Below are 55,661 nucleotides of genomic sequence, written 5' to 3'. Positions count from 1 at the left end.
CTCTACTACGCCGTCAAGCCCGCGGCCGTTGCCTGCCTGACCTGCCCGCGGACCTCCGACGAGGAACGGCGGCGGCGGCTCTGACCCGCGCGTCCGAACGGCATCGCGGGGCGGAGCGGCCCGCCGGCGGCAGGGTCCGCGTCCGATCTGTTGTTCTCCGGTTCATCGTCCGGACGACAGGAATTCGGACGCAGGAGTGGCGGGGCGGACAACGTCGGTAGCCTGAAGGGGAGTCGGGCCGCGTCGCGAGGGGCATCGGGGGAACGGGGCCGAGCGGATCCAGGGGGCTGTACGTGCACACCATGCAAGGCAAGCGGGGGAAGCAGACCGAGCCGGGACTGCGGAGTGTCCAGGAAGCCATCGCCCGGGCATTCGCCGAGTGCACGCCCGGCGGAGTGCGCGCGGGCGAACTCGACCGCGACGGACGGGCGTTGCGCTGGGTGGAAGCGGGGGAGGGCGGCGCCGCGCCGGTGGTCCTGATCGCGGGCTGCGGCACCTCGTCGCTCAGCTGGACCCCCGTACTGCCCGAACTCGCCCGGCACGGACGGGTGGTGGCGTACGACCGGGCCGGACTCGGCGCCAGCGATCCCGACGGCGACACCGGCCGGGCCGCCGGGCCGACGTTGGACGGCCAAGTCGAGGACCTCGCCGCCCTGGTGAGCCGTCTGGAAGCCGGACCGGTCGTCCTGGTCGGCCACAGCTGGGGCGGGCAGCTGGCCCAACTCCTCGCCTGGCAGCGGCCGGACTTGGTGACAGGACTCGTCCTGGTGGACCCGGCGCACGAGGAGTTCCAGCCGGCCGCCGTCCGCGCCGCCGAAGCCATGCTGAACCGGCTGTGGCTGCTCCGTACGGCGCTGATCGCGTCGGCGTCGGGGGCCGCGGCGCACGCCAGTTCGTCACCCGGAGCGGCGGATCCGCTCGCCCGGGGCGAGGCGGCCGTGGTCGCGCACCACCACCAGCGGTGGACCGTCCTGGCCGAGAACCGGCTGACGACCGTCGTCGCCCCCGAGATCCGGCGGCGCCGCTCCGCCGCGCGGCTGCCCGAGGTGCCGGTCGCCGTCCTGAGCGCGACCGAGGGGCTGCCCCGGGCGATGCGCTCCCGCTGGACGGCCCTGCAGTCGCAGATCGCCTCCCGTGCGACCAGGGGAACGCACGTCGTGGTGTGCGGCGCAGGGCACGCCATCCATACCGACCGGCCGAGGGCCGTCATCGCGGCCGCCCTGGAGGTGTCCGACCACGCCCGATACCTCCGGGAAACCTGACAGTTGTGCTCAATTCCTTTGCGCGTCCGGGCGGCTGAGGTTGTGACACGCTCTGGCACACTGTGTGCCGACGACCCGTCGGGGAGGGTCACGACACACCGGGGGGACCGGGGTATGAGCGGGGCGGGCACCGTGCTCGGCGGACGGTACAGGCTGGTCGAGCGGATCGGCGGCGGGGCGATGGGCTCGGTCTGGCGGGCTGAGGACACCGTGCTGGCGCGGCAGGTGGCGGTCAAGATCCTGCGCTCGGAGCTGTTCGAGGACGACACCGCCACCCAGCGGTTCCGCCGGGAGGCCCAGCTGGTCGCCGCGGTCGACCACCCCGGCGTGGTGGACGTCCACGACTACGGCGAAAGCGGCGGCGCGGACGGCGAGAGCGGCGGCGCGGACGGCGGTGAGCGCTGCGCCTACATCGTCATGGAGCTGATCGACGGCCGCCCGCTGGACCGGGTGCTCGAAGAGACCGGCCCGATGACCGCCGAGCGCGCCCTCGCCCTGGTGGCCGGCGCCCTGGACGCGCTGCACGCCGCGCACCGGCGGGACATCGTGCACCGGGACATCAAGCCCTCCAACCTGATGGTGCGCACCGACGGCCGGGTGGCCATCACCGACTTCGGCATCGCCCGGGCGATCGCCAGCACCAAGCTCACCGCCCCGTTCGCGATCATCGGCACCGCGCTCTACATGTCCCCGGAGCAGGCCGAGGGTTCGACCCTCGGACCGGCCACCGACCTCTACTCGATCGGCGTGGTCTGCTACGAACTGCTGGTCGGCCAACCGCCGTACTCCGGCGACGGACCGCTGCAGATCGCGCTCAAGCACGTCAACCAGCCGGTGCCGGAGCTGCCGGAGACCTTCCCGGCGGCCGTCCGGGCGCTGGTCGCCAGGGCGCTGGCCAAGCCCGAGGACCGGTTCGCGGACGCCGCCGAGATGGCGGCCGCCGCCCGCGCGGCGCTCGAGGGCGCCGAGGCGGGCGCAGGTTCCGAGGCGGGCGCGGGTTCCGAGGCGGGCACGGGTCCCGAGGGCGCGGGTTCCGAGGGCGCGGGCGGGGGGAAGTCCGGGGCGGCCGACAGCCGGACGATCGCCCTCCGGCCCGGCACGGACTCAGCGGCCGAGGAGGCGGAAGCCGAAGGGGCGAAAGCCAAGGGGCAGGAAGCCAAGGGCGGTGCGGCCAAGGCCGCCGCCGTGGTCGTTCCCGCCGTGGTCGACACCCCCTCGCCCGACGACGAGGTCGCGAAGGTGCGACCGCAGGCGCAGACCGAGCCCGGCCGGCGCCGGTCGCGGCGCGGCCTGCTGGTGCCCGTGATCATCCCCGTCGTCATCTCGGCGGGCACCGCGACCGCCCTGCTGATCGACCGCAGCCCCGGCGGCTCCGACGCGGTCGTGCCGCCCGCCGCCCGGCCGACCGTGGTGGTCACCGTCCCCGCGAGCCCGGCCGGAGGCACCCCGGTGGCCGCGACCACCACCGCGCCCGTCACCCCGCCGCCGACCGACACCCCGGCGGCCACCCCGAACCCCGAGCAGCCGGCCCCGGGCGGTACCGGTGGCGGTGCGGGCGGGGGCACTGCGGGCGGCGCCCGAACCGGCGGTGCGGGTACGACCTCCGGCGGCGGCACGTCCACCGGCGGGTCCACGGGCGGCCAGGCGAACCAGCCCGGAGGCGCCGCCGGCGGCAACCCGCCGGCCCCACCCGCCAATCAGAACCCGCAGCCGCCGGCCCAGACCCCGGCCGGGGGGTCCACCCCGGCGCCGCAGAGCCCCAGCCGTCCCGCCTCCTGCGGTGGCAGCAGCTGGACCACCATCGTCAACGTGAGGGACAACCGCCCGATCGGGCTGCGCAATGACAGCCTGAACGGCGACAACCCGATCGTGCTCGGCGGCGCCTCGCAGTACGGCTGGGTGCGTTCCACCGACCCCGGTTCGTGGATCCATTTCAACGCCTGCAACAACGGCGGACCGGCACTCGTCCAGACCTCGGACGGGAAGGTCGTGGCCACCACCGGGTTCAGCTACCTCACCAGTTGGACCGTCCGCAACGGCTCCACCGCGGGTTCGTACACGCTGGCCGACTACATGAACTCGATCTGCATGACCAGCAACGGCCCGGGCAACGCGGTCACCATGGTCGCCTGCACCCAGGGCAACACGAGCCAGGAGTGGCGGTTCCAGTAGCGGTGGCGCGTGCCTGTCCGGCGGACCTTGTCGGCGGATCTTGTCGGCGGACCTTGCCGCCCCGCCGAGATCCGTCGGCCGGGCTTTAGCAGGCGCCCGGGCGGCGGACAAGGGTTCCGGGTGGCGGAACCCCGCCACCGGGTCGTCAAGGAACCGTATGGAGACTTCTACACAGATGTAAAAGTCGCTCCCCGGTCGATCGAGCCCGCCCGCCGGACCGGCGTTCGGCGGGCGGACGGCTGTCGGTGCAGGTCGTCGAAGTCGGACCGAGTGGCGACGGCTTGCGGGATGCGGTGAATTGCCCCGATTCCCCAGCCGCTTGAAGGTTCTTCACCTGATGGCGGGACCTGGCCAACTCCTGAAGCGGACCTGTCATTTCTCCTGTCGCATTGTCATGATTCTGGTCATCCCCCAGCGGTAGCCCCCACCCCCACCCCTTGGTGGCGAGCCGCTCGACTGCACGGGATTTCAGCACGTCAGCGCCCGTTCCGCCCCACAGGTGCCGACCCGGCCCCCGGGACGCGGCGCGACCGCGCCCACACGCGGTTTCCCGGAAGGACTCGTACGTGAAGCGAAAGCTCGCGGCTGTCGCCGTACTCTCGGCCACGGCCCTGCTGACCGGTGTGATCCAGGTGAGCACCGCCGCCCAGGCCGCCCCCACCCCCTCGCTGCAGGCGCAGGCCGCCCAGCAGCACGCGACCGCGCTCGCGGTGGCGAGCGGCCAGGCCGGCCCGCTCGCCAAGGCGCTCGGTCTCGGCGACAAGGAGCAACTGGTCGCCAAGGACGCCGTGGTGGACCGTGACGGCACCCGCCACCTGCGCTTCGAGCGCACCTACGCCGGCCTGCCGGTGATCGGCGGCGACCTGGTCGTCCACCAGAAGGCTGACGGTGCCGTGAAGTCGGTCTCCAAGGCGGTCTCCGCGCGGATCGCCCTGCCGAGCACGACCCCGAAGGTCCCGGCCGACCAGGCCGCCGCGCAGGCCACGGGCGCCGTCAAGGCCAACGTCGGGGTGACCCTCGACGCCGACCAGTCCCCGCTGGCCGACGTCCACCAGACCGGCTCGGCCCAGCTGGTGGTCTGGGCCACCGACGGCAGCCCCCGTCTCGCCTACCGCACCACCGTCGAGGGCGTGCGCGCCGACGGCACCCCGAGCAGCCAGGTCCTGGTCACCGACGCCGCGACCGGCGCGGTGCTCTCCACCCACGAGAAGGTGCAGACCGCCTCCGGCACCGGCAACGGCGTCTTCGTCGGCCAGGTCCCGCTGACCACCGCGCAGAGCGGCGGGAAGTACCAGCTCAAGGACGACACCCGCGGCGGGCAGTCCACCACCGACATGAAGAACGGAACCTCGGGCAGCGGCTCGCTGTTCGCCAACACCAGCAACCGGTTCGGCGACGGCACCGCCGCCAACCGTGAATCCGCCGCCGTGGACGCCCAGTTCGGCGCCGCCACCACCTGGGACTTCTACAAGAGCACCTTCAACCGCAGCGGCATCCGCAACGACGGCGTCGGCGCCCTCAGCCGGGTGCACTACGGCTCCAACTACGTCAACGCGTTCTGGAGCGACGACTGCTTCTGCATGTCGTACGGCGACGGCAGCGGCAACGCCGCCCCGCTCACCGAGATCGACGTGGCCGGCCACGAGATGACCCACGGCGTCACCGCCGCGACCGCCAACCTGAACTACTCGGGTGAGTCCGGCGGCCTCAACGAGGCCACCTCGGACATCATGGGCACGATGGTCGAGTGGCACGCCAACCTGCCCTCCAACCCGCCGAACTACTGGATCGGCGAACTGATCAACCTGAACGGCAACGGCACCCCGCTGCGCTACATGGACCAGCCGAGCAAGGACGGCCAGTCCGCCGACTACTGGGATGCCAACGTCGGCAACCTGGACGTCCACTTCTCGTCCGGCGTGGCGAACCACTTCTTCTACCTGCTGGCCGAGGGTAGCGGCGCGAAGAGCATCAACGGGTTCGACTACAACAGCCCGACCTACGACAACTCCACGCTCGCCGGCATCGGCCGGGACAAGGCCGCGCAGATCTGGTACAAGGCGCTGACCACGTACTTCACCTCCACCACCGACTACGCGGGCGCCCGTGCGGGCACCCTCAGCGCGGCGGCGGACCTGTACGGCGCGGACAGCGCGGAGTACAACGCGGTCGCCGCCACCTGGACGGCGGTCAACGTCAACTGAGCCAGCGGGCACGCCGAACGAGGCCCCGCCGGGTCGTGGGTGCCGGCCGGTAGGGCCTCGTGAGCGGCGGGGGAGACGGTGCGCGGACCGCCGTCACCCCCGCCGCTCATCGACATCCGGCGGAATCCGGGCGGTATTTGACTTTGCGTCAGACCGATCGGCGGTTCGCCTCGTACCGGTCCTGGGCGGCGAGGACGGTGTCGCCGTGGACGGCGGCCCAGGCGCCGAGCGCGCGGATCGGGCCGAGCACGGCTGTGCCCGCCTCGGTGAGGGTGTAGTCGACCCGGGGCGGCGCCTCCAGCTGACAGCCGACGGGTGACAGCGAACGGATGACAGTTTTCAACATCTGTTCGCTGTCATCTGTCACCTGTCACCTGTCGTCGGTCAGCTGTCATCCGTCTTCTGCCATCCCTCGTCCGTCACCCCGGCACCAGGTCCCTGCGGATCTCGTCCAGGACCAGGCCGGCCCCGGTGTACCCGATGCCGAGCATCCACAGGTTGTCGTCCACCCGGAACACCCGCCCGTTGCGGACGGCGTCCAGGTTCTTCCACAGCGCGCCCTCGGTGATCCTCCCCTGGTCGGACTTGGCGGCGTCCCCGTACAGCGAGTAGAAGATGACGTCGGCTGCCGCCTGGTCCACCTGCTCCGGGCTGATCTCCATCGAGAAGCCGGGCTTGTCCTGGTTGGCGGGCCGGCCGAGCCCGAGGTCCTTGAAGAGCGAGCCGACGAAGGTGTCGTTGAGGTACAGCCTGGTCGGCGCGCCCGCCAGGAAGCGGGCCATCTCGACCCGGGTGGCAGCGGCCTTGGCGGGGCCGCCGAGCGCGGTGACCAGCTCCCGCAGCCTGGTCCGGTACGCGGCGTCCGCCGCCTCGGCCTCGGCCTGGCGGCCCAACGCCTCGGCGTGCAGCCGGACGTTCTCCTTCCAGGTCGGCCCGGTGGTCTTGGAGAGCACGGTCGGCGCGATCTTGGACAGCTCGTCGTACCGCTTGTCGTCGCGGACCTGGTTGCTGAGGATGAGGTCCGGCCGCAGCGCCGCGATCGTCTCCAGGCTGGGCTGGCCGATCGTCCCGACCGCCTTGGTCCCGGCCAGCCGCTCGGCGGGGAGGTAGCTCGGGAAGGGCGCGCCCGCGCTGACGGTGGTGGCGCCGACCGGGGCGAGGCCGAGGGTGACCACCGAGTCCAGCGCGTCCGTGTCCAGCACCACCACCCGACCCGCCCGCGCCGGTACGGTGCTCTCGCCGCGCGCGTGCCGGACGGTGCGGATGGAGCCGCTGCCGGACGAACCGGCCGTCGGAGCGGGGGAGCCGGATCCGCAGGCGGCGAGCGCCAGGCCCGGGGCGAGGCCGGCGGCGAGGGCGAGCGCGGAGCGGCGGCTGAGGGGTCTGGGCATCGACGGAACCTCCGACGTACGGGCGGGGCGCGGGAATCCCTGCCCGCACGGCCACCCGGTTACGCCTCGTACCGCAGGGTGCGTTACGGCCCCGAACCGCAGCGGGCCCGCTACGCCTCGGAGCCGTTCTCCCGTCGCTGGCGCAGGAGTTGGTCGTACTCGGCGTGCACCCGGCGGTCCATCGCGAGGGTGAACTGGGCGTCGGCGACGGTCCGCGCCAGCGGCCGCACCCGCAGGATGCGCTCGGTGAGCCGGGCCGCCTCGCCGGGCGGCAGCGGGGTGTCGGCGGCCAGTGCGCTGAGCACGTGCTCGGTGACCACCTCGATGAAGATCTCGGCGATGGCGTCCACGTGCTCCCGGGTGCGCCGGCTGGCGTCGAGGACCGCCGAGAGCGGCACGCCCTCCGCCACCAGCTCGGTGGTGGCGTCCATCAGGCGGCGGCTGACGTGGGTGATCCCGTCGTCCTCGACGGTGATGTAGCCCTGCTCGATCGACTCGGCGGTGTTCTCCTCGGTGAGCTGGTCCCCGAAGGCGGCCTTCAGCTCCTCCCAGTCCAGGCGCACCGGCGTCTCGTCCGACCAGGGGGCGACGATCGCGGCCTCCAGCCCGATCAGGTCCGCGACGTCCCGTCCGCTCTCGCCGGCGCCGATCAGCTCGGCGATGCCGCCCAGGGTGTGGCCGCGTTCCAGCAGCTCGCCGATCATCCGCAGCCGGGCCAGGTGCTCCTCGCCGTACCAGGCGATCCGACCCTCCTTGCGGGGCGGCTGGAGCAGTTTGCGCTCGCGGTAGAAGCGCAGGGTGCGGGTGGTGATACCGGCGGCTTCGGCCAGTTCCTCCACCCGGTACTCGCGTTTTCTGTCGCCCGCAGCAGCTCTGACCTTGTCCACGGCGATCAGCATAGGTCCGGTGGCTCGGATGGCTCCCGGAATCGGGGCTGTCGCGCTTCTTCCATCCGGTGTCAGCAAGGGCTACCCTGCCAACCATGCCAGTGATTACTGGCGCGATTGGCAGGGTTCCGGGCAGGTCCCGGAGAGCGCGATGATCACCGCCCCACCCTCAGGAGGAGGCCGCATGGCATCCAGCAGCAAGCGCCCCCGCCCCGGCGCGACCGCGACGTCCGGCACGACCGAGGCCCGCACGGCGGACGCCCGCCCGGCGGACGAGGCCGCCCCGCACGTCCGGGTGGCGGTGATCGGCTCCGGCTTCGGCGGCCTCGGCGCCGCGGTCCGGCTGCGCCGCGCCGGGATCACCGACTTCGTGGTCCTCGAGCGCGCGGACTCCGTCGGCGGCACCTGGCGCGACAACGGCTACCCCGGCTGCGCCTGCGACGTGCCCTCGCACCTCTACTCCTTCTCCTTCGCGCCCAACCCCGACTGGCCGCGCAGCTTCTCCGGCCAGCCGGACATCCGCGCCTACCTGGAGAAGGTCGCCACCGTCTTCGGACTCCGCCCCCACCTGCGCTTCAACACCGAGGTGCTGGAAGCGCGTTGGGAGAGCGACGCGACCCGCTGGCGGATCACCACCTCGGCCGGGCAGTGGACCGCCGACGCCGTCGTCTCCGCGGCGGGCCCGCTCGCCGACCCGCAGATCCCCAACCTGCCCGGACTGAGCGGCTTCTCCGGCAAGGTGTTCCACTCCTCCCGCTGGGACCACGACTTCGACCTCACCGGCAAGCGCGTCGCCGTGGTCGGCACCGGCGCCTCCGCCGCCCAGATCATCCCGTCGATCCAGCCCGGGGTCGGCAAGCTGACCGTCTTCCAGCGCACCCCGGCCTGGGTCCTGCCGCGCCGCGACCGCGAGATCACCCAGCTGGAGAAGTGGCTGCACGGCCGCCTGCCGGTCACCGCGAAGATCCGCCGCGGCACCCTCTTCGCTCTGCGCGAGCTCCAGGTGGACGCCTTCGTCCGCCGTCCCGGACTGCTGCGCCTCGTCCAGCAGCTCGCCGAACGCCACATCGCGCAGGGCGTCCCCGACCCTGCGCTGCGCGCCAAGCTCACCCCGGACTACCGGATCGGCTGCAAGCGCATCCTGCTGAGCAACACCTACTACCCGGCGCTCGCCGCGGCCAACACCGAGGTCGTCGCCTCCGGCCTGCGCGAAGTGCGCGGCTCCACGCTGGTCGCGGCCGACGGCAGCGAGCACGAGGTGGACGCCATCGTCTTCGGCACCGGGTTCCACGTCACCGACATGCCCATCGGTGCCCGGGTGTTCGGCGTCGACGGCACCAGCCTGGCCGAGGAGTGGAAGGGCGGCATGGAGGCGCTGCGCGGTTCGACCGTGCGCGGCTTCCCGAACCTCTTCTTCGTCATCGGCCCCAACACCGGTCTCGGCAACAGCTCGATGATCCTCATGATCGAGTCCCAACTGAACTACATGATCGACGCGTTGACCACGCTCGGCTCGATCGGTGCCGCCGCGATGCAGCCGACCGCACGCGCCCAGCGGCAGTGGAACCTCGAACTGCAGCACCGGATGGACCGCACCGTCTGGACCACCGGCGGCTGCCTCAGCTGGTACCTCGACCCGAGCGGCAAGAACACCGTGCTCTGGCCCGGCTCCACCACCTCGTTCCGCCGCGCCACCCGGAAGGTGGACCTCGGCGAGTACGAGCTGATCATGCGCGCCGCACCGGCCGCCGTCCGTACCGTCCAGGAGGTTTCCGCGTGACCGGCGTCCACCTGCCCGCTGAGTACGAACCGCCGATGCCGGTGGAGGAGTTGAGCGTACGCTCGGCGGACGGCATCCGGTTGCACGTCGAGGTGCACGGCCAACCCGGGGCCCCCACCGTGGTGCTGTCGCACGGCTGGACCTGCTCGACCGCCTTCTGGGCCCCGGTGATCCGCGAACTCTCCGACCGCTACCGGGTGGTGGCCTACGACCAGCGCGGTCACGGGCACAGCGAGGTACCGCCGAGTCGGGCCCGCTACTCGACCCGGGCGCTCGCCGACGACCTGTCCGCCGTGCTCGCCCGGACCGTCCCGGCGGGGGAGCGGGCCGTACTGGCCGGGCACAGCATGGGCGGGATGACCATCATGGCCGCGGGTGGCCGCCCCGACGTGGCCGAGCGCACCGCCGCCGCCGTCCTGATCTCCACCGGGCCGAGCGAGTTGGTGGCCGAGCTCACCGTCCTGCCCCCGGGTGTACGCTCCCCGGGCCTGCGCCGGTTCCTGCACCGGCAGCTGCTGCGCTCCCGGATGCCGCTCGGACCGGTCTCGCCGGTCAGTCGGGTGGCGCTCAAGTACGCGACCATGGGCCCGGGTTCGCCTGCCGGGCAGGTCGAGGCGACGGCCCGGATCGTGCACGCCTGCCCGACCGCCGTCCGCGCCAACTGGGCCGCGGTGCTCGACCGGCTGGACGTCCGCGCCGGGCTCGCCCGGCTCGCCGCGCCCACGGCGGTCGTGGTCGGCACCGAGGACCGGCTGACCCCGCCCGTGCACGCGCACCGGATGGTCGCCGAACTCAAGGACCCGCAGGGTCTGTTGCTGCTGCCCGGGGTCGGGCACATGTCGCCGCTGGAGCGCCCGGAGGAGGTCGCCGCGGAGATCCACCGGATGGCCGCCGAGCACCTGGTCGGCACGCCGGTCGCCGCCGTTCCCGCTCCGGCCGCAGCGGCCGGCTCCACCGCCGGCTCCACGGCCGGCCCCACCGCCGGCTCCACCGTTGACGGCACGGCTGACAGTGCCGTCGATTCCACCGACGAGAGGACCGCCGTCGCATGAACGCCATCCCGCCGTTGTCCGCGCAGGTCGTCGTCGTCACCGGGGCCGCCCGCGGGGTCGGCGCCTCGCTGGCCCGCAAGCTCGCCCGGCGCGGGGCCAAGGTCGCCCTGCTGGGGCTGGAGCCGGAGGAGTTGAAGGCCGTCGCCGCCCAGTGCAGTCCGAACGCGACCAGCTGGGAGGTGGACGTCACCGACCTCGACGCGCTCGACGACACCGCCCGCCGGATCAAGGAGCACTACGGGCGGATCGACACCGTCGTCGCCAACGCCGGGATCGCCATCGGCGGACCGCTGGCGGACAGCGACCACCGGGCGTTCAGCCGGGTCATCGAGGTCAACCTCCTCGGCAGCGTCGCCACCGCCCGGGCCTTCCTGCCCGCGCTCGCCGAGAGCCGCGGCTACCTGCTGCAGATCGCCTCGCTGGCCGCGCTCACGCCCGCACCGCTGATGAGCGCGTACTGCGCCAGCAAGGCCGGGGTGGAGGCCTTCGCCCACTCGATCCGCGCAGAGGTCGCCTACCAGGGGGTGAAGGTCGGTGTCGGCTACCTGAGTTGGACCGACACCGACATGGTGCGCGGTGCCGACGAGGACACCGTGCTGAAGCAGATGCGGTCCCGGCTGCCGTGGCCGGCGAACAAGACGTACCCGCTGGAGCCCGCGGTCGAGCGGATCGTCGCCGGGATCGCCCGCCGGTCCGCCCACGTGTACGCCCAGGCCTGGCTGCGCGGCATGCAGCCGGTCCGCTGGGTGCTGCCGAGCCTGATCGCGGTGGTCGGCTCCCGGGACGTCGCCCGCCTCGCCCCCCAGCTCGCCGCTACTGCCGCGAGCCGTCTGCGCGCCGTCGGCGCCGGAGGCGCGGCGGACACGGCGGCCCGGGGGAGCCACAGCGGCTCGGGCGGCTGACAGGCGACAGCTGACCGCCTGGCGTCTGACGTCTGACGTCTGACGTCTGACAGGCGACAGATAACAGCTGACAGATGACAGATTTCGAAATCTGTCATCTGTCAGCTGTGCGCCGCCCCCCGCCCGCCACCGTCCACGATCCGAGCCAGCGTCTCCAGAGCCCGCGCCAGCACCGGCAGCGGTGGCGATGCCAGCCCGACGCGGACGGCGGACGGCGAGCGCCGCGGGTCCACGGCGAACGCCGTCGCGGGTGTGAGCGAGATCCCGGCGCTCGCAGCCGCCGCGACGAAGGCCTCCGCCCGCCAGGCCCCCGGCAGCTCCCACCACAGGTAGTACGAGCGCGGGTCGGACCGCAGCCGCTGCCCCGCCAGCACCTCGCGCGCCAGCAGCTGCCGGGCCGCCGCGTCGGCCCGCTTCGCCGCCTCGACCGCCGCCAGCCCGCCGTCCCCGATCCAGCGCACCGCGGCCTCCAGTGCGAAGCCGCTCGGCGTCCACCCGCCCGAGCGCAGCGCGCCCGCCACCCGCTCGCGCAGCCCGCCCGGCACGACCGCGAACCCGGTGGTCAGCCCGGGGGCCAGCCGCTTGGACAGGCTGTCCACCAGGACGGTGCGCTCCGGCGCGAGCGCGGCCAGCGGCGGCAGCTCCGGCCGGAGGAAGGACCAGATGGCGTCCTCGACCACCGGCAGGTCGAGCCGCCGCAGCTCCTTCGCGAGCGCCGCCGCCCGCTCGGGCGGCAGGCTCACCCCGAGCGGGTTCTGCAGCCGAGGCTGCAGGTACACGGCACGCAGCGGAGCCGTCCGGTGGGCGGTCGCGACGGCGTCCGGAAGCAGCCCGTCCTCGTCCACCGGCAGGGGCACCAGCCGGATGCCCAGTCGCTCGGCCGCCGCCTTGACCACCGGATAGGTCAGCTCCTCCACCCCCAGCCGCTGCCCGGGCGGAACCAGCGCGGAGAGCGCCCCCGCGATGGCCTGCCGCCCGTTGCCCGCGAACAGCAGGTCCGCGGCACCGACCTCCCAGGAGTCGTTCGAGAGCAGCCCGGCGAAGGCCCGCCGCGCCGCACCCGTCCCGGCCGCGCCGATCGGCCGTAGCGCGTCCCCGAGCGCGTCCGGGCGCAGCAGCGGCGCGAGTCCGCCCGCCAGCAGCTCGGCCTGCCCGGGGACCACGGGGTAGTTGAGCTCCAGGTCGACGGGCGCGGCGGCCGGCTCGGAGAGCGCGACCGGTCCGCCGTCCGCCCCGCGTCCGGCCCGTACGAAGGTCCCGCGCCCGACCTCCCCGACGGTCAGCCCGCGGCGGGCCAGTTCCCGGTAGACGCGCCCCGCCGTCGAGTCGGCGATGCCCCGGCTGCGGGCGAAGGCGCGCTGAGTGGGCAGCTGCTGGCCGGGTCGCAGCCGTCCGTCCGTGATGTCGGCGGCGACCTGGTCGGCGATCAGGCGGTAGTCGTCCATCGGCATCGATCCCCTCACGCGAAGCGGTGTCGCACCCACCTGGCGCCGTACCCGGTGGGCGCCGCACCGGGTAGCTGCCGCGCCCGGTCGGTGCCGCACCCTGAAGCACATTGCACCGAGTGCAAAGTCATCATTGCATCGAGGTAGCCGCCCGTCCTAGCCTCCCACCATGGACACGCTGACATCCGCCGTGGACGGCCACGCCCTGCTCGGGATCGCCGCCGTGGCACTGGGCATGGTGCTGTCGCCGGGGCCCAACATGATCTACCTGGTCTCCCGCTCGATAGCGCAGGGCCGCCGCGCCGGGCTGGTCTCGCTGCTCGGGGTCGCGACCGGCTTCCTGGTCTACCTCGTGGCCGTGACGGCCGGGGTGGCCGCGGTGTTCTCGGTGGTGCCCGCCCTCTACACCGCGATCAAGCTGGCCGGCGCCGGCTACCTGCTCTGGCTGGCCTGGAAGGCGGTCAAGCCCGGCGGCACGGCGGTCTTCGCCCCGCAGCAGCTGCCGCCGGACCCGCCGCGCCGCCTGTTCACGATGGGCTTCCTGACCTGCCTGCTCAACCCCAAGATCGCCATCATGTACATCTCGCTGCTGCCGCAGTTCGTGGCACCGGAGCGCGGCCACGTGGCCCTGCAGAGCCTGGTGCTTGGCCTGACCCAGATCACGATCGCGATCACCGTCAACGGCCTGATCGCGATGAGCGCGGGCAGCATCGCCGCCTTCCTCAACCGCCGCCCGGCCTGGCTGCGCATCCAGCGCTACGTGATGGGCACCGTCCTCGCCGGCCTGGCGGTGCACATCGCCGCCGACCGCGCCAAGGCGGTGGCCGTCTGACGCGCACTGCCCGGGGCCTGCCCGGCGGCTCCTGCCGGGCCCGGCACTGAGTAAGCATCAGATGCGCCTCCTCGTCTGGATTTCACCGTCCGGTCGGGCGGCGCCCCTCTCCGACACTGCGGGTGCGATCTAACCCCTGCATCCGCAACCCCCTGAGCCGGGACGTTGCACTCGGTGTGGGCTCGACTCCACCGAGTCGGTACGGTCGGGGGTATGACCACAGCCTTGATCACCGGCGCGACCGCCGGCATCGGAGCCGCATTCGCCCGCCGGCTCGCCCGTAGCGGTTACCAGCTCGTCCTGGTGGCGCGGGACACCGCGCGACTCGAGCGCGCCGCCGCCGACCTGCACGGAAAGTACGGCGTCGAGACGGAGGTGCTGACCGCCGACCTCGCGACCGACGAGGGCATCGGCGCCGTCGAGGCCCGGCTCGCCGATTCCGCCCGCCCGGTGGACCTCCTGATCAACAACGCCGGCTTCGGCAACAAGGGCGCGTTCGGGACCGTCCCGCTGCAGGACGAGCTGGACATGCTGAAGGTGCACATCGAGGCGATCCTGCGACTGACCACGGCCGCGCTCCCCGGCATGCGCGAGCGCGGGCGGGGTGCGATCGTCAACGTCGCCTCGGTGGCGGCCTTCCTGCCCCGCGGCACGTACGGGGCGAGCAAGGCCTGGGTGGTCAGCTTCACCCAGGGCGTGCTGCGCGACCTCGGCGGCACGGGCGTGCGGATGATGGCGCTGTGCCCGGGCTTCACCCGCACCGAGTTCCACGAGCGGGCGGGCATGGGCACCGGCAACATCCCGGCCTGGTCCTGGCTCTCCGCCGAGCGGGTGGTGGACGAGGCGATGCGCGACCTGGCCCGCGGCCGGTCGTTGTCCGTGCCGGGCAAGCGGTACAAGCTCGCGGTGGCGATCGCCCGGGTGCTGCCGTCCGGCAAGCTCGGTGGCCTCTCCTCCAAGGCGGCGCGCACGTACCGCACCGACTGACGGTCGGGGCGGGGCCTCCAGGGCGGCCGGGGGCGAGTTCCCGGACGGTCGGCGGGCGGTCGGCAATGGCAAAGGTATCTCACTATTAGCTTGTCTAACTATGAGCTATCCTCGCAATGCTGACCCGCCCGCCCGACCATCCGACCCGCCCGCCCGACCCACCCAGGGAGGCCCGCCCTTGAGGCCCGCAGCGATCGACTGGACCCCGCCCGAGCGCGCCGAGGGCGAGCCCCGCCCGCCCGCCGAGTGGCGGCGCATCCTCGCGCTCTTCCGCCCGTACCGCGGCCGCCTTGCCGCCGTCGGGCTGCTGGTCGCCGCCTCCGCCGTGGTCTCGGTCGTCTCGCCGTTCCTGCTGAAGGCCGTCCTGGACACCGCGATCCCGCAGGGCCGGACCGGGCTGCTCAGTCTGCTGGTGCTCGGGATGATCCTCACCGCCGTGGTGAACAGCGTCTTCAACGTCCTGCAGACGCTGATCTCCACCACCGTCGGCCAGCGCGTGATGCACGACCTGCGCACCGCCGTCTACGAGCACCTGCAGCGGCAGTCGCTGGCCTTCTTCACCCGCACCCGGACCGGCGAGGTGCAGTCCCGGATCGCCAACGACATCGGCGGCATGCAGTCCACGGTGACGTCCACCGCGACCAGCCTGGTCTCCAACCTCACCGCGGTGGTCGCCTCCGTCGTGGCGATGGTCGCCCTCGACTGGCGGCTCACCGTCGTCTCCCTGGTCCTGCTCCCGCTGTTCGTCTGGATCAGCCGCCGGGTCGGCCAGGAGCGCAAGAAGATCACCACCGAGCGGCAGAAGCAGCTGGCGGCGATGAGCTCGGCGGTCCAGGAGTCGCTCTCGGTCAGCGGCATCCTGCTCGGCCGCACCATGGGCCGCTCCGACTCGCTCGCCCGGGAGTTCACCGAGCAATCCGACCGGCTCGCCGACCTCGAGGTCCGGGCCGGCATGGCCGGGCGCTGGCGGATGAACACCATCCAGGTCGTGATGGCCGCGATGCCCGCGCTGATCTACTGGGCGGCCGGGCTGACCTCCGCCGCCGGCGCGCCGATCGTCTCGGTCGGCACCCTGATCGCCTTCGTCACCCTCCAGCTGGGCCTCTTCCGCCCCACCGTGAGCCTGCTGTCCACCGGCGTGGACGTGCAGACCTCGCTCGCGCTCTTCCAGCGCATCTTCGAATACCTCGACCTGCCGGTGGAGATCGCCGAGCCCGCCGACCCGGTCGTCCTGACCGACCCGTGCGGCGAGATCCGCTTCGAGGGCGTCGACTTCCGCTACGACCCCGAGCAGCAGCGCCCGACCCTCTCCGGCGTCGACCTCGAGGTCCCCGCCGGGAGCTCACTGGCCGTGGTCGGCGAGACCGGCTCGGGCAAGACCACCCTCAGCTACCTCGTGCCGCGGCTCTACGACGTCACCGGCGGCCGGGTCACCCTGGACGGCGTCGACGTGCGCGAGCTCTCCTTCGACACCCTGGCCCGCGCGGTCGGCGTGGTCTCCCAGGAGACCTACCTCTTCCACGCCTCGGTCGCCGACAATCTGCGCTTCGCCAAGCCCGGCGCCACCGACGCCGAACTGGTCGAGGCCGCCCGGGCCGCGCAGATCCACCACACCATCGCCGCCCTCCCGGACGGGTACGACACCCTGGTCGGCGAGCGCGGCTACCGCTTCTCCGGTGGCGAGAAACAGCGCCTCGCGCTCGCCCGGACGATCCTGCGCAACCCGCCGGTGCTCATCCTCGACGAGGCGACCAGCGCGCTCGACAACCGCACCGAACGCGCCGTCCAGCAGGCCGTGGACACCCTCGCCGCCGGCCGTACCACCATCACCATCGCGCACCGGCTCTCCACCGTCCGCGCCGCCGACCAGATTGCCGTCCTGGACCACGGCGAGGTGGTCGAACTCGGCACCCACGACGAACTGGTGGAGCTGGACGGCCGGTACGCGGCCCTGCTGCGCCGGGAGGCACCGGAGGCGGCCGCCCTGCCGGGGGCCGCGCTCGGCCGCGTGTGAGCGCCCGGGCGGGCGGTCAGGGGCCCCGGGGCGGTCGGGGGACCCTCGGGCGGTCGGAGGCCCCCGGCGCCGGCGGTCAGGCCGCCTTCGGTACCTCGTTGTAGCTGCCCACGACCTCCTGGCCGGAGAGCCGCTGGATCGCCGCCATCACCTCGTCGGTCACCTGCCGACGGGCCTTCAGCGAACGGGCCTGCCCGTGCAGCTCGTCGAAGTGCAGCGGTTCACCGAAGCGGACCGTCACCTTCTTGATCCGCGGGACCCGCTTGCCCACCGGCAGGATCTGCTCCGGACCCTCCAGCGCCACCGGCACCACCGGCACCCCCGCGGTCAGCGCGAGCCAGGCGACGCCCGTCTTGCCCCGGTAGAGGCGGCCGTCCAGCGAACGGGTGCCCTCGGGGTAGATGCCGAAGGCCTTGCCGTCCTCCAGGATCTCCAGCGCCGACTCCAGCGAGGCCTGGGCGGAGCGGTAGGTGCCGCGCTCGACCGGCACCGCGCCGATCGACTCGAAGAAGCCCTTGGAGAGCTTGCCCTTGAGGCCGGGAGCGGTCCAGTACTCGGCCTTGGCGAGGAAGTGCACCCGGCGCGGGGCGGTCAGCGGGATGACCACGCTGTCGATGAAGGACAGGTGGTTGCTGGCCAGGATCACCCCGCCCTTGCTCGGTACGTTCTCGGCACCCTCGATGACCGGGCGCCAGATCCCCCGGGAAAGGGGTTTCAGCACCAGCTTGGTGGCGAGGTCGAGCACGGTTCCCTCCCTGGACGAACGAGGCCCGGGAGGTGCCCGGGCCCGCAATCAGATCCGCAGACTACGACACCCACCCCCGCGCCCGTCCACTCCCGGCCACCGTGGCGCACACCACGGCCGGGTAGTGTACGGCCGTCCGAACCGAGCAGAACCCGCAGTACCCCAGGAGGGAACGATGGAGACCACCGAGGCGATCAAGGCCTTCTTCGACCGTTACGACAAGGACGGCGACGGCAAGATCACCGCGGCCGAGTACGCGCTGGCCGCGAACGAGATGGGCGACCACGACGTCACCATCTCGATGGCCGAGGCGCTGATCCACAGCATGGACACCAACCACGACGGCGTCCTGACCTTCGAGGAGTTCCTGGCCGCCCGCCGGCGCTGAGCCCGCGCCGACGGGGCCGGTCGCCGTACCGGCGGCACCGGCCCCGTCCGGAGGCTCCGACCAGGCTCCACCGCTTCCCCGTGCGGGGCCCGAATGGGCCCCACCGCGTTCCCCCGGGGGCCTACCGGCCGCCGTCCACCGGGAACACCCGGCGCACCACCCGCTCCGCCGCCCCGCCGTCGTCCCAGACGCAGAACTTCGCCCGGAACCGCGCCCGCGCCCCCGGAGCCGGATCGCCCGCCAGCAGCGCCCGCGCCAGCTCGTCCGCGGTCTCGGTGACCGCGCCCGGCGGCTCCGCGAACAGGTCGAAGTAGACGCCGCGCTCCCGCTGGTACTCCTCCCAGTCCGGCGCGAAGATCACCACCGGCCGGTCCAGCACCGCGTAGTCGAACATCATCGAGGAGTAGTCCGTCACCAGCACGTCCGCGGCGAGGTAGAGGTCCTCGACGGTCGGGTACGCCGAGACGTCGACGATCTCCGCCGCGTCCCCGCCGGCCGTCAGGTCGCCCGGCCCGCCGGTGTGGAAGTAGTGCGTGCGCACCAGCAGCGTGAAGTCCGGGCCCAGCCGCCGGGCCAGCTCGGCCACGTCCAGCAGCGGCACGTAGCCGCCCTTGCCGCCGCGGTGGGTCGGCGCGTACAGCACGGCCCTGGTGCCCGGCCGCAGCCCCAGCCGCTCGCGCAGCGCGCGCACCTCGGCCGGGTCGGCGTCGACCAGCCGGTCGTTGCGCGGGTAGCCGGTGTCCAGCATCTCGTACCGGCCGGGGAAGGCGCGCGCGAAGTGCTCGCTGGTGTGCGGGTTGGGGGAGACCAGGAAGTCCCAGCGGTCGATGGCCTCTTGGAGCAGGTCGAAGTCCATCCCCTCCGCCGCCTCCGGGCGGTCGCGCAGGTCCATGCCCATGGCCTTGAGCGGGGTGCCGTGCTGGGTCTGGACGTGCACCGAGCCGGGCCGCTTCACCATCGTGCGCGGGAAGTTGACGTTGTTGACGAAGTACTTGGCGGTCGCCATCACCTTGAGGTAGGCGGGCGTGTTGACGATCACGTACGGCACCCCGGGCGGCAGCGTGGCGGCCTGCCGGCGGTTCTCGACCACCCACACGCCCCGGATCCGCGGCGCGAGGTCCTTCGCCTTCTCGTAGATCGCCGCCGGGCTGCACGCGTAACCCCGGTGCCAGTACGCGGCGTAGACCGCCAGGTGCTCGTCCAGCGGCAGCCGGCGGAAGGCGTTGTACGCGGTGAACCGGGCGCCGCTGCGCACCCCCTTCTTCACCGCGGGCGCCACCGCCCGTGCCCCGCGCTTGAGTTCGCGCGGCAGCCGCCCGGTTCGGCGCAGCTCGGCGTAGGCGATCCGGGCGCCGCGCGCGGCCAGCCGGTACTGCACGCCGCGCACCCCGCCGGGGAAGCGGTAGCCGGACGGGCGGTGGCGGTCGAAGTGCCGGGCGATCCGCTGGAAGAACTCCCGGCGCAGGTCGGCGGGGACCAGCCCGGGGGTGTCGTAGACGTTGAGCGCCTGGCGGACGGTCCGGTCGAAGACCAGGGTGCGCAGCGAATCCGGGACGGGCCGGCCGGGGCGGTCCGGGCGGTCCAGGAAGGCGAAGATCGCGTCGTACTGGGCGAAGACGTCGGCGTGCTTGGGGGAGGCGGTGGCGGTGATCGCGCCGTCCCGGCCGCGCCGGTAGTTGTAGCAGGGGCGGTCGAGGTAGCGCAGCCGCTCGGCGGCGAGCAGCGCCGGGTAGGTGACCGAGATGTCCTCGTAGTAGCCGCGGCCGAAGGAGACCCCGAGGCCGTCCAGGAAGGCGCGGCGGAACACCTTGTTCCACACCGACATCACGGTCTGGAACAGCGCCGGGTGCTCGGCCAGGGTGCTGCCCTCGATCAGCGGGGAGCCGGTCAGCACGTGCCGCCAGGGGTTGGGCTCCGTCCCGCCGTCCGGGTAGACGTGGGTGAAGTCGGTGATCAGCACGTCGGCGGGGGTCTCCCGGCGGCGCTCCTGCGCCAGCTCGTCGAGGACCACGCTGACGGTCCGCTCGGGCACCCAGTCGTCGCTGTCCAGGAACCAGACGTACTCGCCGCGCGCCTGCGGCAGGGCGGCGGTGCGGGCGCCGCCGAGGCCCTGGTTCTCGGTGAGGTGCATCACCCGCAGCCGGGGGTCGCGGGCCGCGTAGGCGTCCAGGATCGCGCCGGAGCCGTCGGGGGAGAGGTCGTCGACCGCGATCACCTCGAAGCGCGACTCCAGGGCGGGGGTGTCGCCGAGGATCGAGTCGAGGCAGCGCGGCAGGTACCGCTCCACGCCGTGGACCGGGAGCACGATGCTGAGGAGGAGGGACACGCTGGCCGAGTCTACCGATCCACCGGGCGCGACCTGCGTGGACGTCCGGTGTGGGAGCCGGTGCGGGGGCCGGTGCCGGGATCTTGCCGGGAATCCGGCGGGAGCTGCGGGTCTTGCCGGGGGCTTGCCCGCGGCCGGGAGGGGTGGTGGACCCGGGACCGCCGGTGCCGGGCCCCTCGCGGGGCGGCACCGGCAGTCAGGTGGCGGCCCGGCCGACCCTCTACGGCCGGCCGCCGGTCCGGGCACCGCGCGAGCCTGGCCACCGCAGCGTCGAGGCGGCCGGGCAGTGGCTCGCGGGAGCCGGAGTTCTTCGTGCCTATTTCATCACTACTCGAACACGCGCGTGGGTGCGGTGCGGGCACCTGGCGCGTGCATCAGATATTGCTTGGAGGTTCGGCGGGAGTCAATCCCTCGAATGTGTTCACTTCATGAAGTCGGGCGCCAGTGGGTCGACGTCGGGGTGACGACGGTCCCGAAGATCACTTTGTCGATCTGGCGGCTGTCCCCTATATGCGGATGCCTACGGGGGGTGCCCGACGGGTGCCCGGTGGGTGTCCGTGGGGGCCCGCGTGGTCCCGCGCGGGTGGCGGGGTGGTGGTCGAGCGAGTGGCTGCGAGCGCCCGTGCGCCGGGCGCGCACCGCGCACACGGGCGCCGGGCCCGTGCCTCGTGGCCCTGCTGACGGATGGCCGGTCGTGCACCATCATTGATGCCTAGTCGTGACCGCCCGGGTGCCCCCTGGTGCATCGTCAGTTGACGCCGCACGGTACGGTGGCAGAACACCAGGGCGGTTGCGCGAAGGCCGTCCGACACGGATAGTCTTCGCCTCACGGCCCTGGCGCCTCGTAGGGGTGGGAAAACTGATGGAACACATGCAAGTGCGGACTCGGCCCCGTGTGCCGGCGGTCCAGTGCGGTGTCGGCACGACCGGCCGCCGGATCGAACGACACCTGGCCGTGCTCGGCGCGCCCGCACTCCCGGCGGTGGACACCGCCGAGGCGCTCGGGCTGATAAGGGAGCTGACGCCGCGCGGCGCCGGGGCCCCGGCGACCCGTCGTCGCCACACCAGGATCTCGCTGCTGACGCCGCTGCGTCGGCTGCGGCGAAGCCTCTTCGGCGGGCGCGGCTAGGGGGTTCGCCCCTGGCCGTCGCCAGCCGTCGTCCCGTCCTGGTCGGGAACAGACCCGGTGGAGCATCCGGTCCGCCGGGTCATTGGCGTATCCGGGCGGCTGCGGTTCCGGGGGAGGATCCGGGAGCGGGGGTTCCGGGGGAGAGCCGGGGCGCGCTCCGTGGTCTGAACCTTTCACCCTATGCGAGTTTGCCTCCCTGGCAAGGCGAGTCGGCGAGGCAGTACGCCCGGCCCCCTGACCTGGGCCAGGATGGCGCCATGGCGGACAACAAGCACTCCACCCCGACCGGCCCGTTCCAGACCACCACCTTCGAGATCACCACGGGCAGCCGCGAGGTCGCCCTCGACATCACCGACCGCTGCGCCGTGTTCCTCGACGAGCGGGCCGCCGGGCGCGACGGCCTGCTCAACATCTTCGTCCCGCACGCCACGGCCGGGATCGCCGTCCTGGAGACCGGCTCCGGCAGCGACGACGACTTCCTCGCCACCCTGCGCGAGCTGCTCCCGGCCGACGACCGCTGGCGCCACCGGCACGGCAGCCCCGGACACGGTCGGGACCACGTGGTGCCCGGACTGGTCGCCCCGCACGCCACCCTGCCGGTGCTCGGCGGCCAACTCGCGCTCGGCGTCTGGCAGTCCGTGGTGCTGGTCGACACCAACGGGGACAACCCGCGGCGCACCGTCCGGCTGTCGTTCCTGGGCTGACTCCGGCGGGTGGGTGGTGTCGGTGGGCTGGTGAGCCGGTGCCGATGGGCCGGCTCCCGGCTACCGGTCGCCGACGTGGGCGGCCACCGCGGTGAGGTAGCGCTCGATCGCCAGGTGCTGGCAGAGGAGGGCCACCGGCCGGCCCAGACGCGCGTACCAGGCGGATAGCCGGGAGAACGCGGTGACCTCGAACCACACCTCGCCCTCGGCGTCCATCGACACCAGGAACGCCTCCTCGCCGCACTCCGGGTGCCCGGGGAGCGTGCCGTACGCGAACCCGATCCGGTCCGACTCGTCCACCGTCCACACCACCCGGCAGGGGATCACCACCCTCGGCCACCGGCTGCCCGGCAGACTCAGCCGCAGCAGCACGGTGTCCCCGTCCCGGGCCGGACCGCCGGGGAAGACCGCGAAGCCGGTGCCCAACTGGCTGCCCCAGCCGAGCACGTACCGCCCGGCCCGCTCCAGCACCTCCGGCCCGTGCCCGAGGTGCACCCGGCGCCGCAGGTGCGCGTACCCGTCCGGCAACCGGCCGCCCCGGGTGGCCCCCACCTCGGCATATGAGGGTGAGGTGGCGCGGGCAGCGAGAAGGCGGTGGTGGAGATCGGTAGCCATGCCGGTCACGGTAACCGTGCCGCTGGCGTCGCCGGAGGGTGGGGCGGTTCGGGCGGCGGGCGGCGGGTGGCGGGCGGCGGGTGGCTCGGCGGGTGGCGAACGACTTTCGGCGAACAGATTTCAGATGACAGCTTTCGGATGACAGATTTCAGCGAACGTTTTCTGAAATCTGTTCGCCGTCGAGCGAGATCGCGTTCTTGGCCCGCTCCACCGATTCCTCGGCCGCAGGTCCGCCCGGGTTCTCGGTCGCCAGGGCCTGGTTGAGCGCGACGAACGGGCGCAGCCGCTCCTCGTACGAGGCGAAGGCGGTGCGATGGTCGCCGCCGGAGCGGGCGAGGCCGTCGGTGAGGGCGTCGGCGAGGACATGGGCGCCGACCAGGGCGAGGCTGGTGCCCTGGCCCGACAGTGGGGAGGCACAGTAGCCCGCGTCCCCGAGCAGGACGATCCGGCCGTGCGACCAGCGGTCCATCCGGATCTGCGTCATCGTGTCGCAGTAGAGGTCGGACGCCTCGGCGAGGGCCTTCTGCAGCCTCGGGGTCTCCCAGCGCAGCTCCGCCATCCGCTCGGCGACGGCCGCCTTCTGCGACTCCGGATCGCGCCGCCCGTCCGGCAGTGGCCCGCCGCCGAATCCGAAGGTGATCCGCAGCTCGGTGTTGTCGCGCACCGGGTAGACGCCGTAGCCGGCCTCGCCGTCGCGCAGCCACAGCTGCCAGTCCTCCAGGCCCAGGAAGTTGTCCGCGCTGAAGATCGCCAGGTGCATCCCGAGGTGGTGGGCGAAGTGCTCCTCGGGTCCGAAAGTCAGCCGGCGCACGGCCGAGTGCAGGCCGTCGGCGCCCACGACCAGGTCGTACCGGCGCGGCTCGGCGTGCTCGAAGCGGGCCCGGACGCCGTTCTCGTCCTGGTCGAGCGCCGTCACGCTGTCCCCGAACACGAACCGGGTGCCCCCTTCCTCCGCCGCCCGTTCGTGCAGGATCCGGACGAGGTCGTCGCGCAGCAGCTCGATGTCGTCGCTGTCGAGCCGTCCGCTGCTGATCGTGCTCTCGGTGGAGCGGTGGATCTCGCGGCCGTCGCCGTCGAGGACGGACATGCCCCGCATCCGGGTTTGGTGGGCGCGGACCTGCTCCAGCACGCCCAGCCGCGCGGCGACGTCCAGTGCGACGCCCCGGACGTCCACGGCCTGTCCGCCGCCGCGCAGCCCGGGGGCGCGCTCCACCACCGTGGGGGCGAAGCCCCGGCGGCTCAGCAGTGTGGCGAGCGCGGTGCCGGCGATGCCGCCGCCGGAGATGAGCACGGTCTTCATGGGTTGCTCCTCGCTGTCCGTCCGCGCGCAGGTGTTGCGCATCGGCTCGTACGCTGTACGCGGCTTGAATGTACGGCGTACGCGCAGGCTCGCCAACTGGGGTTTCGGTGCTTCTGGACTAGTGCAGCGAGGCATTGCGGCCCGTCCTTCCTGCTAGCCTCTGAGCTAGTACAGTTCTGGCCGCCGCGGAAAGAGATCCGCGTCACAGGAGGGGAGCCGGACGATGACCGCCGCGCCCGAGTCCGTCCCGCCGTACCGGCGCATCGCCGACGAGATCGCCGGGCGGATCGCCGACGGCACGCTCGCGCCGGGCGAGCTGGTGCCCTCGACCCGGCGGATCGCCCGCGAGTGGAACGTCGCGCTGGCCACCGCCACCAAGGTGCTCACCACGCTGCGGCTGGAGGGGCTGGTCGAGACCTGTCCCCGGGTGGGCACCGTGGTGGCTGCCGCTGTCCCCGCCCTGGCCCCCGTTGCTGCGCCCCCGCCGGCCGCGCCCGCGCCGGTGTCCGCCGTACTCCCAGCCTCGGGACCGTCCGTCGAGCTCACCGCGGAGCGGATCGTCCGGGCCGCCATGGAGATCGCCGACCGCGAGGGGCTCGCCGCGCTCTCCATGCGCAGCGTCGCGGCCCGGCTCGGTGTCGCCGCGATGTCCCCCTACCGGTACGTCCCGAGCAAGGACGACCTGGTGCTGCTGATGGCGGATGCGGCGTTCGGAGAGGAGTCGTACCCGGCCGAACCGCCGGGGGAGTGGCGGGCGCGGCTGGAGCTCGGCGCGCACACGCTGTGGCGGATCTACCGGCGCCACCCGTGGCTCGCCCAGGTCGGGGCGCTCACCCGCCCGCTGATGCTGCCCGCCCTGCTGGACCACGCCGAGTGGGCGCTCGCCGCGCTGGACGGCCACGGGCTCGACGCCGCGACCATGCTCGACCTGCACGTGCTGCTCTACAGCTACGTCCAGGGGATCGCCGTGCACCTGGAGCGGGAGGCCCAGGCCGAGGCGGCCACCGGCCTCACCGAGGACCAGTGGATGGACCGTCAGGGCCCGGCGCTGACGGCGATCGTCACCGGCGAGCGCCACCCCGTGTTCGCGCGGACGACGGGCAGCCTCGGCAACGGCTACGACCTCGACCTGGACGCGCTGTTCGCCTTCGGACTGAAGCCGTTGCTGGACGGCGTCGCCACCATGATCGAGTCGGCCGGGCGTGGGAGCAGCTGCGGGAACGGGGCCGCCTTGCGGCGGGGTGGAGCGGCGGAGTAGGAAGGCAGCATGAGCGACAGCGCGACGAACGAACCCGCGGCGGTCTGCGAGTTCGCCCCTGAGGGTAGCGCCGAGGCCGCGCTGCGGCACGACCCGGCGGCCACCGGACCGCGCGCCGACTGCGTGCTCTGCGGCGAGCCGACCGAGCTGCCCGCCGACCAGTTGGGCAGCACGCTCTGCCCGGTCTGCGCCTGGCAGCAGGCGCAGCGGATCGCCTGCTCGGGCTGATACCGAAGGCTGTCGAACCCCGGTCGAGCCGCCGACGTCAGCGCGTGACTGCGTGACTGCGTGACGGCGTGACGGCGTGGCGGGGTGGCGGGGTGGCGGGGTGGCGGCGTTACGCGTCCTCCCGTCCGGCCAGGGCCAGGGTCGAGCCGCGCCGCCCCTTGCGGACCAGCAGCTGGGCGGGGATGCGGCTGCGCAGGTCGGCGACGTGGCTGACGATGCCGACCGCCCGGTCCCGTTCGCGCAGGCCGTCGAGGACGTCCATCACCTCCTCCAGGGACTGCTCGTCGAGGGTGCCGAAGCCCTCGTCGATGAACAGCGTGTCCAGCGGCATGCCGCCCGCCTCGTCGGTCACTACGTCGGCCAGCCCCAGGGCGAGGGAGAGCGAGGCGAAGAAGCTCTCGCCGCCGGAGAGGGTCGCGGTGTCCCGCTCGGTGCCCGTCCAGGCGTCCACGACCCGCAGGGCCAGCCCGGAGCGCCTGGCGCCGGTGCCCCGGTCGTCGCTGTGCACCAGGGTGTAGCGGCCGCCGGACATCCGGACCAGCCGGTCGCTGGCCGCCGCCGCGACCTGCTCCAGCCGGGCCGCCAGGACGTACGACTCCAGGCGCATCCGCAGCCGGTTCTCGGTGGAGGTGCCGGCAGTCAGCATCGCGAGCCGGTTGATCCGCTCGTACCGGTCGAGTGCCGGGGCCAGCTCGGCGGCGAGAGCGGCCAGCTGCCGCCCGATCTCGGCCAGCGCCGCGCACCGCTCGCGGGCTGCCGCTTCGGCGGCGTGCGCCTGCCCGAGCCGGTCGGTGGCGGCGCGGAGCGCGGTCGCGGCGGCGGGCAGGTCCACCGGCGGACGGGCCGCGGCCTCGGCCAGCTCCGGCAGGTCCAGCTCGCGCCGGACGGCGGCGGTCTCCGCGCGGTGCCGCTCCAGCCGTGCCTCCAGCCGCTCGCGCTCCTCACGCGGGAGCAGCACCGCCAGCGCCGCCGCGGCGTTCGCGAAGCCCGCCGCGGCGGCGGCCTTGCCCAGCTCGCCCTCGGCCTCCGCGAGCCGGGCCGCCGCCTCCGCGCGGGCCCGGGCGGCGGCGGCAGCGGCGGCGACCTGCTCGGTGAGCCGGGTCAGGGCCGCGGCCCGGTCGGCGACCGAGGCCGCCGCGCCGCGGGTGGCCGCGACCCGGGCGGTCAGCGCCTGCTGCTCGGCGTCGAGCGCCTGCAGCCGGTCGGTGAGGACGGCGGTGCGTTCCTTGGCCTCGCGCAGCTCGTCGCCGCGGCGGGTGCGGTCCAGCGACAGCCGGGCGATCTCCTGCTCGACCCGGCCGAGTGCCTCCGCCGTGTGCCGGGCCTCGCGGTGCTCGCGGTCCAGCTCGGCGAGGTCGTGTGCGAGCACGTCCGCACCGTCCGGCCCGGCCGCGCCGGCGGCCGTGGCCTCGCGCATCCGCAGGGCGGTGAGCGCCCGGTCGGCCTCCGTCCAGGACTGCTCGGCGACGGCCTGGGCGCGGCGGGCGCGCTCCTCGTCGTCGGCGCCGACCCGGCCGGACGGCGCAGCCTCGGCGGGTGCTGGGTGCTCGGGCGAGCCGCAGACCCGGCAGGCCTCGCCGGTGCGCAGCTGTTCGGCCAGCTCGGCGGCCATGCCCGCGAGCCGCCGGTCCCGCAGGTCCAGGCTGTGCTCGCGGGCGTCGAGCGCGGCGGTGCGCAGCTCGGCGACCCGCGGTTCGGCAGCCAGGATCTCGGTGCGCAGGCCGTCGCGCTCCCTGGCGGCCTCCAGGCGGATCGTCAACTCGGCGCGCCGCACGTCCAGTTGCTCGACCCTGGCGGTCGCCGCCAGGGCCTCGAGGTGCTGTTCCTCCAATCGGCCGAGCTCGCCCTCGAACTCGGCCAGCCAGTCCTCGGCCTCCTCGGCGAGCGCCTCGGCGGCGCTCCGGTCGGCCGTCAAGGAGCGCTGCTCGCGAGCGAGTTCGGCACAGCGCCGCTCCTCCTCCCGGGCCGCCTCCAGCCGGACCACCTCGGCCCGCAGCCTCAGTTCGGCCTCGGCCAGCTCGGCGGCGCCGGCTGCGTCGAGCCGACCGAGGCCGTCCTCGGCAGTGCCGGCGGCCAGCGCCTCGCGGTGCCGACCCTCCGCCGCCTGCGCGCGCCGCAGCGCCTCGGCCGCGCTCTGCCGCAGCCGCAACGCGGACTCCACCCCGACGGCCTCCTGCGCGGCGGCCAGCCGCTGCCGGTCCCGGGCCGCATCGGGTTCGAACCCGGCCAGTCGTTCGGCCCGCTCCAGCGCCTCGCGGTGCCGGCGCTGCTGCCCGGCCAACTCCTCGGCGGCCTCGCGGTGTCGCTGGGCGGTTCGCTGTGCCGCCATGGCGCCCGCGAGCGCCGCCTCCGTGATGGTGAGCTGCTCGGTCGCGCCGCAGCGCAGGACCGCCGCCCAGGCGAGCACCCCGGCGGTCAGCCCGGCGTCGCCGTCCTCGGCCGGCACCCAGCCGTCGGCGGGCTCGGCGCCGGGGCCGGCCGCCTGCTCGGCCTTGCTCGCGAGGTCGCGCAGCCGGCGGCGGCCGGCCTGGACCGCCGACTCCTGGGCACGCCGCTGCTCGGCCAGCCAGTCCTCGACGAGCCGATAGCGCTCGGTGTCGAACAGCCGCCGCAACAGCTTGCCGCGCTCCTCCGAATCGGCCTTGAGGAAGCGGGCGAAGTCGCCCTGCGGCAGCAGCACCACCTGGCAGAACTGCTCGCGGTTCATGCCGATCAGCCGGAGGATCTCCTCCCCGACCTCCTGGTGCGACTTGCTGAGCCCCCGCCAGCCCGGCGTGCCGTCGCCCGTGTCGGCGACCCACTCGCGCAGCAGGGTCTGCGCCCGCTCGACCGTGGTGCCGGTGCCGACCTTCTTCGGCCGCCGCTGCTCCGGCAGACGGGTGATCTGCAGCCGCCGCCCGCCGAGCGTCAGCTCCAGCCGCACCTCGGTCAGCCGCTTGGGGTCGGCGTGGTCGCTGCGCAGCCGATTGGCGCGCCGGGTGCCCGGCGTCTCGCCGTACAGGGCGAAGCAGACCGCGTCCAGCACACTGCTCTTGCCCGCGCCCGTCGCGCCGCGCAGCAGGAACAGCCCGCCGGCGGCGAGCGCGTCGAAGTCGACCGTCTCGGAGCCCGCGAACGGGCCGAAGGCGGTGACGGTGAGCCGGTGCAGCCTCATCGGGGCAGGTCCGCCTTCCGGTCGGAGGTCTCCCGGGCGCGCTCGAAGCCCTCGCGCAGCCAGCCGAGCTCGTCCGGCCCCGGCTCGGCGCCGGGGCGGACGTGCCGCAGGAAGCCCTCGGCGATCTCCAGGTCCCCCCGGCCGCTCACCCGCGCGGCGTACGAAGGGGAGGACTCGGCCTCGCTCTCCTCGGGGTCGAAGAGCAGCTGCAGGGTGTACGGGAAGCGGCGGCGCAGCTTCTCCATCGGCTCGCTCGGGCGGGCCGCGTCGGTCAGCGTGGCCTGCACCCAGGACTTCTCGTGCTCGGTGTACTCCTCGTCGGTGAGCAGGGCTTCGAGGGTGTCGCGGAGGGTGGCGAGGCGGCGCGGTTCGGGGCAGGGGACGCGCACGGCGGCCACCGAGCCGTCGGCGGCGAGGTCGACCAGCCACATGCTCTTGCGCTGGTGCACCTCGGAGAAGGAGTAGGCGAGCGGGGAGCCGCTGTAGCGAAGGTGCGGGGCGAGCGTCTGGCAGCCGTGCAGGTGGCCGAGCGCGACGTAGTGCACCCCCTCGAACACCGAGGCGGGCACCGCGGCGACGCCGCCGACCGCGATGTCCCGCTCGCTGTCGCTCGGCGTGCCGCCGGTGACGAAGGCGTGCGCCAGGACGACCGCCCTGGTGCCGGCCGGGCGCGCCGCCAGATCGGCCCGGACCTCCTCCATCGCCGCACCGAGCACCGCCGCGTGCCCGCCCTTCGCCAGCCCGAACCGCTCGCGTACCAGCGTGGGCTCCAGGTACGGCAGCCCGTACACCGCCACCGGACCGTGCTCGTCCGCCAGGACCACGGGCGTGGCGCACTCGCCCGGATCCGTCCGCAGGTGGATCCCGGCCCGCCCGATCAGCCCCGCCCCGACCCCCAGCCGACGGGCCGAGTCGTGGTTGCCGCTGATGAACACCGTCGGCACCCCGAGGGCCGCCAGCCGGTGCAGCACGTCGTCGAACATCGCGACCGCTTCCAGCCCCGGCAGCGCCCGGTCGTACACGTCCCCGGCAACGAGCACGGCGTCCACGCCCTCGGCCCGGACCACGTCCACCAGGTGGTCCAGGAAGGCTCGCTGGGCGTCGTGCAGGCTCTCCCGGTGGAACGAACGCCCGAGATGCCAGTCGGAGGTATGCAGCAGTCGCATGGTCCCCGACCCTAACCCGCACCACTGACAATCCCGCGTGGATCCGTGGAGGCGTGCGTCTCACGGGAACCAGGGGTCCCGGTCCGCCCGAATTGTCGATGAATCGCTGGATTCGCCGCCCGCCGAACCGTCTTGTTCGATTACTCGGGGTGCGTTGTCAGTGGCTCTGTGTATGTTCCTCGACGTCGGCGGCTCCGTCGTTCGGGGCGGCCGGTGCTGCCGGCCGTCGGCCGGCAGGCGTCGGACGAGTGAGGGACGGAACAGGAGGAGCCATGGCTGCGGTGCGGGAGTTGGTGCGTGAGGTGGTCGGTGCCGCCGGGCGGCGCCGGCGGGTGCTGGTGCTGGCCGGGCGGGCGCGGGGGAGCGGTGCCGGTGGGGCCCCGGGCGGCGGGCCCGGTGGGGCGGTTCCGCCCGGAGGCGGACGGCCGCCGGGCGGGCACGCGGGCGGAGGCGGTGCACGGGCGCGGCGCGCCGGGCGGGCCCGGGGTGCGCCGCCGCAGCCGGTCGCGGTGGCGCTGGCCGTCGACGCCGGGGACTTCGCCGGGCTCGCGCGGTACGGGCTCTTCGGCGGGCTCGGCCACCGGGACTACCTGCGGCGGGCGGAGGAGCAGCTGACGGCCCTGTACCGGCAGGGCCTGGAGGTGCACCTGCGGGTCCTGGAGGCGGACGACTTCGAGGACTACTGCGAGGCGCTCGGCCTCGATCCCCGGATGCCGGCGGCCCGGGTCGCCTACGCGGGCGATCCCGAGCTGGCCGGGGAGCCGTTCGTCTACGCGGGGGAGCGGCTGGCCGAGCTGCTGCCGGTGCTGATGGACGACCACCGGGCGCGGGTACGGATGTCCGTGGCCTGCGCGGCCCTGCTGGACGCCGTCGGCGAGGACCCGGCCGGGCAGCGCCGGATGGCGGCGGTGATGCGGTACGTCACCTCGGTGTACCTGGCGCTGGCGGAGGGCGCGGGGGAGGGCTGCCACCTGCTGACGCTGCGCTGTCACGGTCCGGAGGACGGCGAGGAGCTCACCTCGGCGGTGGACGTCTGTGTGGAGGCGGGGCGGCTCCACCACGCCGGTCGGGACACCGAGGCCTTCTGCGTCACCCTGGCGGCGGGCGTGGCCTCGGGCGGCGAGGGGGCACTGCTGCTGCACGGCGATCCGTCGACGAGCGGTAGGGCCGACCCGCCGCCCGGCGGTCCAGGGGGTCCCTCGGCCGGTGACGCCCCGGCCGGTGACGCCCCGGCCGGTCACGCCCCGGCCGGTGACGCCCCGGCCCGGGCGACGGTGCGCGGGTGGGCGCTGGTCGGCGGGCGGCTGCGGCCGATGACCGCGCACGAGGTGTTCGACGAGCTCGCCGACGACGCCGCGCGCGGGCTGCCGTTCCCGCCGGGGGTGGACCCGCGGCCGGGGTTCCCGCTGCCCGGTTTCCCCGGGCCCCGGGGAGGGGGTGGGCCGCTGAGGTGATCAGGGCGTTCGCCGCCGCCGCGTCCACCATGCGGCGCTGGGGACTGTTCATCGACCGCCTGTTCGGGGAAGATTCGGAGAAGATCAACAGCAGGAGCGTGCGGTGCCCCACGCCGCCGCTCCGGCCGCTCCGCTCCGTACCGCGCCCTGCAGGTCCCTTCCGCGCACCGCCGGTCCGGCGAGCCCGACAGCGAGAGGGGGACGCATGAGCGAGCGGGGCGAGCTCGGCTCCGGACGGTGCGCGCAGGCAGGCGCCTCCGCCGACGGCTCCGTCGGCGCCTTCACCGGCCCTTCCGACACCTCAACCGGCCCTTCCGGCGCCTTCACCGGCTCTTCCGGCTCCTCGGCCGGGCACCGCGAGGCGAGAGCATGAGCCGGATCGAGTACAGCCCGGAGGTCGCCGAGCTGCTCGGGAAGGTGCGGCGGCGCCCCACGGCGGGCTGGCCGTGGCGGCCGGGTGAGCAGGTGCCGGACGGGCTGCCGGTCAAGCAGTCCTGGGGGTGGCTGTTCGCTCCGGACGGGCGGGTGCTGACCCTGGTGAACCCCAGGGACGGGATCTGCTTGCTGCCCGGGGGCTCGCTGGAGCCGGAGGACGCCGGGGACCCGGCGGCCGCCCTGGCCCGGGAGGCCGCCGAGGAGGCGCAGGCGGTGATCGGCCGACCGTACTACCTCGGCTACCTCTACGACCGGGTCGGTTCGGCGAACGGCGGGCACGAGTGCGCGCGGGTCCGGATGGCGGCGGCGCTGCGGGCGGTCGGCCCGAGCGCGGCCGACCCGGCCTCGGGCCGGCACTACCGGCGGCTGCTGGTCGCGCCGGGGCTCGCCGTCGAGCTGCTGGGCTGGGGCGCGCCCGGGCTGCGGCAGGCCCGGGCTGCGGTCGCCACCGCCGTCCGCTGGCTCGGCGTGCCCGCTTCCGCGAACGAGGCGATCGAGGAGCTGCCGGTCGGAGGCTGCGCGGTCTCCCCGGGGGCGGTGTACCCGGGCGGCAACCACCCGGGCGTCCGGGGCTGAGGCGCGCGGCGTCGAGGCGCGCTCGTGGTCGAGGCGCGCGGGGCTGAGGCGCGCGGGTCGAGGCGCGCGCCGTACTCCTGATCTACGCTCGGCGGTCGGGCTCCGAAACCGGTCGTGGCGGTGTTGCGCGCCTTCTCGTCCCACCGATGGCGCAGCGCGCCCACCGAGCTCCTCGCGTGCCCCGCTGACGCCCGTTTGGAAACTGACTCAGCGGTAGTCGGACATCGACTCCTGGCTTACCGGGCCCTGAACTTCCGCAAGTTGCCGGTCTACGCGCAGAGAGCTACGCGCGTCAAAGCGCACCCGTTCTGACCAGTGTGAACTCACGTACTGTTAGCGTCAGTTCAGCTCTCAGCTATCAGACGGTCCGTCAATATGCCTGTCGTGAACGCTTCCGAGTTCCGCCACCTCCTGGTATCACTTCTGTGACCCACGCCACGCCCCACCATGGAGGTGTCATGTTCCGCCCCGCCCGTGCCCTGTCCGTTGCCGCGATAGCGGCAGGCCTCACCATGACGACGCTCTTCGCTGCCTCTTCCGCCAACGCGGCCGGTGTCAACTACGTCGCCCTCGGCGACTCGTACTCCTCCGGTGTCGGTGCCGGCAGCTACCTGAGCGACAGCGGTGACTGCAAGCGCAGCACCAACGCGTACCCGTACCTCTGGAAGAACGCGCACTCGCCGTCCTCCTTCAAGTTCGTCGCCTGTTCGGGTGCGCGGACCGGCGACATCCTGAACAACCAGATCTCGGCCGTCGACTCCAGCACCACGCTGGTCAGCATCTCTGTCGGCGGCAACGACGCCGGCTTCGCCGACACCATGCAGACCTGTGTCCTGGACGACGACGCCGCCTGCCTCGACGCCGTCAACACGGCCAAGAACTACGCGCTGAACACCCTGCCGGCCCAGCTGGACAAGGTGTACTCCGCCATCAAGGCCAAGGCGCCGAACGCCCACGTCGTGGTGCTGGGCTACCCGCACATCTACAAGATCGGCGGCACCTGCTCCTTCGGCATCGGTGACACCAAGCGCACCGCCATCAACAGTGCCGCGGACACCCTGGACGGCGTCCTCGCCAAGCGCGCCGCCAACGCCGGCTTCGCGTTCGGTGACGTCCGCAGCATCTTCACCGGGCACGAGATCTGCGGCAACCTCACCACCTGGCTGAACAGCACCACCTGGCCCATCGACGAGAGCTACCACCCGAAGGCCGCCGGCCACTCCGGCGGCTACCTCCCGGTCTTCTCGCAGTCGTAACGGCCCGTCGGAAGCCGTCCGACACCGTCGCACAGCGGACGCCGCCGTCCCCTCCGGGAGCACCGGGAGGGGGCGGCGGCTCCGCCGTTCCGGATACCGGGTTGGCGCGGGGCGCGCCCCCGGTGTCTAAGCGGGTGCGGTCGGCGGGAAGGGGATGGCGGCGAGGACCGGCAGCAGCTCCGCCTCCTCGTGGTCGAGGTGCGACTCCAACTCGGCGGACATCCGGTCGAGTTCGGTGCGTAGCCGCTCCGGTTCGGTGATCTCGATCCCGGCCAGCAGTGCCACCAGCTCTTCCTTGATCCGCCCGATCGCCCGGTGCTGCTCGTCGAGCTGCGCGAGCACGCCGGCCAGGTCGGGGTGGCTGCGGGCGAGGGCGGGGAAGATCGCCTTGTCCTCGCCGGTGTGGTGGTGCGTCAGCCCCTCGCAGAACGCCAGGCAGTGCTGCCGCAGCTGCAGTCCGAGCCCGGCCGCCTGCCCGGGGACGTGGGCGTGTGCTTCCTCCCGGACGTGGCGCAGCTGGGCGCGCAGCCAGGTGTGCGCCTCGATCAGCTTGTCGGCGAGCGTGCGCACCACCGGCGCCGCACCGCCGGGTGCACCGCCGACTGCGCTACCGACTGCACCGCCGGGTGAGGCGTCGGGCCGCTCCCGCTCCAGGGCGACGACCGGCAACTCGCGCTCGGTCAGCGCCTGGTAGTCGCCGTACCCGGGCGCCTTCCGGACGACGGCGGCGAACAGCCGCTCCCGGCGGTCGCCCTCGGCGGGTACGGCGATCGCGTCGAAGGCCTCGGTGCCGACCTCGACCCGGACCACCGGGTGGGCCAGCAGGTTGCGGTACCACTGCGGGTGCTCCGGCGCCCCGGCGGCCGAGGCGACGACCAGGAGCTGTCCCTCCGCCCGGACGTACCCGAGCGGCACGGTGTGCGGCCGCCCGGACCAGGCGCCGGTGGTGGTGAGCAACAGCAGGTCGCCGCCCTCGAACGGGCCGCCGACCCGCCCGCCGTTGGCGCGGAACTCCTCGATGACATTCAGGTTGAAGGACATGGGCATGCGTGTGTGGTGGAGTCTCCAGAGAAAGGGGAGTCGCGGCCACACGCGGTGACGAGTCAAGGATGGCGCATCGCGCACACGGACACCGCGGGTGACCGCCTGGCGTCAGATCAGGGAAGCGGAGAGAGTGCTCATCGCGCATCGTCCCTTCGGAAGGGTGCTCGCTCGGCCACCGGCCGGCCCATTGCTCTTTGGTCGGCGCCGCGCTGCACGCCCCCATTAGAGCCATCCCGCGACGGACTGTCAACGAGCGGCCGCCGCAGGCAGCTCAGCCGGCGCGGCCGTCGCAGCCGCACGGGGAGACGGAGCGACGCGCCGCCGTTCCCCCCGGAGGCGGCGGCGCGTCGGGTCTGCGGGTGCCCGGTGGTCGCGGCGCGTCAGCGCAGGTAGTCGACCAGCCCGGCCGGCTTGAGGCCGGCGGCGTCGGCGGCGGCCAGGGCGCGCTGGAGGTCGGCGGCCAGGGTGTCGCTCCAGTGCATGATGACCACGTCGCCCGGCTGCAGCAGGCCCGGGTGCCAGATGTCGGCGGCGCCCCAGCTGAAGTCGGCGTCGGCGGTGAGCACGGTGCGGATGCCGCAGTCGGCGGCGGCCCGCAGGGTGTCGGCGTTCCAGGCGAAGAACGGCGGGCGGAAGACCACCGGCGCGGTGCCGAAGAGGCGGGTCACGGCGTCGCGGGCGTCGCAGATCTCGACCTGCTGCTGGTCCAGCGGGAGCTTGCTGAGGTCGGAGTGCGAGACCGAGTGGTCCTGGACCGAGGAGCCGGGCGCGGCGGTGACCCGCTGGAAGAACGCCGGGTCGGTGCCGGCGGGCATCGGCAGCGGGAACGTGGTGATCGGCAGCCGGTGGTCGGCGATGAACTGCGCGGCCTCGGGGGAGCGCTGCCAGCCGTCGTCCACGGTGAGGAAGACGACCTTGTCGCTGGTCGGGATCGAGCTCGCCGCCACCGCCGGGGCGGGCGCGGGACCGTCCACCCGGACGTCGTCCACCGAGAACGGGCCCTGCTGGTACCAGCCGTGCACGTACAGCCGGATGCTGCGCGCGTTCGGGCCGGTGGTGAAGCGGGTGGTCAGCCGCTGCCAGCCGCCGCCGGTGCTCTCGGTCCAGGCGGGCGGCAGGTCCTTGCCGGTGCCCGTGGCGCCCAGGTGGACGAAGCTGCCGCGCACCCACGCGGAGGCCGTGTAGCTGGTGTTGGGCTGGACGGCGACGGTCTGGGTGCACTCGCCGGCGGAGTCGGCGTTCGCCGGGGTGACGGTCAGCGCGGAGGCTCCGGAGTGCGGGGCGGCGGTGGTGACGACCGCTTCGGCCGGACCTCCGGTGCAGCTCCAGCCGGGGATGCTGCCCCAGTCGGCGAGGTTGGGGGCGGGCAGCTCGAACCCGGGGTTGGTCGCCAGGTTGACGCTCGGGGCGCTCGTGGCGGACGCCGCCGGTACGGCCGAGGCGGTGAGCAGCGCGACGGAAGCGGCTAGTGAGGACAGGCGCGCGGACAGACCCGCGGACAGGCGCGTGGGAATCGACACGTGAGGACTCCAGCATGTGGGGGAGACGCCCGTGGGGGAGGGCGTGAACAGAGGGGTGGTGGTGCGCCGCACTCGGACCGGGCACTCGGACCGAAGAGAAACAATGGACTGGACCAATCCGCCCGTCAAGGGAACGGCGGGTGAACCGCACCGCGGCCGGGCCGCGCCACCGCACCGCCGCCGGACCGACGAGCGCACCGCCGGCGAACCGACGAGCGCACCGCCACCGAGCCGTTCCCGCAAGGGACAAGACTGAACGTCAGAACACCTACCGGACATGCCGATCAGGAGAGGTAGAGCTCCTCGATGTCCTCCGCGTAGAACTCCGTGATGGCCCCCCGCCGCAGCTTGAGCGAGGGCGTCAGCAGCCCCTGCTCCTGGCTGAACTCCCGTGGCAGCAGCCGGAACGCGCGGATCGACTCGGCCCGCGACACCGCCGTGTTCGCCGCCGCCACCGCGCGCTGGACCTCGACGTGCAGCTCCTCGTCGGCGAGCACCGCCCACGCGTCCAGCTGCTCCCGCCCGTGGGTCTTCAGCCAGTGCGCCAGCGCCGCCGGGTCGAGCGTGATCAGCGCGGCCACGTACGGGCGGTCGTCGCCCACCACCAGGCACTGGGAGACCAGCGGATGCGCCTCGACCCGCTCCTCCAGGGCCGTCGGGGCGAGGTTCTTGCCGCTGCTGGTGACGATCAGGTCCTTCTTGCGGCCGGTGATGGTGAGGTAGCCGTCCTCGTCCAGCCGGCCCAGGTCACCGGTCGCGAACCAGCCTTCGACCAGCGACTCGGCCGTGCACTGCGGGTGGTTGAGGTAGCCGCCGAAGACCGAGCCGCCGCGCACCCACACCTCGCCGTCGTCGGCGATCGCGACCGAGGCGCCCGGCACCGGCTGTCCGACGGTGCCGAGCTTCTGCCGCCCGGTCGGGTTGGCGGTGATCGCGGCGGAGGTCTCGGTCAGCCCGTACCCCTCGTACAGCTGCAGTCCGGCGCCGGTGAAGAACAGGCCCAGCTCGCGCCGCAGCGAGGAGCCGCCGCACATCACGCTGCGCACCCGGCCGCCGAGCACCGCGCGCAGTCTGGGGTAGACGGTCCGCTCGTACGCGAGGTGGCGCAGCCGCAGCGCGGCGCCGGGGCCAGGGCCGCGTCCGAAGGCCTTCTGCTCCCGGGCAGCCGCCCAGTCGACCGCCACCTGCCGGGCCTGCTCGAAGAGTTCGCCGCGCCCGGCGTCCTCGGCGGCGCGCCGGGCCCGCTGGTAGATCTTCTCGAAGACGTACGGGACGGCGTGCAGGAAGGTCGGCCGGAAGGTCTCCAGCGCCGGCAGCAGCGCGTCCGTGGACACCTCGGGGAGGTGGCCGATCCGGAAGCCGCCGCGGACCGCCGCGATCTGCACGGCCCGCCCGTAGACGTGGGCGAGCGGCAGGAAGAGCAGGGTCCCGGGCTGGCCGCCTCCGGTGTCGCGCAGGACGTCCCCCCAGCCGGCGAGCAGGGCGTCGGCCTCGGCGGCCAGGTTGCCGTGGGTGATCAGGCAGCCCTTGGGGCGTCCGGTGGTGCCCGAGGTGTAGACGACGGTGGCGATGTTCTCGGCGGCGACGCCGAGGCGCTGGCGGTGCACCAGGGAGTCGGGCACGCCGCGGCCGTCCTCGGTGATCGCGGCGACGCAGTCGCGGTCCAGCTGCCAGATGCCGGTGAGGTCGGGCAGGGCGTCGCAGACCGCGCCGACGGTCATCGCGGCGTCCTCGTCCTCGACCAGGCAGGCCACCGCCTGGGTCTCGGCGAGGATCCAGCGGACCTGCTCGGGGGCGGCGGTGGGGTACACCGGGACGGTGATCGCGCCGATCGACCACAACGCGTAGTCGAAGAGCGTCCACTCGTAGCGGGTGCGGGACATCAGGGCGACCCGGTCGCCGTAGCGCACCCCGTGGGTGAGCAGGCCCTTGGCCAGGGCGAGCACCTGGTCGCGGAACTCCCGGGCGGTGACGTCCTGCCACCCCCCGTCGTCGGTCCGCCGGGACAGCTGGACCAGACCCGGGGTGCGCTCGGCGGTGTCGTAGAGGGAGTCGGCGAGTCCTCCGGCAGCCTCGGGCGCGGCCGGGGCGGGGGTGGTGAACTCGCGCACGGTCCTCCCCAGTTCGGCGCCGGTTGTCCGGGTGGAGCGAAACTATCGGATCGCTCCATCACTGCCCAGGGTTGTGACGGTGGCGCGACGAGATCGGCACCGGTCCGCCCGCATGGTGTCGCAGCCGTGGAGGAGCGGGAGAGGCTGTGGGCAAGGGGCGGGGGTGGTGTGTCGTCGGTGCAATCCGGGCATCCCCGGCATCAGCGGATGATTCCGTCACGAAACGAGGGCTGGAACGAGCTGTTTCTGACGTGTGCGGGGCAAGGCGGAGAAGTGGATTGGTTCGACCCTCGAGCGAGTGGTCCGGGCGTAGTAGAGTCGCGCAGACCCGTGGCCGGGAGCCCCCTCCGCATCCCCTTCACCATCCCCCACCGCTTCCACCACGCCCACCGCTTCCACCACGCCCACCGCTTCCATCACATCCACCCGCCCCCAAGGCTCCCACCCTCCCCGTCCGCGCCTGGCATTTCCCGACCGAGGACTCCATGCGTCTGCGCAGCAGCTCGATCCGCGCGAAGATCATCGCGCTGCTCCTGGTGCCCATCGTGGCGCTCATCGCCCTGTGGGTGTATGCGACGATCGCCACCACCGGGGACGTCTGGAACCAGCTGGGGATCAGCCGTACGTACAAGGAGTTCGCGGGCCCGGTCGACCAGTACGCCATCGACCTGCAGCACGAGCGGCGCGCCGCCGTCCAGTGCCTCGCCGACCCGCGCTCGCCGGTCGCCCGGGACGCCTACGAGCACGCCAAGGGCCTCACCGACCGCAGCCTCGCCGTGCTGCGGCAGAAGAAGGACAGCGACAGCAGCAAGCTCTCCACCCCCCAGCGCGGCCGCTTCGTGCAGATCATCGCCGCCGCCGACCAGCTCGGCCCGCTGCGCTCCCAGATCGGCCGTTCCGCGCTGAACTGGGAGTTCGCACTGGACCAGTACAGCGACCTGGTCAAGCCGGTGTTCGGCTTCCGCTCCGCCTACGTCGCCCGGCAGACCGGCCAACTCCCGCGCCAGGGAACCATCCTGATCGAGCTGGTGCGCGCCCGCGAGTACCTGTCGCAGGAGGACGCGGCGATGGAGGGCCTGCGCGCCGGCATCACCAAGCCCACCGCCGAGCAGTACCAGGTCGCGCTGGACGCCCTGCACAACCAGCAGGCGCTGTACACCGTCTACATCGCCGAACTCGAACCCGCCGACCAGTCCGACTACATCGCCCTGCGCGGCGGCGAGGCCTGGGGTGCGCTGGCCCGCGCCGAGGCGGACTTCGTCGGCGCCGGCGGCCCCGAGCGGGTGGTCCAGGCGCTCAACAGCGACAACTGGCGGGAGACCGCCGACCGGGCGCTCGGCGACCTCACCTCGATCAACACCCGGATCGCCGCCGGACTGGACGAGCGCTCCCGGTCCTCGGCGATCGGGATGCTCTGGCGCGGCGGCATCGCCGGGGCCATCGGCCTGGTCGCGGTCGTGCTGTCGATCCTGATCTCCTTCCGGATCGGGCGGGGCCTGGCCCGCGAGCTGATCGGCCTGCGCAACGCGGCCAACGAGCTGGCCGGCACCCGGCTGCCCTCCGTCATGCTGCGGCTGCGCCGCGGCGAGCCGGTCGACGTGGCCACCGAGGCGCCCGAACTGCACTTCGGTGCCGCCGAGATCGGCCAGGTCGGTCAGGCCTTCAACGCGGTGCAGCGGGCCGCCGTCGAAGCCGCCGTCGAACAGGCCGAACTGCGGCGCGGGGTCTCGGCGGTGTTCGTCAACCTGGCCCGGCGCAGCCAGGTGCTGCTGCACCGACAGCTCACCCTGCTCGACACCATGGAGCGCCGCACCGAGGACCCGGCGGAGCTGGAGGACCTCTTCAAGGTCGACCACCTCACCACCCGCATGCGCCGCCATGCCGAGGGCCTGATCATCCTGGCCGGCGGCTCGCCCGGGCGCGCCTGGCGCAAGCCGGTCCGGATGGTCGACGTGGTCCGGGCGGCGGTCGGCGAGGTCGAGGACTACGCCCGGGTGACCGTCCGGCCCTTCCCCGGCACCGGCCTGCTCGGCAGCGCCGTCGCGGACGTCACCCACCTGGTCGCCGAACTCGTCGAGAACGCCGCGGTGTTCTCCCCGCCGAGCACCCACGTCACCGTCCAGGGCGAGGTGGTGGCGCACGGCTTCGCGCTGGAGATCGACGACCGCGGGCTCGGGCTGAGCGAGCAGCTGCTCGCCGAGATCAACGAACGCCTCGCCGTGGAGCAGGAGTTCGACCTCGCCGACACGGACCGGCTGGGCCTCTTCGTGGTCAGCCGGCTGGCCCGGCGGCACGGCATCCGGGTGCACCTGCGGCCGTCCCCGTACGGCGGGACGACGGCGGTGGTGCTGATCCCGCGCGAGCTGCTCGCGGAGGCGCCGGACGGGCTCCCGGAGCCGGCCGCGGCCGGGCGGCGGTCGGTGGGCGGTGGGCGGCGCGGGCAGCGGGACCTGGTCGTGGTGCCGGGGCCGGGGGCGTCGTCTGGCGGCTCGTCCAAGTCTTCGGCGGGTTCTTCGTCCGGGCCGTCGTCCGGGTCCTCGTCCCGGTCTTCCTCCGGGTCTTCGTCCGGTCCTTCGTTGTCCTCGGCCGGGTCTTCGGCCGGCACGGGCGCGGGCGGTCGGCACCGGGTGACGGGCGGGCCCCGGCCCTCCGCGCCCGAGGAGGGTCGTACGGCGGGCGGTCTGCCGCGTCGCGCCTCGCGGGGCAAGGGCGGGCCGGTCCTGGTCCCGGCGCCCGGGGCGGACGTCGAGGACGCGCCGGCGACCGGGCGGCACCGGCGGGAGGACGTGGTGGTGGCCGCCGCCGAGGGCGCTGTCGCGGCGGCTGAGGCTGCTGCCGCCTCGGAGGCTCCGCCGGCGGATGCCGCTCCGGCTCCCGCGCCGCGGACGGTGGGCGGTCTGCCGCGACGGGTCCGGCAGGCGAACCTGGCGCCGCAACTCAGGGAGCAGCGCACCGAACAGCTGAAGGAGCGATTCCGTAGCGCCGGCGGGCCGGACGGCGCGACCGGGGAGGCGGGGTCCGCTCCCGACGCCCGGGAGGCGCGGGAGCGCTCGCCGGAGGAGGCCCGGGCGACCTTCGCCTCGTTCCAGCGCGGCTTCACCCGGGGCCGCGGCGCCACGGCGCCGACGGACCGTAGCGCTGGCGCCAAGGACCACGACGTCCCGGCGAAGGACCGTAACGACTCGTCACGCGATCGTGGCGCAGCCGTACTGCCCTGGCTGTCGCCGGAGTCGTCCCGCCGGGCGATCGGCCCGGCACCCGCCCCGGCGGCGCTGCCCGCGCCCTCGGACAGCGGGCGGGCGCCGCTCGCCCGTCAGGTGCCGCCCGGCCAGCCGGTTCGCCGCACCCCGGGCCCCGGAACGCCCGTACCGTCGGCACCGTCCGCCGTACCGGGCCCATCGACATCACCCTCACCACCCGTACGACCCGTACGACTGGCCCAACCCGCCCAACCCGATTCACCCGCACGACCCGCATCACCTGCACCACCCGCTCCAGCGGAAGGAACTGATTCATGACCACTTCGACGCAGCCGTCCGGAGACCTCAACTGGCTCCTGGACGACCTGGTGGGGCGCGTCGCCGCCCTACGGCACGCGGTGATCCTGTCCAACGACGGCCTGGCCACCGGTGCCTCGGGCGACCTCGACCGCGAGGACGCCGAGCACCTCGCCGCGGTCGCGGCCGGGTTCCACAGCCTGGCGAAGGGCGCCGGCGGGCACTTCAAGGTCGGCGGCGTCCGGCAGACCATGATCGAGCTGGACGAGGCGTTCCTGTTCATCACGGCCGCCGGTGACGGCAGCTGCCTGGCCGTGCTGAGCGACGCCGAGGCCGACATCGGCCAGATCGCCTACGAGATGGCCCTGCTGGTCAAGCGGGTCGGCGAGCACATGGCCGCCGAGCCGCGCACCGAAACCGCCCCGCCGGGGAGATGAGCGGGCCGATGGCGGATCCGAAGGCGGACGTGCCGGACGGCCCGGAGGTGCCGGTGGGCACCGAGGGGCCGGCCGGTGCGGAGGCAGCGCCGGGTACGGACGCTTCGGCGGATCTGAAGGCGTCGGCCGGCTCGGCGGCGTCTCAGCGTGCGGACGGTTCCGTGGACGGGGAGCAGGTGGACGACCCGGACGGACCCGAGGTCGACCTGTTCGTGCCGCGCACTCCGGTCGACGACCGCTGGTTCGACGACGAGGCCGGCCCGGTGGTGCGGCTCTTCTCGATGACCCGCGGCCGCACCCGGCCGGTCGAGGAGGGCCTGTTCGACCTGATCTCGCTGGTCACCGCCGTCGAGCCCGGGCCGGACGCGGGGGCCGTGCCCGCGCACGTCCTCGACCCGGAGCACCAGACGCTGCTGTCCCTGTGCCGCAGCGAACCGCTCTCCGTCGCCGAACTCGGCTCCTTCACCGACCTGCCGGTCAGCGTAGTGCGGGTGCTGCTCGGCGACCTCTACGACGCCGACCTGATCAGCGTCACCCGACCCGTTCCGCTCGCCGAGCTGCCGGACGAGCGCCTGCTGCGAGACGTGATCAATGGACTCCGTGCGCTCTGACCACCACCCCCGCCCGGACGGCGGGAGCCCGAACGACCCGCAGTGGCGCGGTGGTCCGGCCGTCGCGGTGAAGATCCTGGTCGCGGGCGGCTTCGGGGCGGGAAAGACCACCCTGGTCGGCTCGGTCAGCGAGATCCGGCCGCTGCGCACCGAGGAGGATCTCAGCGAGCTGGGCCGACCGGTGGACGACACCTCGGGCGTGGAGGCGAAGCGCACCACCACGGTGGCGATGGACTTCGGCCGGATCGACCTGCGGCCCGGCCTCGCCCTCTACCTGTTCGGCACCCCCGGGCAGGACCGGTTCTGGTTCGTCTGGGACGAGTTGGCGCGCGGCGCGCTCGGCGCCCTGGTGATCGCCGACACCCGGCGGCTGGCCGACTGCTTCCCGTCGGTCGACTTCTTCGAGCAGCGCGGCATCCCGTTCGTGGTGGCCGTGAACTGCTTCGACGGCACCGAGCGGTTCTCGCCGGAGGAGGTGCGGGACGCGCTCGACCTGGACCCGGGCATCCCGGTGCTGCTCTGCGACGCGCGGCTGCGGGAGGACGGGAAGGACCTGCTCGTCGCACTGGTCGAGCACGCCGCGGCCCGCCGCCACCGCGCGCCCGTCCGGGCCTGATCCCGGCCCTCGAGCGGGGCCTGATGAGGCCTCGGTTCGCGGGGCCGCCGGTTTCCCGCCCCGACCGACGTCTCATTCGGTTGTCCACATCCCGGACGTTCGGCGTGCGGAAGGTTGCCTAGACGGGCCCCGCCGTGGAAGGCTCTGTGGACGAAGGCCGCCCGGCCATGTCGTCGGGAGCCCTGGAAACGCCCCGTTCGCACGGGCGTTGCCGACCGGTTGACGGCCTTCGAGATCCGGCGAGGAACCGTCGGCTCGTACCGGCAGCGGTGCGAGACTGTGCACAGAACGAGGGGGAGGGCAGCAGGATGACCGTCGGCCGACGACTCATCGGTATCGCCGCGCCCGGCCCCCTCATGCCCGGCTCGGCCCGCTCGGGCGCTGCCGTTCCGGTGCTCACCGTCCGCCGCTACATCGACCATGCGCTGATCTGCAGCGCGTGTTGTCGCTGACCGGCCTGTCCCGTCCCGGTACGTCCCCGGCGCTCCCGGCTCACCAGCCACCGCCCGACGCACCGCCGATCCCGTCGACCAGGCCGTAGCGGACCGCCGTCCGGCGTGCCCGCGGCCGACCAACCGGACCCGCCCAGCGGAGAGACCACCAGTGAACATCGTCTGCCCCAGACCTGCCCCCGCCTTCGTCGGCCGTACTCGAACGACCGGGACGGCCCCCGCGATGCGCGCGGGCGGTGGACGGACCGGACGGTGGAGCGAGCGCGCGAGCCGCGCCGCGGACGGCCGACGGGGTCGCCACGACCTCGAGCCGTTCTGGCCGTCCCGGCAGCCGCACCTGTTCGATCAGACGTGTCCGGGCTCGCCCAGCGCGTCCCGGCTCTCCGCCCGCTGACCCGGTTCGATCCGGTCCAGCCCCGGCAGTACGCCCGGTCGACGCGCAGACGACTCCACCCCGTCCGTCACGCGCGAAATGAGCGGCACACCATGTCTTCTTCCTCCACAGCCACCCTGCCCCTGCCCACTGCGACCCCGCACCTGCGCGCGGTCCGCTCGGTTCCTTCCGCCCCCTCCGTCCCGACCGGTCCTTCCGGAGCCTCGGTGATCCCCCCGGGCTCGCCCGTCGGACCGTCCGTGGGGCCGTCCGTTCCTCCGCCTTCGGTGGCCGAGCGGTGGCCCGGGGCGGCCGTCCGTCCGCAGCACGCCGGACCGGCCCGCCCGGCGGGTGCCCCGATGACCGCCGTGCCGCAGCCGGGCTCGGTCGTTCCGCCGGCGCCCCAGGCGTTGCTCGCCGCGCTGCCGGAGGGGGCGACCGTCGTCGCCGCCCTGCCGCAGGGCGTGCTGCCGCAAGGGCTGCTCGCCCAGTACGGCACGCAGTTCGGCGGCGCGAACGGGAGCCCGATGGTCGGGTACCTGGTGCTGGTGCCGGCCGAGAGCGCGGCGGCGGGGGACTCGGGCCTGCCGGGCACTGCCGTCGCGCCGGGGGCACCGCTCGTGCTCGGCGCCTCCGGACTGTCCGGCGTTTCCGGTCTGCCCACGGTCTCCGGCGTGCCCGGTGCACCCGGGGCGTCGGCTCCGGCGGGTGTCCGTCCGGTGCGTTCGGCCGGGCGCGGCATCAGCGTCGACTCCGAGCGGCGTAACGCCTACGTCGACGGTCGGTTGCTCGACCTCACGTACCTGGAGTTCGAGCTGCTGGCCCACCTCACCGAGCACCCGCAGCGGGTGCACACCCGGGACCACCTGGTCTCCGCGGTCTGGGGCTACGGCCACGTCGGGGACGGCCGGACCGTCGACGTGCACGTCGCCCGGCTGCGCCGCAAGCTCGGACCGGCCTACCGCGACACGATCGTGACGGTCCGTCGGGTCGGCTACAAGTACACCCCGGCCGCCGTCTGATCCGGCCGGTCACTGCGACCGACCGGGCACTGCGACCGACCGCCGGCTGCAGCGGCGGGCCGCCCGCCTGGCGGCCGACGGACAACAGATGACAGACGACGGATGACAGCTGACAGATTTCGAAATCTGTCAGCTGTCAGCTGTCATCCGTCCAGGTGACTGCCCAGCAGCTCAGCGGCTCAGCCGGTCGATCTCCACCAGCTCCTCCGTCGTCAGCGGCCCGCCGGCCAGCGCGTCGAGGTTCTGGTCCAGCTGGGCCACGCTGCTCGCGCCGATGATCACCGACACGACCCGCGGATCCCGCAGCACCCAGCACAGCGCAAGCTGCGCCAGCGTCTGCCCGCGCCCCTCGGCGATCTTGTTCAGCGCCCGCAGCTGCTCCAGCTTCGGCGCGGTCAGCGCCTCCTCGGTCAGGAACTTCCCGACCGACATCCGCGAGCCCGCCGGCACGTCCCCGGCGAGGTACCGGTCCGTCAGCAGTCCCTGGGCCAGCGGCGAGTAGGCGATCAGACTGGTCTGGGTGTCGCCCACCGCGTCCAGCACCCCGCCCTCCTCCACGGACCGGTCGAGGATCGAGTACGCCGACTGGTTCATCAGCACCGGAGTCCCCAGCTCCCGCAGGATCGCCACCGCCTCCCGGTGCTGCTCCGCCGGGTAGTTGGAGATCGCGGCGTACAGCGCCTTGCCGGAGCGCACCGCGCTGTCCAGCGCCCCCATCGTCTCCTCGATCGGGGTGTCCGGGTCGTAGCGGTGCGAGTAGAAGACGTCGACGTAGTCCAGCCCCATCCGGTCCAGCGACTGGTCGAGGCTGGCCAGCAGGTACTTGCGGCTGCCGCCGTTGCCGTACGGGCCGGGCCACATGTCCCAGCCGGCCTTGGTCGCGATGAACAGCTCGTCCCGGTACGGCCGGAAGTCCTGGGCGAACAGGTAGCCGAAGTTGCGCTCGGCACTGCCGTACGGCGGGCCGTAGTTGTTCGCAAGGTCGAAGTGCGTGACGCCCCGGTCGAAGGCCCGGCGCAGCACCGCCCGCTGCACCTCCAGCGGCTGGGCGTCACCGAAGTTGTGCCAGAGCCCGAGCGAGACGGCGGGCAGCTGGACGCCACTGCGCCCGGCCTTCCGGTAGGTCATCGAGGCATAGCGGTCATCCGCGGCGAGGTAGCTCATGCCGGACATCTTGCCAGCCGGACCCGGCCGATCAAGCCCTTGCCCCGCTCCCGGCCCGTGCCTATGCCCGCGGAGGATCGTGCGCGTGCGAGGCGAGGGGGAGGCGTGATGGCAGTTCCGCTCATTCCCGCCGTGCCTGCCGTGCCCCGCTGTTGTCGCCTCACCGCGGCACCGCGCGCTGACGCCGCACCCGAGCCGGTGAGCCCTTCCTCTCCCCGGCGCCGCCCGTCCTGCTGAGTGCCATCGCCGCCCGCACCTCCACGATCCGGCTGTTCGCCACGGCGACGGTGCTCAGCGTCCTCGACCCGGTCCGGGTCGCCGAGGACTACGCGATGCTCGACCAACTCTCCGGCGGACGCGTCGAGTTGATCATCGGAAAGGGCAATGACCCGCGCCACTTCGGCCTGTTCGGCCTCCCCGAGGACCGTCAGTGGGAGGCGCTCGCCGAGAACTACCAACTGCTGCGCCGACTTTGGTGCGAGGAGAAGGTGACCTGGAAGGGCTCGACCCGCCCGCCGCTCGAGGAGGCCGCCGTGTCTCCGCGGCCGCTCCAGGATCCGATCCCGGTCTGGCACGGAAGCGCCACCAGCACGCAGTCCACCGACCTCGCCGCCCGTCACGGCGACCCCAACTCCTTCCACCGCTGGAGAAGTAGCGTTCGCTGGTCGAGCACTACCGCGAGCGCTGGGCGCACTACGGGCGCGATCCGGAGCAAAGGCCCGGGTGGGCGCCGGATTCGGCGGACTGTACGTCGCCAAGCGCTCGCAGGGCGCCGTCGAGGGCTACCGCCCCTACTGGAACGCGATGTTCAGCTCTGCCGCCGGTCGTTACGCCAACTCGCCGTTCGGTTCGCTGGAGGACGCGCTGGAGCGCGGATCGGCGCTGGTCGGCGCTGGTCGGCAGCCCGCAGCAGGTGATCGAGAAGATCCACCGCTACCACGAGGCCTTCGGCAACGAGGTGGTGGGCATCGGCGTGGGCGCGCTCACCGAGGGAGCGCAGCGCGAGCAACTCGAGCTGTTCGCGGCCGAGGTGGCTCCCGTGATCCGGCGCGAGCTCCCGTAGCCGTCGCTCCCCCGCCCGCCCGCGCAGCGCGCCGTGCACCCCCTACGCGGCGTGACGCCGGCAACCGTGCGTGACGTGACGCGCGCCACCGGCCTTGCCGGAATGCCGTTCGGTGGTACGGGGGATGACGAACGGTCGAGGGGCCGTGGCCGCCGGGGGGCGGCGCACGGCCCTCGACCGTTCGGCCGGCCATCCGCCGCCGAAAGCCCGAACCCCGATCCGGGATACCCCCTAGCCATTTGTACCTACAGGTATGTACAGTGATCCGCATGAGCACCCAGGACCGCCTCATCGAGAGCACCCAGGCACTCCTCTGGGAGCGCGGCTACGTCGGCACCAGCCCCAAGGCCATCCAGCAGCGCTCCGGAGTCGGCCAGGGCAGCATGTACCACCATTTCACCGGCAAGCCCGACCTCGCCGCCGCCGCCCTGCGCCGCAGCGCCGAGCAGATGCGGAGCATCGCCGAGGCCGACCTCGCCGCCCCCGGCACCGCGTACGACCGCATCGCCGCGTACCTGCGCCGTGACCGCGACGTCCTGCGCGGCTGCCGGATCGGCCGGATGGCGCAGGACCCGGACGTGGTCGTCGACCCGCAGCTGCGCGCCCCCGTCAAGGAGACCTTCGACTGGCTGCGCGGTCGGATCGCCGAGCTGGTCGCCGAGGGCCAGGCCGGTGGCGAGTTCGCCCCCGGTCTCGACCCGGTCGACACCGCTACCGCCGTGGTCGCCGTCGTCCAGGGCGGCTACGTGCTGGCCCGCGCCGCAGACACCGCCGAGCCTTTCGACCAGGCCGTCCGAGGCGCCCTCGGCCTCCTCGCGGCACACCGCACGGCCTGACCGTCCGCCAGCCGGGATGACGCCGCCGTACGGCCCAAGACCGTCACCGCCCGACGCCGCCTCCACAGCACCGCCTCCGCCGCACCGCCTCCGCCGCGCGCCACCGACCCGAGGAGCCCCGCCGTGCATGCCATGCAGTACGAGATCACCCTCCCCGCCGACTACGACATGGGCATCATCCGCAAGCGGGTCGCCGACAAGGCCCACCTGCTCGACGCCTACCCGGGCCTCGGCCTCAAGGCGTATCTGGTCCGCGAACGCGGCCACCAGGGTTCGCCGGTCAACCAGTACGCGCCGTTCTACCTCTGGCGCACCGCCGAGGGCATGAACAGCTTCCTCTGGGGCTCCGGGTTCCGCGGTGTGAGTGCCGACTTCGGCCGCCCCGCCGTCCGCCACTGGCTCGGCGCGGGCCTGGCCCACGGCAGCACAGCGGACGCAGCGCAGACCGCTCCGGCCACCGCCACCCGCGACACCGTACGGCTGCCGGAGGGCGCCGACCCGGCCGAGGCCGTCGAGCAGGCACTCGCCGAACTCCCCACGCACCCGGCCCTGCACACCGCCGCCGTCGCCGTGGACCCGAGCCGCTGGGAACTGCTCCGCGTCGCCCTTTGGCACGGCCAGGCCCCGGAGGACGCGCCCGGCGCCCGCTACCAGGTGCTGCACCTCTCCCGCCCCGAACTCGACCGGCTGCCGGCCGGCCGCCACTGGTGAAAGGAACCGCCGTCCCGATGACCCCCACCGCACTGGTCCCGGCCGAGCTCGAGCCCGCCCCGCTGGACCGCGAAGCCGGCTACGCCCTGCTCGCCGAACTCTCGGGCCCGGTCGCCGCCGCCACTCTCGGCGGCCTGGACTCCCTCGCCCCCGGCTTCCCCGACTGGATCGTCACCAGCCTCTTCGGTGGCACCTACCAGCGCCCCGGACTCGCCCTGCGCGACCGCCAGATCGCCAACCTGGCCGCCCTCACCGCCCTCGGCGGGGTGGAACCCCAGCTCGCCGACCACGTCCGCAACAGCCTGCGGATCGGCCTGACGAAGGAGGAGATCACCGAGGTCATGGTGCACCTCGCCCCGTACGTCGGCGTCCCCAAGGCCCTGGCCGGCCTGCGCGTCGCGACCGCAACCTTCGCCGAAGCCACCGCAGGCCCCGAAGCCACCGCAGGCCCCGAAGCCACCGCAGCCTCCGAGGGCGAGGCATGAGCCGCACCGTCCGCACCGTCCTCGGCGACCTCGTCCCCGCCGAACTCGGCGTCACCGACTCCCACGACCACCTGTTCATCCGCAGCCCGCTGCTCCCCGGCCAGGAGCTGGACGACCCGGCCGCCGCCGAGGACGTCCTGCACGCCTTCGCGGCCGCCGGGGGTCGCTCCTTCGTCCAGTGGACCCCGTTCGGCATGGGCCGAGGCGCGGGCTCCCTCGCCGCCCTCTCCCGTACGACCGGTGTCCACATCGTCGCCGCCACCGGCGCGCATCAGGCGGTCCACTACGGGTCGAACACCACCCCCGACGACCTCGCCGGACGCTTCGTCGCCGAGCTCACCACCGGCCTGCCCGGAGCACCCGAGGGCGTCCGCGCCGGGCTGATCAAGGTCGCGGACGACGCCGGGCGCACCACCCCGCACACCCGCCGGACGATGGCCGCGGCCGCCGAAGCGCACCGCGCCACCGGCGCCCCGATCGCCGTCCACCTCGAACCCGACGGCAATCCGCACGAGGTCCTGTTCCGGCTGAGCAGCCGGGGCGGCGTCCGGCCCGACCGGATCATCCTCGGGCACCTCACCCGGTTCCCCGGCCGCGCCATGTACCGCAGCCTCGCCGCCGAGGGCGTGCACCTCGCGCTGGACAGCCCGTCCCGGACCGGGCACCCCGCCGACCTCCAGGCCTTCGACGTCATCGCCGACCTGGTCGAGGCGGGCCACGCCACCCAACTGCTCCTCGGTGCCGACACCACCACCCGTACCGCCCGGCAGGCCGACGGCCCGACCAGGCTGCTCACCGACCTCGCCCCGCGACTCGCGCGCACCTTCGGCCCCGACCTGCCCGCGCTGCTCCTCACCGCCAACCCGGCCGCCGCCTTCGCCGCCGACTGGCGCACCCCGGAGTAGGCCGATCCCGTCGGCAGGCCCGTCCCCTGAGTGGGCCCGTCCCCGCCCTCGCCCCGCTCCTGTGGCCGACTCCTCCCACCCGGGTTTGAATCCGAGTAGCCCTATCGCCGGATGACCGAGTGAGGCGAGGATGCCCGCACCGTCGACACACCCGTGGCTCGCACCCGCCCGGCTCGCCGTCGCGGCCTTCGTCGCCGTCGCCCTCTGCTTCTCCGGCTACCGCGCGGCGAACGACCCCACCGGGGTGGTGAACTTCTTCAGCTACTTCACCAACCTCAGCAACCTCGCCGGCATCGCCGTCCTGGGCTACGGCGGCTGGGCGGGCCTCACCGGCCGACGCCCGGTGCCGGACGAGGTGCGCGGGGCGGTCGTGCTCTACCTGGCGATCACCGGGCTGGTCTACGGCACGCTGCTGGCGAAGTACCCGGAGCAGCTGGTGATCCCGTGGGTGAACGACGTGGTGCACCGGGCGATGCCGCTCCTCGTGCTCGCCGACTGGCTGGTGGACCCGCCCCTCCGGCGGATCCGTCCGGTCGTGGTGCTCGGCTGGCTGGCCTTCCCGCTGCTGTACCTGGTGTACGCGCTGCTGCGCGGCTACGCCGTCGACTGGTACCCGTACCCGTTCCTCGACTCGCGCCTGCACGGCGGCTACCGCCGGGTGGCCGGGGCCTGCTTCCTGATGACGGCGGCCATCGCCCTGGTCGGAGCGGTTGTCGCCGCTGCGGGCAACGCCCTCGCCGCCCACCGCGACGCCCGTTCCGGTGCGCTCCCGAGGGGCCGTCACGCCCGCGCCGGAACGGGCTGACGATCACCGGTCGGCGATCACCGGCTCACGGTGATCGGCTGACGACAACCGGACGTGCGTTCTACGGTGACGGCATGGTGATGCTGCGAACCCTCACGGCCGCGGACTGGCCGCTCTGGCGCGACCTCCGTCTCGCCGCCCTGACCGACGCGCCGCACGCCTTCAAGTACGGCCTCGCCGAGTGGCACGACGGCGGTGAGGAGCGCTGGCGTGCCCGCCTCCACCTCCCGGGGCCCACCGCGTCGCCGCCTTCCTGGCCGAGGACCTCGACGGCTCCGACGGCCCCGAGGACCCCGACGGCCCCGAGGACGCCGTCGGCCTCGTCGGAGGTCTCCACGGATCCGCGGACGGTGTACGGGAGTTGCGCTCGCTCTGGGTCGCCCCGCGGGCGCGCGGCCGGGGCGTCGCCGACCGTCTGATCGAAGAGGTCGAACGCTGGGCCCGCAGCACCGGCGGCACCACCCTGCAGCTCGCCGTCCTCCCGGGCAACACCCCCGCCCTGGCCCTGTACCGCCGCCACGGCTTCACCCCGGTCGCGCCCGCCGCGGGAACCGCGCAGGAGATCATCCTGGCCAAGCCCCTCGACTGAGCGGTCCCCGGGAGCACCCCCACGCCCGGCGGCCGCGGGAACACGGGAACGCGGCAACGCAGGCGGGGCCTGCGCCGCACGGGGGTCGGCACAGGCCCCGCCGTCCGGGGTCGCAGGGGCGGGCGGATCACATGTGGGTGCCGCCGTCGATGCGCAGTTCGGTGCCGGTGACGAAGGCGCCGTCGTCGGAGGCGAGCATGGCGATCACGCCGGCCACCGTCTCCGGGCCGGCGAAGCCCTGGCCGAGGGCGGGGGAGAGCTTGGCGAGCAGGCTGAAGTCGGTGTCGGCGGGCAGGCCGGGGTTGTTGGTCATGCCGCTGTCGATGCTGCCCGGCGCGACGCAGACCGCGCGCAGGCCCTGCTTCGAGTACTCCGAGGCGATGGCGTGGGTGAAGGACTGGATGCCGCCCTTGGTCGCGGCGTACGCGGCCATGTAGGGGTGGGCGAAGCTCGCTGAGGTGGAGCTGAAGTTGACCACCACGCCCTTGCCGCCGGCGAGCAGCGCGGGGAGCGCTTCGCGGGTCATCAGGAAGGTGCCGGTGAGGTTCACCGCGAGGAGCTTGTTCCAGAACTCCAGGGTGGTCTCGTGGGTGTGGGACGCGCGCAGGATGCCGGCCGCGTTGACCAGGACGTCCAGACCGCCCAATTCGGCCACCGACTCGGCGACGCCCGCGACGACGGCGGCCTCGTCGGAGATGTCCAGGACCCGGATGGCCAGGCGGTCCGCGGTGCCGTCGGCGGTCGCGCGGTCCAGGGTCTTCTTCAAACCGTCCTCGTTGACGTCGACGGCGACGACCTTCCCGCCCTCGGCGAGGATCCGGTGCACGGTCGCCTGACCGATGCCCGAGCCGCCGCCGGTGATCAGGACGTTCCGTCCGCTGAAGCGCTCCATGGTGGTACTCCGTTCGTTCGCGGTCTCTCGACCTCGAGAGTCACGGTACGCTCAGGTGGCATGACGTGCCAAAAAGGCTTGGTGTGTCATTTCGGCATGGCGCGCCACAGTGGCACCAGCCCGCGTAGGCTGACCCTGTGACCGGACGCCCGACCCTGAACCAGCGCCGCCGTGACGCCACCCGGCTGGAGATCGCCCGCACCGCGGCCGCGCTCTTCGCCGAACAGGGGGCGGAGGCGACCACCGCCGAGGAGATCGCCCTCGCCGCGGGCATCTCGCTGCGCACCTTCTACCGGTACTTCTCCGTCAAGGAGGACGCCGTCGCCCCGCTGCTCGCGGCGGGCGGGCGGCAGTGGGTCGACCAGCTCGCCGAGAGCTCGGCGGACCTTCCGCTGCGCGAGGCGCTGGAGCGCGCGGCGGTCACGTCACTGACGCCGGCCGACGAGGCGGGCGTCGAGATGATGCAGTGGACCCGCAGCCTGCTGCGCGACCCGCGACTGGAGGGCGCCTGGCAGCGCGTCCACGCCGACTCGGAGGAGCGGCTGCGCGTCGTCCTCGCCGAGCGCTGCCCGGCGGGCGCCGACCCGCTGGAGATCCGACTGGCGGCTGCCGCCGCGACCGCGGCGATCCGGGTGGCCCTGGAGCAGTGGGCCGCCTCCGGCGCCCCCGCCGCCGGGCCGGGCTCCCCGCAGGAGCTGGGCGCGCGCTGCATGCGCGAGCTCACGGCTGGGCTGCGGCTCTGGGAGCGAACAGAGTTCAGCTGACAGATTTCGAAATCTGTTATCTGTCGGCTGAAATCTGTCAGCTGAACTCCGTCGCCCGTCGCCTGTCTGTCCGCTGTCCGCTGTCCGCTGAAGCCCGCCCCCGTTCCCGGCTGCCTCCCAGGCGTCATCAGCTTTCTCCCAGCCAACAGCTAGGGTTGGTTCTTGCGTCCCGACGGGGGAACCGGGGTGACCTCCTCGGATGTCCCCAGCGGAGGGGACTGGAGTTCGAGGCGTGGGAGCAAGTAGGACATGGGTCTGACGAGCCAGAAGGTGCTGGCGCTGACCGTATTGATCGCCGTCGTGGTGATGGGGGCCACCGTCTGGCTGTGGCCGAGACTGGCCAAGAAGACCTGGCCGGCGGTGTTCGGCCGGATCGGCGCGCTGATCGCCACTCAGCTCGCGGTGCTCGCGGCGCTCGGTCTGGTGGCGAACAACTACTTCGCCTTCTATAGCAGTTGGGACGACCTGCTGGGCACCGGCGACACCGGACCGGTGGTGATCCACAACAAGGCGGACGCCTCCGGGCGCCTCCTGGTGGAGACCATCGGTCAGGCCTCGGTCAAGGGTGGCGGCGCGATGGGCCGTGAGCCCAGCCGCTCGGGCGAGATCCGCAAGGTCCGGATCGACGGCGCGGTCAGCCGGCTGTCCACCGAGGGCTACGTCTACCTGCCCCCGCAGTACTTCCAGCCGGAGTACGCGCAGAAGCAGTTCCCGGCCGTGATCGTCAGCACCGGGTTCCCAGGAATCGCCGAGAACCTGATCACCCGGTTCAACTACCCGGGCGCGGCGCTCAAGCTGCTGCAGGAGGGGCGGATGCAGCCGACCGTCATGGTCCTGATGCGTCCCTCGCCCGCGCTGCCGCAGGACACCGAGTGCGAGGACATCCCGAACGGCCCGCAGTCCGACACGTACTTCACCAAGGACGTGCCCTCCGCGATCCAGGCCAGCTTCCGGGTCTCGTCCGACCCGCAGGCGTGGGCCTTCATGGGCAACTCCACCGGCGGCTACTGCGCGCTCAAGTTGGCCATGCGCCACCCGGACGTCTTCCCGACCGCCGTCGCCCTCTCCGCCTACTACGACGCCGCCGACGACCCGACCACCGGTGACCTGTTCGGCGGCAGCAAGCAGCGCCGCGACGAGGCCAACCTGATGTGGCGGCTGAAGAACCTGCCGGCACCGAAGGTGTCCGTACTGCTGGCCGGCACCAAGAAGGGCGACGGCGACTACCGGCGGGAGACCGAGGCGTTCGTCGACGCGGCGCAGAGCCCGATGCAGGTCTCGTACAGCATGCTGGAGAACGGCGGCCACAACTTCGAGACCTGGAGCGCGCTGTTGCCGTCCTCGCTGGAGTGGCTGTCCCAGCACCTCAAGGTGCCTGACCAGACCGTCTGACGGACGAGTTGCCGTCCGACCGACCGAACCCCCGAGGCCTCGGCCCCGGGGGTTCGGTCGTCAGAGTTCGGCCGTCACACGGCTCAGGCCACCCGCTCCAGGGTCCCGGTGTGCAGCTGCCCGACCCGGCCGCCCTCGCCCTCGAAGGTCCAGAAGGCCCGAATCGTCAGCTTGTTGAGGTCCATGACATGGCTGACGGTGATCCCGCTCTGCTCCGTCCAGCTGATGAAGTAGATCCCCGGCGCGACCTCGGCGACGTGCAGCCGCACGTCCTCCCACTGGCCCGCGGACTCGCCGAGGCCCTCCCAACGCAGCCGCGTGCCGTCGGCCGAGTAGGTGTTGCGGAAGGCCGCGCCGTTGTCGGCCCGGAAGACGTAGGTTCGGCCGGCGAAGGCGGGCAGGGACGCGGTCATGGTGGGGCGGCTCCTCATTCCGGGGCGTTCGGCGCTCTTGTGCACTGCGGAAGATGTCAGGCCTCCAATTTATCCGACCGGGTACACTCGGTCAGATCTTTGCCACGGTAGGAGCTCGCCTCGGCGCCGGAGGCCGCGCGCCAGATCGACACCTGGCTCGGCTGAGCCGCCCCACCCGACACCCGCAGAACACCCGACCGGACACCCGACCGGACACCCGACCGGACACCCGACCGGACACCCGACCGGACACCCGACCGGACACCCGACCGGACACCCGACCGGACACCCGACCGG

At 73.4% G+C, this 55,661-nt stretch carries 50 protein-coding genes (1 of these 50 cut by a window edge); 34 read left to right on the top strand and 16 right to left on the bottom strand.

All coding sequences use genetic code 11. The features are described from left to right. From ACZ3TI_RS03845 to ACZ3TI_RS03830, 4 genes are all read left to right on the top strand, one after another. Positions 1–84: the end of a (2Fe-2S)-binding protein gene (locus ACZ3TI_RS03845; RefSeq protein ID WP_465722944.1), read on the top strand. 741 nt of this gene lie to the left of the window's left edge; only the last 84 of its 825 coding nucleotides appear in the window; the start codon falls outside the window, past its left edge; the stop codon is at positions 82–84. Between the two features lie 218 nt (positions 85–302). After that, positions 303–1,262 (top strand): alpha/beta fold hydrolase, encoded by a 960-nt coding sequence (locus ACZ3TI_RS03840; RefSeq protein WP_465723334.1) that lies wholly within the window; start codon positions 303–305, stop codon positions 1,260–1,262. A 114-nt stretch (positions 1,263–1,376) separates the two neighbouring features. Beyond that, positions 1,377–3,434 (top strand): serine/threonine-protein kinase, encoded by a 2,058-nt coding sequence (locus tag ACZ3TI_RS03835; RefSeq protein WP_465722942.1) that lies wholly within the window; start codon positions 1,377–1,379, stop codon positions 3,432–3,434. 566 nt (positions 3,435–4,000) lie between these two features. Next, positions 4,001–5,638 carry a M4 family metallopeptidase gene (locus ACZ3TI_RS03830; protein WP_465722940.1) on the top strand — a complete coding sequence of 546 codons (1,638 nt, stop codon included), beginning with the start codon at positions 4,001–4,003 and terminating at the stop codon, positions 5,636–5,638. A 148-nt stretch (positions 5,639–5,786) separates the two neighbouring features. Here ACZ3TI_RS03830 and ACZ3TI_RS03825 read toward each other — a convergent pair whose 3' ends face one another. The 3 genes from ACZ3TI_RS03825 to ACZ3TI_RS03815 form a co-directional block, all read right to left on the bottom strand. After that, positions 5,787–6,005, bottom strand: coding sequence for a winged helix-turn-helix transcriptional regulator (locus ACZ3TI_RS03825; RefSeq protein WP_465722938.1), 219 nt, complete (start codon positions 6,003–6,005; stop codon positions 5,787–5,789). Positions 6,006–6,057: 52 nt separating this feature from the next. Beyond that, positions 6,058–7,029: an ABC transporter substrate-binding protein gene (locus ACZ3TI_RS03820; protein WP_465722936.1), complete on the bottom strand. Its 972-nt coding sequence runs from the start codon at positions 7,027–7,029 to the stop codon at positions 6,058–6,060. 110 nt (positions 7,030–7,139) lie between these two features. Continuing rightward, positions 7,140–7,928, bottom strand: coding sequence for a MerR family transcriptional regulator (locus ACZ3TI_RS03815; RefSeq protein ID WP_465722934.1), 789 nt, complete (start codon positions 7,926–7,928; stop codon positions 7,140–7,142). Between the two features lie 172 nt (positions 7,929–8,100). Here ACZ3TI_RS03815 and ACZ3TI_RS03810 point away from each other — a divergent pair, with 172 nt between their 5' ends. The 3 genes from ACZ3TI_RS03810 to ACZ3TI_RS03800 are packed head-to-tail and all read left to right on the top strand — an operon-like array spanning position 8,101 to position 11,650. Then, positions 8,101–9,696 carry a flavin-containing monooxygenase gene (locus ACZ3TI_RS03810; protein ID WP_465722932.1) on the top strand — a complete coding sequence of 532 codons (1,596 nt, stop codon included), beginning with the start codon at positions 8,101–8,103 and terminating at the stop codon, positions 9,694–9,696. A 35-nt stretch (positions 9,697–9,731) separates the two neighbouring features. Further along, the gene (locus ACZ3TI_RS03805; RefSeq protein WP_465723332.1) at positions 9,732–10,748 is read left to right on the top strand and encodes an alpha/beta fold hydrolase; all 1,017 of its coding nucleotides are present in this window, start codon (positions 9,732–9,734) and stop codon (positions 10,746–10,748) included. Continuing rightward, positions 10,745–11,650: an SDR family oxidoreductase gene (locus ACZ3TI_RS03800; protein WP_465722930.1), complete on the top strand. Its 906-nt coding sequence runs from the start codon at positions 10,745–10,747 to the stop codon at positions 11,648–11,650. The genes ACZ3TI_RS03805 and ACZ3TI_RS03800 overlap by 4 nt, the downstream gene beginning before the upstream one ends. Positions 11,651–11,751: 101 nt before the next feature. On the opposite strand, the gene ACZ3TI_RS03795 is transcribed toward ACZ3TI_RS03800, so the two are convergent. Continuing rightward, complete coding sequence (locus ACZ3TI_RS03795; RefSeq protein ID WP_465722928.1) at positions 11,752–13,095, bottom strand: aminotransferase-like domain-containing protein; 1,344 nt, start codon at positions 13,093–13,095, stop codon at positions 11,752–11,754. Between the two features lie 169 nt (positions 13,096–13,264). On the opposite strand from ACZ3TI_RS03795, the gene ACZ3TI_RS03790 reads away from it, so the two are divergent. The 3 genes from ACZ3TI_RS03790 to ACZ3TI_RS03780 all read left to right on the top strand — a co-directional run bounded on the left by ACZ3TI_RS03790 (position 13,265) and on the right by ACZ3TI_RS03780 (position 16,928). Next, the gene (locus ACZ3TI_RS03790; RefSeq protein ID WP_465722926.1) at positions 13,265–13,927 is read left to right on the top strand and encodes a LysE family translocator; all 663 of its coding nucleotides are present in this window, start codon (positions 13,265–13,267) and stop codon (positions 13,925–13,927) included. A 213-nt stretch (positions 13,928–14,140) separates the two neighbouring features. Then, positions 14,141–14,914 (top strand): SDR family NAD(P)-dependent oxidoreductase, encoded by a 774-nt coding sequence (locus ACZ3TI_RS03785; protein WP_465722924.1) that lies wholly within the window; start codon positions 14,141–14,143, stop codon positions 14,912–14,914. A 178-nt stretch (positions 14,915–15,092) separates the two neighbouring features. Continuing rightward, the gene (locus ACZ3TI_RS03780) at positions 15,093–16,928 is read left to right on the top strand and encodes an ABC transporter ATP-binding protein (protein WP_465722922.1); all 1,836 of its coding nucleotides are present in this window, start codon (positions 15,093–15,095) and stop codon (positions 16,926–16,928) included. 76 nt (positions 16,929–17,004) lie between these two features. On the opposite strand, the gene ACZ3TI_RS03775 is transcribed toward ACZ3TI_RS03780, so the two are convergent. Next, the gene (locus ACZ3TI_RS03775; RefSeq protein ID WP_465722920.1) at positions 17,005–17,673 is read right to left on the bottom strand and encodes a lysophospholipid acyltransferase family protein; all 669 of its coding nucleotides are present in this window, start codon (positions 17,671–17,673) and stop codon (positions 17,005–17,007) included. A 175-nt stretch (positions 17,674–17,848) separates the two neighbouring features. Between ACZ3TI_RS03775 and ACZ3TI_RS03770 the strand changes: the two genes are divergently transcribed. Then, positions 17,849–18,061, top strand: a complete 213-nt coding sequence (locus ACZ3TI_RS03770; protein ID WP_465722918.1) for an EF-hand domain-containing protein — start codon at positions 17,849–17,851, stop codon at positions 18,059–18,061. Positions 18,062–18,182: 121 nt separating this feature from the next. On the opposite strand, the gene ACZ3TI_RS03765 is transcribed toward ACZ3TI_RS03770, so the two are convergent. After that, positions 18,183–20,387, bottom strand: coding sequence for a bifunctional glycosyltransferase/CDP-glycerol:glycerophosphate glycerophosphotransferase (locus tag ACZ3TI_RS03765; RefSeq protein ID WP_465722916.1), 2,205 nt, complete (start codon positions 20,385–20,387; stop codon positions 18,183–18,185). An 862-nt stretch (positions 20,388–21,249) separates the two neighbouring features. Here ACZ3TI_RS03765 and ACZ3TI_RS03760 point away from each other — a divergent pair. Both ACZ3TI_RS03760 and ACZ3TI_RS03755 read left to right on the top strand, forming a co-directional pair. Beyond that, positions 21,250–21,516: a hypothetical protein gene (locus ACZ3TI_RS03760; RefSeq protein WP_465722914.1), complete on the top strand. Its 267-nt coding sequence runs from the start codon at positions 21,250–21,252 to the stop codon at positions 21,514–21,516. Positions 21,517–21,773: 257 nt separating this feature from the next. Continuing rightward, on the top strand, positions 21,774–22,220 hold the full coding sequence (locus ACZ3TI_RS03755; protein WP_465722913.1) for a YjbQ family protein: 447 nt from the start codon (positions 21,774–21,776) through the stop codon (positions 22,218–22,220). A 60-nt stretch (positions 22,221–22,280) separates the two neighbouring features. Here ACZ3TI_RS03755 and ACZ3TI_RS03750 read toward each other — a convergent pair whose 3' ends face one another. Beyond that, positions 22,281–22,835, bottom strand: coding sequence for a DUF1990 family protein (locus tag ACZ3TI_RS03750; RefSeq protein ID WP_465722911.1), 555 nt, complete (start codon positions 22,833–22,835; stop codon positions 22,281–22,283). Between the two features lie 148 nt (positions 22,836–22,983). Further along, a complete protein-coding gene (locus ACZ3TI_RS03745; RefSeq protein WP_465722909.1) occupies positions 22,984–24,135 on the bottom strand; it encodes an FAD-dependent monooxygenase in 1,152 nt (383 codons plus the stop codon). Between the two features lie 223 nt (positions 24,136–24,358). On the opposite strand from ACZ3TI_RS03745, the gene ACZ3TI_RS03740 reads away from it, so the two are divergent. Next, complete coding sequence (locus tag ACZ3TI_RS03740; protein WP_465722907.1) at positions 24,359–25,393, top strand: TetR/AcrR family transcriptional regulator C-terminal domain-containing protein; 1,035 nt, start codon at positions 24,359–24,361, stop codon at positions 25,391–25,393. 9 nt (positions 25,394–25,402) lie between these two features. Then, positions 25,403–25,621 (top strand): hypothetical protein, encoded by a 219-nt coding sequence (locus ACZ3TI_RS03735; RefSeq protein ID WP_465722905.1) that lies wholly within the window; start codon positions 25,403–25,405, stop codon positions 25,619–25,621. Positions 25,622–25,730: 109 nt separating this feature from the next. On the opposite strand, the gene ACZ3TI_RS03730 is transcribed toward ACZ3TI_RS03735, so the two are convergent. Further along, the gene (locus ACZ3TI_RS03730) at positions 25,731–28,775 is read right to left on the bottom strand and encodes an AAA family ATPase (RefSeq protein WP_465722903.1); all 3,045 of its coding nucleotides are present in this window, start codon (positions 28,773–28,775) and stop codon (positions 25,731–25,733) included. Further along, on the bottom strand, positions 28,772–29,941 hold the full coding sequence (locus tag ACZ3TI_RS03725) for an exonuclease SbcCD subunit D (protein WP_465722901.1): 1,170 nt from the start codon (positions 29,939–29,941) through the stop codon (positions 28,772–28,774). The genes ACZ3TI_RS03730 and ACZ3TI_RS03725 overlap by 4 nt, the downstream gene beginning before the upstream one ends. A gap of 272 nt (positions 29,942–30,213) precedes the next feature. Here ACZ3TI_RS03725 and ACZ3TI_RS03720 point away from each other — a divergent pair, with 272 nt between their 5' ends. The 3 genes from ACZ3TI_RS03720 (at position 30,214) to ACZ3TI_RS03710 (ending at position 33,662) form a co-directional block, all read left to right on the top strand. Next, positions 30,214–31,395 carry a hypothetical protein gene (locus ACZ3TI_RS03720; protein ID WP_465722900.1) on the top strand — a complete coding sequence of 394 codons (1,182 nt, stop codon included), beginning with the start codon at positions 30,214–30,216 and terminating at the stop codon, positions 31,393–31,395. Between the two features lie 369 nt (positions 31,396–31,764). Next, positions 31,765–32,406 (top strand): hypothetical protein, encoded by a 642-nt coding sequence (locus tag ACZ3TI_RS03715; protein ID WP_465722898.1) that lies wholly within the window; start codon positions 31,765–31,767, stop codon positions 32,404–32,406. Between the two features lie 458 nt (positions 32,407–32,864). Beyond that, the gene (locus ACZ3TI_RS03710) at positions 32,865–33,662 is read left to right on the top strand and encodes an SGNH/GDSL hydrolase family protein (protein ID WP_465722896.1); all 798 of its coding nucleotides are present in this window, start codon (positions 32,865–32,867) and stop codon (positions 33,660–33,662) included. A gap of 126 nt (positions 33,663–33,788) precedes the next feature. On the opposite strand, the gene ACZ3TI_RS03705 is transcribed toward ACZ3TI_RS03710, so the two are convergent. The 3 genes from ACZ3TI_RS03705 to ACZ3TI_RS03695 all read right to left on the bottom strand — a co-directional run bounded on the left by ACZ3TI_RS03705 (position 33,789) and on the right by ACZ3TI_RS03695 (position 38,337). After that, positions 33,789–34,709 (bottom strand): nitroreductase/quinone reductase family protein, encoded by a 921-nt coding sequence (locus tag ACZ3TI_RS03705; RefSeq protein ID WP_465722894.1) that lies wholly within the window; start codon positions 34,707–34,709, stop codon positions 33,789–33,791. A gap of 377 nt (positions 34,710–35,086) precedes the next feature. After that, a complete protein-coding gene (locus ACZ3TI_RS03700) occupies positions 35,087–36,226 on the bottom strand; it encodes a polysaccharide deacetylase family protein (protein ID WP_465722892.1) in 1,140 nt (379 codons plus the stop codon). Positions 36,227–36,510: 284 nt separating this feature from the next. Beyond that, a complete protein-coding gene (locus ACZ3TI_RS03695; protein ID WP_465722890.1) occupies positions 36,511–38,337 on the bottom strand; it encodes an AMP-dependent synthetase/ligase in 1,827 nt (608 codons plus the stop codon). A 485-nt stretch (positions 38,338–38,822) separates the two neighbouring features. On the opposite strand from ACZ3TI_RS03695, the gene ACZ3TI_RS03690 reads away from it, so the two are divergent. The 6 genes from ACZ3TI_RS03690 to ACZ3TI_RS03665 all read left to right on the top strand — a co-directional run bounded on the left by ACZ3TI_RS03690 (position 38,823) and on the right by ACZ3TI_RS03665 (position 45,345). Next, on the top strand, positions 38,823–41,855 hold the full coding sequence (locus ACZ3TI_RS03690; protein ID WP_465722888.1) for a sensor histidine kinase: 3,033 nt from the start codon (positions 38,823–38,825) through the stop codon (positions 41,853–41,855). Beyond that, entirely contained in the window at positions 41,852–42,271 is a 420-nt protein-coding gene (locus tag ACZ3TI_RS03685; protein WP_465722886.1) for a roadblock/LC7 domain-containing protein, read from the top strand. The genes ACZ3TI_RS03690 and ACZ3TI_RS03685 overlap by 4 nt, the downstream gene beginning before the upstream one ends. 8 nt (positions 42,272–42,279) lie before the next feature. Continuing rightward, the gene (locus tag ACZ3TI_RS03680) at positions 42,280–42,882 is read left to right on the top strand and encodes a DUF742 domain-containing protein (protein WP_465722884.1); all 603 of its coding nucleotides are present in this window, start codon (positions 42,280–42,282) and stop codon (positions 42,880–42,882) included. Further along, entirely contained in the window at positions 42,863–43,498 is a 636-nt protein-coding gene (locus tag ACZ3TI_RS03675) for a GTP-binding protein (protein WP_465722882.1), read from the top strand. The genes ACZ3TI_RS03680 and ACZ3TI_RS03675 overlap by 20 nt, the downstream gene beginning before the upstream one ends. Positions 43,499–43,806: 308 nt before the next feature. After that, the gene (locus ACZ3TI_RS03670; protein ID WP_465722880.1) at positions 43,807–43,950 is read left to right on the top strand and encodes a hypothetical protein; all 144 of its coding nucleotides are present in this window, start codon (positions 43,807–43,809) and stop codon (positions 43,948–43,950) included. A gap of 732 nt (positions 43,951–44,682) precedes the next feature. Continuing rightward, positions 44,683–45,345: a winged helix-turn-helix domain-containing protein gene (locus ACZ3TI_RS03665; protein ID WP_465722878.1), complete on the top strand. Its 663-nt coding sequence runs from the start codon at positions 44,683–44,685 to the stop codon at positions 45,343–45,345. Positions 45,346–45,516: 171 nt separating this feature from the next. Here ACZ3TI_RS03665 and ACZ3TI_RS03660 read toward each other — a convergent pair whose 3' ends face one another. Further along, the gene (locus tag ACZ3TI_RS03660; RefSeq protein WP_465722876.1) at positions 45,517–46,509 is read right to left on the bottom strand and encodes an aldo/keto reductase; all 993 of its coding nucleotides are present in this window, start codon (positions 46,507–46,509) and stop codon (positions 45,517–45,519) included. A 230-nt stretch (positions 46,510–46,739) separates the two neighbouring features. On the opposite strand from ACZ3TI_RS03660, the gene ACZ3TI_RS03655 reads away from it, so the two are divergent. The 8 genes from ACZ3TI_RS03655 (at position 46,740) to ACZ3TI_RS03620 (ending at position 51,903) form a co-directional block, all read left to right on the top strand. Further along, positions 46,740–47,426 (top strand): LLM class flavin-dependent oxidoreductase, encoded by a 687-nt coding sequence (locus ACZ3TI_RS03655; protein ID WP_465723330.1) that lies wholly within the window; start codon positions 46,740–46,742, stop codon positions 47,424–47,426. Continuing rightward, the gene (locus ACZ3TI_RS03650) at positions 47,423–47,572 is read left to right on the top strand and encodes a hypothetical protein (protein WP_465722874.1); all 150 of its coding nucleotides are present in this window, start codon (positions 47,423–47,425) and stop codon (positions 47,570–47,572) included. Before ACZ3TI_RS03655 ends, ACZ3TI_RS03650 begins: the two co-directional genes overlap by 4 nt. A gap of 269 nt (positions 47,573–47,841) precedes the next feature. Beyond that, a complete protein-coding gene (locus tag ACZ3TI_RS03645; protein ID WP_465722872.1) occupies positions 47,842–48,408 on the top strand; it encodes a TetR/AcrR family transcriptional regulator in 567 nt (188 codons plus the stop codon). Between the two features lie 123 nt (positions 48,409–48,531). Continuing rightward, positions 48,532–49,119, top strand: a complete 588-nt coding sequence (locus ACZ3TI_RS03640; RefSeq protein ID WP_465722870.1) for a DUF4865 family protein — start codon at positions 48,532–48,534, stop codon at positions 49,117–49,119. Between the two features lie 17 nt (positions 49,120–49,136). Continuing rightward, a complete protein-coding gene (locus ACZ3TI_RS03635) occupies positions 49,137–49,604 on the top strand; it encodes a carboxymuconolactone decarboxylase family protein (RefSeq protein WP_465722868.1) in 468 nt (155 codons plus the stop codon). Further along, on the top strand, positions 49,601–50,509 hold the full coding sequence (locus ACZ3TI_RS03630) for a phosphotriesterase family protein (protein WP_465722866.1): 909 nt from the start codon (positions 49,601–49,603) through the stop codon (positions 50,507–50,509). Before ACZ3TI_RS03635 ends, ACZ3TI_RS03630 begins: the two co-directional genes overlap by 4 nt. A 130-nt stretch (positions 50,510–50,639) precedes the next feature. Next, positions 50,640–51,314, top strand: coding sequence for a Pr6Pr family membrane protein (locus tag ACZ3TI_RS03625; RefSeq protein ID WP_465722864.1), 675 nt, complete (start codon positions 50,640–50,642; stop codon positions 51,312–51,314). A gap of 361 nt (positions 51,315–51,675) precedes the next feature. Beyond that, a complete protein-coding gene (locus ACZ3TI_RS03620; RefSeq protein WP_465722862.1) occupies positions 51,676–51,903 on the top strand; it encodes a GNAT family N-acetyltransferase in 228 nt (75 codons plus the stop codon). A 127-nt stretch (positions 51,904–52,030) separates the two neighbouring features. On the opposite strand, the gene ACZ3TI_RS03615 is transcribed toward ACZ3TI_RS03620, so the two are convergent. After that, positions 52,031–52,795 carry an SDR family NAD(P)-dependent oxidoreductase gene (locus tag ACZ3TI_RS03615; RefSeq protein WP_465722860.1) on the bottom strand — a complete coding sequence of 255 codons (765 nt, stop codon included), beginning with the start codon at positions 52,793–52,795 and terminating at the stop codon, positions 52,031–52,033. Positions 52,796–52,932: 137 nt separating this feature from the next. Here ACZ3TI_RS03615 and ACZ3TI_RS03610 point away from each other — a divergent pair, with 137 nt between their 5' ends. After that, positions 52,933–53,559: a TetR family transcriptional regulator gene (locus ACZ3TI_RS03610; protein WP_465722858.1), complete on the top strand. Its 627-nt coding sequence runs from the start codon at positions 52,933–52,935 to the stop codon at positions 53,557–53,559. 249 nt (positions 53,560–53,808) lie between these two features. Further along, the gene (locus ACZ3TI_RS03605; protein WP_465722856.1) at positions 53,809–54,951 is read left to right on the top strand and encodes an alpha/beta hydrolase; all 1,143 of its coding nucleotides are present in this window, start codon (positions 53,809–53,811) and stop codon (positions 54,949–54,951) included. 83 nt (positions 54,952–55,034) lie between these two features. On the opposite strand, the gene ACZ3TI_RS03600 is transcribed toward ACZ3TI_RS03605, so the two are convergent. Beyond that, positions 55,035–55,364 (bottom strand): phenolic acid decarboxylase, encoded by a 330-nt coding sequence (locus ACZ3TI_RS03600; RefSeq protein ID WP_465722854.1) that lies wholly within the window; start codon positions 55,362–55,364, stop codon positions 55,035–55,037. Positions 55,365–55,661: the final 297 nt, after the last annotated feature.

It is taken from the genome of Kitasatospora sp. NPDC023120, assembly GCF_055560835.1.
This window is presented reverse-complemented; position numbering and strand designations above follow the sequence as displayed.

Excerpts from the sequence above, each read along its gene's own strand:
- ACZ3TI_RS03675 (WP_465722882.1), top strand. The coding sequence starts at position 42,863 with ATGGACTCCGTGCGCTCTGACCACCACCCCCGCCCGGACGGCGGGAGC.
- ACZ3TI_RS03840 (WP_465723334.1), top strand. The coding sequence starts at position 303 with ATGCAAGGCAAGCGGGGGAAGCAGACCGAGCCGGGACTGCGGAGTGTC.
- ACZ3TI_RS03680 (WP_465722884.1), top strand. The coding sequence starts at position 42,280 with ATGGCGGATCCGAAGGCGGACGTGCCGGACGGCCCGGAGGTGCCGGTG.
- ACZ3TI_RS03835 (WP_465722942.1), top strand. The coding sequence starts at position 1,377 with ATGAGCGGGGCGGGCACCGTGCTCGGCGGACGGTACAGGCTGGTCGAG.
- ACZ3TI_RS03670 (WP_465722880.1), top strand. The coding sequence starts at position 43,807 with ATGACCGTCGGCCGACGACTCATCGGTATCGCCGCGCCCGGCCCCCTC.
- ACZ3TI_RS03725 (WP_465722901.1), bottom strand. The coding sequence starts at position 29,941 with ATGCGACTGCTGCATACCTCCGACTGGCATCTCGGGCGTTCGTTCCAC.
- ACZ3TI_RS03645 (WP_465722872.1), top strand. The coding sequence starts at position 47,842 with ATGAGCACCCAGGACCGCCTCATCGAGAGCACCCAGGCACTCCTCTGG.
- ACZ3TI_RS03600 (WP_465722854.1), bottom strand. The coding sequence starts at position 55,364 with ATGACCGCGTCCCTGCCCGCCTTCGCCGGCCGAACCTACGTCTTCCGG.
- ACZ3TI_RS03720 (WP_465722900.1), top strand. The coding sequence starts at position 30,214 with ATGGCTGCGGTGCGGGAGTTGGTGCGTGAGGTGGTCGGTGCCGCCGGG.
- ACZ3TI_RS03665 (WP_465722878.1), top strand. The coding sequence starts at position 44,683 with ATGACCGCCGTGCCGCAGCCGGGCTCGGTCGTTCCGCCGGCGCCCCAG.
- ACZ3TI_RS03785 (WP_465722924.1), top strand. The coding sequence starts at position 14,141 with ATGACCACAGCCTTGATCACCGGCGCGACCGCCGGCATCGGAGCCGCA.
- ACZ3TI_RS03705 (WP_465722894.1), bottom strand. The coding sequence starts at position 34,709 with ATGCCCATGTCCTTCAACCTGAATGTCATCGAGGAGTTCCGCGCCAAC.
- ACZ3TI_RS03635 (WP_465722868.1), top strand. The coding sequence starts at position 49,137 with ATGACCCCCACCGCACTGGTCCCGGCCGAGCTCGAGCCCGCCCCGCTG.
- ACZ3TI_RS03710 (WP_465722896.1), top strand. The coding sequence starts at position 32,865 with ATGTTCCGCCCCGCCCGTGCCCTGTCCGTTGCCGCGATAGCGGCAGGC.
- ACZ3TI_RS03760 (WP_465722914.1), top strand. The coding sequence starts at position 21,250 with ATGGAACACATGCAAGTGCGGACTCGGCCCCGTGTGCCGGCGGTCCAG.
- ACZ3TI_RS03605 (WP_465722856.1), top strand. The coding sequence starts at position 53,809 with ATGGGTCTGACGAGCCAGAAGGTGCTGGCGCTGACCGTATTGATCGCC.
- ACZ3TI_RS03820 (WP_465722936.1), bottom strand. The coding sequence starts at position 7,029 with ATGCCCAGACCCCTCAGCCGCCGCTCCGCGCTCGCCCTCGCCGCCGGC.
- ACZ3TI_RS03750 (WP_465722911.1), bottom strand. The coding sequence starts at position 22,835 with ATGGCTACCGATCTCCACCACCGCCTTCTCGCTGCCCGCGCCACCTCA.
- ACZ3TI_RS03630 (WP_465722866.1), top strand. The coding sequence starts at position 49,601 with ATGAGCCGCACCGTCCGCACCGTCCTCGGCGACCTCGTCCCCGCCGAA.
- ACZ3TI_RS03615 (WP_465722860.1), bottom strand. The coding sequence starts at position 52,795 with ATGGAGCGCTTCAGCGGACGGAACGTCCTGATCACCGGCGGCGGCTCG.
- ACZ3TI_RS03715 (WP_465722898.1), top strand. The coding sequence starts at position 31,765 with ATGAGCCGGATCGAGTACAGCCCGGAGGTCGCCGAGCTGCTCGGGAAG.
- ACZ3TI_RS03815 (WP_465722934.1), bottom strand. The coding sequence starts at position 7,928 with ATGCTGATCGCCGTGGACAAGGTCAGAGCTGCTGCGGGCGACAGAAAA.
- ACZ3TI_RS03735 (WP_465722905.1), top strand. The coding sequence starts at position 25,403 with ATGAGCGACAGCGCGACGAACGAACCCGCGGCGGTCTGCGAGTTCGCC.
- ACZ3TI_RS03690 (WP_465722888.1), top strand. The coding sequence starts at position 38,823 with ATGCGTCTGCGCAGCAGCTCGATCCGCGCGAAGATCATCGCGCTGCTC.
- ACZ3TI_RS03755 (WP_465722913.1), top strand. The coding sequence starts at position 21,774 with ATGGCGGACAACAAGCACTCCACCCCGACCGGCCCGTTCCAGACCACC.
- ACZ3TI_RS03810 (WP_465722932.1), top strand. The coding sequence starts at position 8,101 with ATGGCATCCAGCAGCAAGCGCCCCCGCCCCGGCGCGACCGCGACGTCC.
- ACZ3TI_RS03625 (WP_465722864.1), top strand. The coding sequence starts at position 50,640 with ATGCCCGCACCGTCGACACACCCGTGGCTCGCACCCGCCCGGCTCGCC.
- ACZ3TI_RS03660 (WP_465722876.1), bottom strand. The coding sequence starts at position 46,509 with ATGAGCTACCTCGCCGCGGATGACCGCTATGCCTCGATGACCTACCGG.
- ACZ3TI_RS03790 (WP_465722926.1), top strand. The coding sequence starts at position 13,265 with ATGGACACGCTGACATCCGCCGTGGACGGCCACGCCCTGCTCGGGATC.
- ACZ3TI_RS03730 (WP_465722903.1), bottom strand. The coding sequence starts at position 28,775 with ATGAGGCTGCACCGGCTCACCGTCACCGCCTTCGGCCCGTTCGCGGGC.
- ACZ3TI_RS03805 (WP_465723332.1), top strand. The coding sequence starts at position 9,732 with ATGCCGGTGGAGGAGTTGAGCGTACGCTCGGCGGACGGCATCCGGTTG.
- ACZ3TI_RS03770 (WP_465722918.1), top strand. The coding sequence starts at position 17,849 with ATGGAGACCACCGAGGCGATCAAGGCCTTCTTCGACCGTTACGACAAG.
- ACZ3TI_RS03745 (WP_465722909.1), bottom strand. The coding sequence starts at position 24,135 with ATGAAGACCGTGCTCATCTCCGGCGGCGGCATCGCCGGCACCGCGCTC.
- ACZ3TI_RS03740 (WP_465722907.1), top strand. The coding sequence starts at position 24,359 with ATGACCGCCGCGCCCGAGTCCGTCCCGCCGTACCGGCGCATCGCCGAC.
- ACZ3TI_RS03800 (WP_465722930.1), top strand. The coding sequence starts at position 10,745 with ATGAACGCCATCCCGCCGTTGTCCGCGCAGGTCGTCGTCGTCACCGGG.
- ACZ3TI_RS03685 (WP_465722886.1), top strand. The coding sequence starts at position 41,852 with ATGACCACTTCGACGCAGCCGTCCGGAGACCTCAACTGGCTCCTGGAC.
- ACZ3TI_RS03795 (WP_465722928.1), bottom strand. The coding sequence starts at position 13,095 with ATGGACGACTACCGCCTGATCGCCGACCAGGTCGCCGCCGACATCACG.